Annotated in this window: 47 protein-coding genes, 1 tRNA gene and 4 pseudogenes (2 of these 52 cut by a window edge); 34 read left to right on the top strand and 18 right to left on the bottom strand. The window is 63.7% G+C overall.

Annotation, left to right across the window (positions count from 1 at the left end):
• The 4 genes in view from GLR48_RS16065 to GLR48_RS16050 are tightly spaced (each overlapping or abutting the next) and all read left to right on the top strand, a layout consistent with a single transcriptional unit that may run on beyond the window.
• On the top strand, positions 1–583 hold the 3' portion of the coding sequence (locus GLR48_RS16065; RefSeq protein WP_237062916.1) for a cysteine synthase A. 452 nt of this gene lie to the left of the window's left edge; 583 of the gene's 1,035 nt are visible here — the last part of the coding sequence; its start codon lies beyond the left edge, outside the window; it ends in the stop codon at positions 581–583.
• On the top strand, positions 580–3,132 hold the full coding sequence (locus GLR48_RS16060; RefSeq protein WP_237062914.1) for a DUF3772 domain-containing protein: 2,553 nt from the start codon (positions 580–582) through the stop codon (positions 3,130–3,132). Before GLR48_RS16065 ends, GLR48_RS16060 begins: the two co-directional genes overlap by 4 nt.
• Complete coding sequence (locus tag GLR48_RS16055) at positions 3,129–3,851, top strand: alanyl-tRNA editing protein (protein WP_237062913.1); 723 nt, start codon at positions 3,129–3,131, stop codon at positions 3,849–3,851. Before GLR48_RS16060 ends, GLR48_RS16055 begins: the two co-directional genes overlap by 4 nt.
• The gene (locus GLR48_RS16050; protein ID WP_237062912.1) at positions 3,851–4,207 is read left to right on the top strand and encodes a hypothetical protein; all 357 of its coding nucleotides are present in this window, start codon (positions 3,851–3,853) and stop codon (positions 4,205–4,207) included. Before GLR48_RS16055 ends, GLR48_RS16050 begins: the two co-directional genes overlap by 1 nt.
• Here the strand turns inward: GLR48_RS16050 and GLR48_RS16045 are convergent.
• Positions 4,204–5,328, bottom strand: a complete 1,125-nt coding sequence (locus GLR48_RS16045; protein ID WP_237062911.1) for an AI-2E family transporter — start codon at positions 5,326–5,328, stop codon at positions 4,204–4,206. The two genes, GLR48_RS16050 and GLR48_RS16045, sit on opposite strands and share 4 nt — an antisense overlap.
• Before the next feature lie 126 nt (positions 5,329–5,454).
• Between GLR48_RS16045 and GLR48_RS16040 the strand changes: the two genes are divergently transcribed.
• The 5 genes from GLR48_RS16040 (at position 5,455) to GLR48_RS16020 (ending at position 16,140) form a co-directional block, all read left to right on the top strand.
• Positions 5,455–5,544: transfer RNA gene (locus tag GLR48_RS16040), tRNA-Ser, on the top strand.
• A 1,113-nt stretch (positions 5,545–6,657) separates the two neighbouring features.
• Positions 6,658–12,060, top strand: coding sequence for a hypothetical protein (locus tag GLR48_RS16035; RefSeq protein ID WP_237062910.1), 5,403 nt, complete (start codon positions 6,658–6,660; stop codon positions 12,058–12,060).
• Between the two features lie 11 nt (positions 12,061–12,071).
• On the top strand, positions 12,072–14,024 hold the full coding sequence (locus tag GLR48_RS16030; protein WP_237062909.1) for a hypothetical protein: 1,953 nt from the start codon (positions 12,072–12,074) through the stop codon (positions 14,022–14,024).
• Complete coding sequence (locus GLR48_RS16025; RefSeq protein ID WP_237062908.1) at positions 14,021–15,541, top strand: hypothetical protein; 1,521 nt, start codon at positions 14,021–14,023, stop codon at positions 15,539–15,541. The genes GLR48_RS16030 and GLR48_RS16025 overlap by 4 nt, the downstream gene beginning before the upstream one ends.
• Before the next feature lie 29 nt (positions 15,542–15,570).
• A complete protein-coding gene (locus GLR48_RS16020) occupies positions 15,571–16,140 on the top strand; it encodes a hypothetical protein (RefSeq protein ID WP_237062907.1) in 570 nt (189 codons plus the stop codon).
• Positions 16,141–16,401: 261 nt separating this feature from the next.
• Here the strand turns inward: GLR48_RS16020 and GLR48_RS16015 are convergent.
• Both GLR48_RS16015 and GLR48_RS16010 read right to left on the bottom strand, forming a co-directional pair.
• A pseudogene (locus GLR48_RS16015) lies at positions 16,402–16,488 on the bottom strand (transposase); the annotation flags it as partial.
• Positions 16,489–16,504: 16 nt separating this feature from the next.
• The gene (locus tag GLR48_RS16010) at positions 16,505–16,657 is read right to left on the bottom strand and encodes a hypothetical protein (protein ID WP_237064615.1); all 153 of its coding nucleotides are present in this window, start codon (positions 16,655–16,657) and stop codon (positions 16,505–16,507) included.
• Positions 16,658–16,999: 342 nt separating this feature from the next.
• On the opposite strand from GLR48_RS16010, the gene GLR48_RS16005 reads away from it, so the two are divergent.
• The 3 genes from GLR48_RS16005 (at position 17,000) to GLR48_RS15995 (ending at position 20,245) form a co-directional block, all read left to right on the top strand.
• Positions 17,000–17,971 carry an ABC transporter substrate-binding protein gene (locus tag GLR48_RS16005; RefSeq protein ID WP_237062906.1) on the top strand — a complete coding sequence of 324 codons (972 nt, stop codon included), beginning with the start codon at positions 17,000–17,002 and terminating at the stop codon, positions 17,969–17,971.
• A 153-nt stretch (positions 17,972–18,124) separates the two neighbouring features.
• Complete coding sequence (locus tag GLR48_RS16000) at positions 18,125–19,162, top strand: ABC transporter permease (RefSeq protein WP_237062904.1); 1,038 nt, start codon at positions 18,125–18,127, stop codon at positions 19,160–19,162.
• A gap of 12 nt (positions 19,163–19,174) precedes the next feature.
• Entirely contained in the window at positions 19,175–20,245 is a 1,071-nt protein-coding gene (locus GLR48_RS15995) for a quaternary amine ABC transporter ATP-binding protein (protein WP_237062902.1), read from the top strand.
• Between the two features lie 139 nt (positions 20,246–20,384).
• Here GLR48_RS15995 and GLR48_RS15990 read toward each other — a convergent pair whose 3' ends face one another.
• The 7 genes from GLR48_RS15990 to GLR48_RS15960 all read right to left on the bottom strand — a co-directional run bounded on the left by GLR48_RS15990 (position 20,385) and on the right by GLR48_RS15960 (position 29,186).
• The gene (locus tag GLR48_RS15990) at positions 20,385–20,804 is read right to left on the bottom strand and encodes an antitoxin Xre/MbcA/ParS toxin-binding domain-containing protein (protein ID WP_237062900.1); all 420 of its coding nucleotides are present in this window, start codon (positions 20,802–20,804) and stop codon (positions 20,385–20,387) included.
• A gap of 257 nt (positions 20,805–21,061) precedes the next feature.
• A complete protein-coding gene (locus tag GLR48_RS15985; protein ID WP_237064572.1) occupies positions 21,062–22,867 on the bottom strand; it encodes an ABC transporter ATP-binding protein in 1,806 nt (601 codons plus the stop codon).
• Positions 22,861–23,679, bottom strand: a complete 819-nt coding sequence (locus tag GLR48_RS15980) for an ABC transporter permease (protein ID WP_237062898.1) — start codon at positions 23,677–23,679, stop codon at positions 22,861–22,863. The genes GLR48_RS15985 and GLR48_RS15980 overlap by 7 nt, the downstream gene beginning before the upstream one ends.
• On the bottom strand, positions 23,679–24,620 hold the full coding sequence (locus GLR48_RS15975; protein WP_237062896.1) for an ABC transporter permease: 942 nt from the start codon (positions 24,618–24,620) through the stop codon (positions 23,679–23,681). Before GLR48_RS15975 ends, GLR48_RS15980 begins: the two co-directional genes overlap by 1 nt.
• Positions 24,621–24,677: 57 nt before the next feature.
• On the bottom strand, positions 24,678–26,222 hold the full coding sequence (locus GLR48_RS15970) for an ABC transporter substrate-binding protein (RefSeq protein WP_237062895.1): 1,545 nt from the start codon (positions 26,220–26,222) through the stop codon (positions 24,678–24,680).
• A gap of 63 nt (positions 26,223–26,285) precedes the next feature.
• Positions 26,286–27,935 carry an amidase gene (locus GLR48_RS15965; RefSeq protein WP_237062893.1) on the bottom strand — a complete coding sequence of 550 codons (1,650 nt, stop codon included), beginning with the start codon at positions 27,933–27,935 and terminating at the stop codon, positions 26,286–26,288.
• Positions 27,936–28,763: 828 nt separating this feature from the next.
• On the bottom strand, positions 28,764–29,186 hold the full coding sequence (locus GLR48_RS15960) for a hypothetical protein (RefSeq protein WP_237062891.1): 423 nt from the start codon (positions 29,184–29,186) through the stop codon (positions 28,764–28,766).
• A 165-nt stretch (positions 29,187–29,351) separates the two neighbouring features.
• Here GLR48_RS15960 and GLR48_RS15955 point away from each other — a divergent pair, with 165 nt between their 5' ends.
• The 3 genes from GLR48_RS15955 (at position 29,352) to GLR48_RS15945 (ending at position 32,379) form a co-directional block, all read left to right on the top strand.
• Positions 29,352–29,825 (top strand): thiol-disulfide oxidoreductase DCC family protein, encoded by a 474-nt coding sequence (locus GLR48_RS15955; protein WP_237062889.1) that lies wholly within the window; start codon positions 29,352–29,354, stop codon positions 29,823–29,825.
• Positions 29,826–29,830: 5 nt separating this feature from the next.
• Positions 29,831–31,444 carry an SDR family oxidoreductase gene (locus GLR48_RS15950; RefSeq protein ID WP_237064571.1) on the top strand — a complete coding sequence of 538 codons (1,614 nt, stop codon included), beginning with the start codon at positions 29,831–29,833 and terminating at the stop codon, positions 31,442–31,444.
• A 224-nt stretch (positions 31,445–31,668) separates the two neighbouring features.
• Positions 31,669–32,379, top strand: coding sequence for an SOS response-associated peptidase (locus tag GLR48_RS15945; protein ID WP_237062887.1), 711 nt, complete (start codon positions 31,669–31,671; stop codon positions 32,377–32,379).
• 87 nt (positions 32,380–32,466) lie between these two features.
• On the opposite strand, the gene GLR48_RS15940 is transcribed toward GLR48_RS15945, so the two are convergent.
• The gene (locus tag GLR48_RS15940; protein ID WP_237062885.1) at positions 32,467–32,940 is read right to left on the bottom strand and encodes a DUF427 domain-containing protein; all 474 of its coding nucleotides are present in this window, start codon (positions 32,938–32,940) and stop codon (positions 32,467–32,469) included.
• A 149-nt stretch (positions 32,941–33,089) separates the two neighbouring features.
• Between GLR48_RS15940 and GLR48_RS15935 the strand changes: the two genes are divergently transcribed.
• The 10 genes and pseudogenes from GLR48_RS15935 to GLR48_RS15890 all read left to right on the top strand — a co-directional run.
• Positions 33,090–33,827, top strand: a complete 738-nt coding sequence (locus GLR48_RS15935) for a Crp/Fnr family transcriptional regulator (protein ID WP_237062884.1) — start codon at positions 33,090–33,092, stop codon at positions 33,825–33,827.
• Between the two features lie 186 nt (positions 33,828–34,013).
• The gene (locus tag GLR48_RS15930; RefSeq protein ID WP_237062882.1) at positions 34,014–35,465 is read left to right on the top strand and encodes a glycosyltransferase family 2 protein; all 1,452 of its coding nucleotides are present in this window, start codon (positions 34,014–34,016) and stop codon (positions 35,463–35,465) included.
• Positions 35,466–35,467: 2 nt separating this feature from the next.
• On the top strand, positions 35,468–36,427 hold the full coding sequence (locus GLR48_RS15925) for a glycosyltransferase family 2 protein (RefSeq protein ID WP_237062880.1): 960 nt from the start codon (positions 35,468–35,470) through the stop codon (positions 36,425–36,427).
• 2 nt (positions 36,428–36,429) lie between these two features.
• A complete protein-coding gene (locus tag GLR48_RS15920) occupies positions 36,430–37,452 on the top strand; it encodes a glycosyltransferase (protein WP_237062878.1) in 1,023 nt (340 codons plus the stop codon).
• Positions 37,453–38,559 carry an acyl-CoA dehydrogenase gene (locus GLR48_RS15915; protein WP_237062875.1) on the top strand — a complete coding sequence of 369 codons (1,107 nt, stop codon included), beginning with the start codon at positions 37,453–37,455 and terminating at the stop codon, positions 38,557–38,559.
• The gene (locus GLR48_RS15910) at positions 38,556–39,260 is read left to right on the top strand and encodes a PIG-L deacetylase family protein (RefSeq protein WP_237062873.1); all 705 of its coding nucleotides are present in this window, start codon (positions 38,556–38,558) and stop codon (positions 39,258–39,260) included. The genes GLR48_RS15915 and GLR48_RS15910 overlap by 4 nt, the downstream gene beginning before the upstream one ends.
• Positions 39,260–39,817, top strand: a complete 558-nt coding sequence (locus GLR48_RS15905) for an SAM-dependent methyltransferase (protein WP_237062871.1) — start codon at positions 39,260–39,262, stop codon at positions 39,815–39,817. Before GLR48_RS15910 ends, GLR48_RS15905 begins: the two co-directional genes overlap by 1 nt.
• Positions 39,814–40,737, top strand: a complete 924-nt coding sequence (locus tag GLR48_RS15900) for a glycosyltransferase (RefSeq protein WP_237062869.1) — start codon at positions 39,814–39,816, stop codon at positions 40,735–40,737. The genes GLR48_RS15905 and GLR48_RS15900 overlap by 4 nt, the downstream gene beginning before the upstream one ends.
• A gap of 131 nt (positions 40,738–40,868) precedes the next feature.
• Positions 40,869–41,045, top strand: coding sequence for a hypothetical protein (locus GLR48_RS15895; protein ID WP_237062867.1), 177 nt, complete (start codon positions 40,869–40,871; stop codon positions 41,043–41,045).
• Positions 41,046–41,302: 257 nt separating this feature from the next.
• Positions 41,303–41,581: pseudogene (locus GLR48_RS15890) on the top strand (IS5/IS1182 family transposase); the annotation flags it as partial.
• Between the two features lie 5 nt (positions 41,582–41,586).
• On the opposite strand, the pseudogene GLR48_RS26075 reads toward GLR48_RS15890, so the two are convergent.
• From GLR48_RS26075 to GLR48_RS15875, 3 genes and pseudogenes are all read right to left on the bottom strand, one after another.
• Positions 41,587–42,161 (bottom strand): annotated as a pseudogene (locus GLR48_RS26075) (plasmid partitioning protein RepB C-terminal domain-containing protein).
• A gap of 353 nt (positions 42,162–42,514) precedes the next feature.
• Complete coding sequence (locus tag GLR48_RS15880) at positions 42,515–43,426, bottom strand: plasmid partitioning protein RepB C-terminal domain-containing protein (RefSeq protein ID WP_237062865.1); 912 nt, start codon at positions 43,424–43,426, stop codon at positions 42,515–42,517.
• Positions 43,426–44,919, bottom strand: a pseudogene (locus tag GLR48_RS15875) (recombinase family protein). Before GLR48_RS15875 ends, GLR48_RS15880 begins: the two are co-directional and overlap by 1 nt.
• A 175-nt stretch (positions 44,920–45,094) precedes the next feature.
• Here GLR48_RS15875 and GLR48_RS15870 point away from each other — a divergent pair.
• The 9 genes from GLR48_RS15870 to GLR48_RS15830 all read left to right on the top strand — a co-directional run bounded on the left by GLR48_RS15870 (position 45,095) and on the right by GLR48_RS15830 (position 54,372).
• Positions 45,095–45,325 (top strand): hypothetical protein, encoded by a 231-nt coding sequence (locus GLR48_RS15870; RefSeq protein WP_237062863.1) that lies wholly within the window; start codon positions 45,095–45,097, stop codon positions 45,323–45,325.
• Positions 45,326–45,515: 190 nt separating this feature from the next.
• Positions 45,516–46,985, top strand: a complete 1,470-nt coding sequence (locus GLR48_RS15865) for a sensor histidine kinase (protein ID WP_237062861.1) — start codon at positions 45,516–45,518, stop codon at positions 46,983–46,985.
• A gap of 168 nt (positions 46,986–47,153) precedes the next feature.
• Positions 47,154–47,699: a YaeQ family protein gene (locus tag GLR48_RS15860; RefSeq protein ID WP_237062859.1), complete on the top strand. Its 546-nt coding sequence runs from the start codon at positions 47,154–47,156 to the stop codon at positions 47,697–47,699.
• Between the two features lie 231 nt (positions 47,700–47,930).
• Positions 47,931–48,761, top strand: coding sequence for an FAS1-like dehydratase domain-containing protein (locus GLR48_RS15855; RefSeq protein WP_237062857.1), 831 nt, complete (start codon positions 47,931–47,933; stop codon positions 48,759–48,761).
• Between the two features lie 121 nt (positions 48,762–48,882).
• Positions 48,883–50,010: a CaiB/BaiF CoA transferase family protein gene (locus GLR48_RS15850; RefSeq protein WP_237062855.1), complete on the top strand. Its 1,128-nt coding sequence runs from the start codon at positions 48,883–48,885 to the stop codon at positions 50,008–50,010.
• Positions 50,011–50,152: 142 nt separating this feature from the next.
• Entirely contained in the window at positions 50,153–51,310 is a 1,158-nt protein-coding gene (locus GLR48_RS15845) for an acyl-CoA dehydrogenase family protein (RefSeq protein ID WP_237062854.1), read from the top strand.
• Positions 51,311–52,612, top strand: coding sequence for an MmgE/PrpD family protein (locus GLR48_RS15840; protein ID WP_237062853.1), 1,302 nt, complete (start codon positions 51,311–51,313; stop codon positions 52,610–52,612).
• Between the two features lie 127 nt (positions 52,613–52,739).
• The gene (locus GLR48_RS15835) at positions 52,740–53,684 is read left to right on the top strand and encodes a LysR family transcriptional regulator (RefSeq protein WP_237062852.1); all 945 of its coding nucleotides are present in this window, start codon (positions 52,740–52,742) and stop codon (positions 53,682–53,684) included.
• A 142-nt stretch (positions 53,685–53,826) separates the two neighbouring features.
• Positions 53,827–54,372, top strand: a complete 546-nt coding sequence (locus GLR48_RS15830; RefSeq protein ID WP_237062851.1) for a prepilin peptidase — start codon at positions 53,827–53,829, stop codon at positions 54,370–54,372.
• Between the two features lie 207 nt (positions 54,373–54,579).
• Here the strand turns inward: GLR48_RS15830 and rraA are convergent, their stop codons facing one another.
• The 4 genes in view from rraA to GLR48_RS15810 are tightly spaced (each overlapping or abutting the next) and all read right to left on the bottom strand, a layout consistent with a single transcriptional unit that may run on beyond the window.
• A complete protein-coding gene (gene rraA / locus GLR48_RS15825; RefSeq protein WP_237062850.1) occupies positions 54,580–55,077 on the bottom strand; it encodes a ribonuclease E activity regulator RraA in 498 nt (165 codons plus the stop codon).
• Entirely contained in the window at positions 55,074–56,582 is a 1,509-nt protein-coding gene (locus GLR48_RS15820) for a carboxypeptidase M32 (protein WP_237062849.1), read from the bottom strand. Before GLR48_RS15820 ends, rraA begins: the two co-directional genes overlap by 4 nt.
• The gene (locus GLR48_RS15815) at positions 56,579–57,571 is read right to left on the bottom strand and encodes an ABC transporter ATP-binding protein (protein ID WP_237062848.1); all 993 of its coding nucleotides are present in this window, start codon (positions 57,569–57,571) and stop codon (positions 56,579–56,581) included. Before GLR48_RS15815 ends, GLR48_RS15820 begins: the two co-directional genes overlap by 4 nt.
• Positions 57,564–57,671 carry the 3' portion of an ABC transporter ATP-binding protein gene (locus GLR48_RS15810; protein ID WP_237062847.1) on the bottom strand. Its footprint extends 897 nt past the window's final position, so 108 of the gene's 1,005 nt are visible here — the last part of the coding sequence; its start codon lies beyond the right edge, outside the window; the stop codon is at positions 57,564–57,566. The genes GLR48_RS15815 and GLR48_RS15810 overlap by 8 nt, the downstream gene beginning before the upstream one ends.

Here is a 57,671-nt window from a genome sequence, read left to right as displayed (position 1 = left end):
GTTCGACAACACGGCCAATCGTCAGGCCCATATCGAAACGACCGGCCCCGAGATCTGGGATCAGACCGACGGCAAGGTCGACGGCTTCATCTGCGCGGTAGGCTCTGGCGGGACGCTGGCGGGTGTCGCGATGGCGCTGCAGCCCAAGGGCGTCAAGATCGGTCTGGCCGACCCGGACGGTGCGGCACTTTATAATTTCTACGAACACGGAGAGATGAAGTCCGAAGGCGACAGCATCACCGAAGGCATCGGGCAGGGGCGGATCACCGCCAACCTCGAAGGTTTCACGCCCGACATGAGCTACAACATCCCCGACGCCGAGGCGCTGCCGATCGTTTTTGATCTGCTGCAGCACGAAGGGCTGTGCCTGGGGGGATCGTCGGGCATCAACATCGGCGGTGCGATCCGCATGGCCCGCGACATGGGGCCAGGTCATACCATCGTCACCATCCTGTGCGACTACGGCACACGCTATCAGTCCAAGCTGTGGAACCCCGAATTCCTGCGGTCCAAGGGGCTGCCAGTGCCGGAATGGCTGACCACCGGCCCGCAATCGATTCCCGGCGTCTTCGAGGACGCATGATCCGATCCCTTCTGACGGCTTTGGCGCTGCTGCTGGCGGCGCAGGGCGCCACGGCGCAGGTGTCGCTGGACGGTCTGCTGGGCACGCCGACGCAGACCGAAGAACCTGCGCCCGACGCGACAGAGGAGCCTGCACCTGATACCGCGGCCGACACCGCAGCGGATGCGGCGGCGCTGAGCGATGCGGAACAGGCGCTGGCGACCGCCGTGCCCGATCTGGAGGACTGGAAAAGTCGCGTGAAGACCGCCGAGGCGCTGCTGCAGGCAGGCAACGGGTCATCTCTGGCCCTGACCCGCACGCGTGACACGTTGTTTGGTTGGCGCGACAGGTTTCAGGCGCTGGGATCGCTGAATGCCGGACGCATCGGCACGGTGCAGGCCCAGATCGAGGCGCTGGGGCCCAAGCCCGAAAGCGGCGAGGAACAACCCGCCATCGCGGCCCGCCGGGCCGAGCTGAACAGCCAACTGGATGTGCTGCGTGCACCGGGCATTCTGGCCAGAGAAGCCTACGCCCGCGCCAACGGTCTGATCGCAGAAGTCGACAGCCAGCTCCGCGCCCGCGAGACATCGCGGCTGAGCGCGCGCGGCCCGTCGCCGCTGAACCCGGCCAACTGGCCGGCGGCGCTGCAGGGGGCAAGCGATGCGGTCGGTGGCGTCGTGTCCTCTGCCATGGCACGGGTGGACCGCAACCTGTCCTCTGGCGGGCTGCTGCGCACCCTGCCGCTGGCGGTAATGTATATGGTGGCGGCGCTGATCCTGCTGTTCCGGTCGCGGCAATGGGTCTGGCTGCTGCAAAGCCGGGTCGAGCGCAGTCATTCACGGGGCCGTGCGGTCTGGTCGTTCCTGCTGTCGCTCTGGGTGATCGTGCTGCCGACACTGGGGCTGTCGGCTCTGATCCTCGCGCTGCGCCAGATCGGCGTTCTGGCCCGGTCCGGCGATACGCTGTCGCAGGCGATCTTTGGCGCGGGCTTTACCATCATCATCGCACGCTGGCTGAACGGGCAGCTGTTCCCCGTGGGCGAACACGGCGGCCCGCTGGGCTATCCGCCAGAGATCCGCGCCAAGATCCGGCGCAACGGTGTTGCACTGGGTGTGGGGCTTGCGGCGATCATCGTCGTCGGCGCGCTGATGCACGGTGCGGGTGCGTCGGATGCCGCCACCGGCGTAGTGGTCCTGCCGCTGCAGGTGCTGCTGGCCGTCGTGCTGTTCCGCCTTGGCTATCTGCTGCGTCATGCGCCGATGGAAAAGGATGGCCGAGAGACGTCTTCCGGGCGGGTCCGCACGACGGTGGGTCTGCTGTGCATGATCGTCGCCATCGTGACGCCGATCCTTGCGGCGGCGGGTTATGCCGCGGCCTCTGACGCGCTGTTCGCACCGGGGGTGATGACGCTGGCGATCTTCGGCGTGATCATCGTGCTGCAACGGCTGGTCTACGACATCTATGCACCGGCCACGGACAGCACCGACACCGGCCCGCTGATGCCCGTCGTCATCGGCTTCGCGCTGTTCCTGCTGGCGGTGCCGGTGCTGGCGCTGGTCTGGGGCGCGCGCCTGACCGACCTGCTGGAGGTCTGGGCCCAGTTCAGCGCCGGGTTCCAGGTCGGAGAGACGACGATCTCGCCCACGGACTTCATGACCTTCGTGCTGATCTTCGGTGGCGGCTACCTGCTGACGCAATTCGTCAAGCGGCAGCTGAAGACATCGGTCCTGCCGCGCACCAAGATGGACCTTGGCGGACAGAACGCGGTGGCAGCGGGCGTCGCCTATATCGGTATCATCGTGTCCGCCCTGATCGCGATCACCACGGCGGGGATCGACCTGTCGAGCCTTGCCATCGTGGCCGGTGCGCTGTCCGTCGGTATCGGTTTCGGCCTGCAGACCATCGTGCAGAACTTCGTGTCCGGCATCATCCTGCTGATCGAACGCCCGATCGGCGAGGGCGACATGATCGAGGTGAACGGGCAGGTCGGCTTCGTGCGCGACATCAGCGTGCGGTCGACCCGGATCGAGACATTCGACCGCACCGACGTCATCATCCCGAACGCCGATCTGGTGTCGGGGCAGGTCACGAACTGGACCCGCGGCAACCTTGTCGGGCGCCTGATCATCCCCGTCGGGGTGGCCTACGGCAGCGACGTGGAACAGGTCCGCAAGATCCTGCTGGAGGTGGGTGGCGCGCAGCCCATGGTGCTGGCCGATCCCGGCCCGCAGGCGCTGTTCATGGCCTTCGGCGCCAGCTCTCTCGATTTCGAACTGCGGGTGATCCTGCGGGACGTGAACTGGAAGGTGATCGTCACCGACGAGATGAACCGCGACATCGACCGCCGTTTTGCCGAGGCCGGGATCGAGATTCCCTTTGCCCAGCAGGACATCTGGCTGCGCAACCCCGAGGCGCTGCATCCGGCAAAGCCCGACGCGACTCCCGCGGCCGCCACCAGCGCGCCGGACGACGGCCCGGACACTGCCCGAGAGGCCCGCGCGATGATGGATGCGGGCGACATGCACGACGACGCGGACGGCGATCCAGCACCCGAGGGAGAGACCCAATGACGCGGGCGCTGTATCACGACGACGCCTATCTGCGCGAGGCGCAGGGTCAGGTCGTGGGGCACACCTTCGAAGGGGGGATCGTGCTGGATGCCACGATCTTCTATCCCACCTCGGGCGGTCAGCCGGGCGATGCGGGGCGTCTGGTCTGGGACGACGGCGCCATCGACATCGCGACGACGGTCAAGGGGCAGGGGACCGACATCGTCCTTGTGCCGGCAGAGCCGTCGCCCCTGCCGCCCCTTGGCACGCGGGTCAGGCAGGCGCTGGTCTGGGACCGCCGCCACCGGATGATGCGCGTGCATACGGCGCTGCATCTGCTGTCGGTGGTCATTCCGCGCCCCGTCACCGGCGGCCAGATCGCCGCCGACAAGGGCCGTCTGGATTTCGACATGGATCAGGCCCCGCAGGACAAGGCGGCGCTGGAAAAGGCGATGAATGATCTGATCGCCCGCGATCTGCCGGTGCTGACCGAATGGATCACCGAGGCCGCGCTGGACGCGCAACCGGGCTTGGTGAAGACACTCACCGTGAAACCGCCGCGCGGGCAGGGTCAGATCCGCCTCATCCGCATCGGTGAAGGCGACGCCACTGCCGACCTGCAACCCTGCGGCGGCACCCACGTCGGCTGGACGTCAGAGGTCGGGCGCGTTCATATCGGCCGGATCGAAAAGAAGGGCCGCCAGAACCGCCGAGTTTACCTGCATCTGGATGACGCCTGATGTTCGCGGTGCTCTGTGTCGCGACGTCGGTCCTTTGCGTGGCGCTCTTTGCGGTCTTCCTCGTCTCGCCGGGGCACTACATCGCGCTCTACGGCGTGGCCCCTGACGCCGGTGCCGCCTTTCTGGGCCGCCGGGCCGCGCCCCTGTTTCTGGGGTTGGCCGTCTTTTTCTGGGTACTGCGTGGCACAGGCCCGGGACCACTGCGCGACGGCACGGTCTGGGCTGCGGCGCTGACCTTTGGCGGCATCGCCGTCACGGGCATCTGGACCTATGCCAGTGGCAGCGCCAGCCGCGCGATCCTGGTGGCGGCGGGACTGGAGTTGGCAATCGCGCTGACTTTCGTGATGGCGCGCTAGCGGCTGCCGGGCGCGCTGTCGCGGTCCAGCATGCCTTCGGTTTCCGGCAACCCCTCGCGCGACAAAAGGATCGCGATGGGGCGCAGGGACGGCACATGGCTGCAGACCACCAGCAGCATGACCATGATCGGCACCGACAGGAACATCCCCGGCACGCCCCAGACCGCCCCCCAGAACGCAAGGCTCAGCAGGATGCCGAAGGACGACAGCCGCAACGCACGCCCCATCAGCATGGGGTCGATGATCGAGCCATTCATGAACTGGATGACGCTCGCAATGGCAAAGATGACGGTCGTCAGCCACGGATCGCCGAACTGCACATAAGCCGCCAGCGCCACCAGCCCCGTCGCCACGATGGATCCGACATTGGGAATGAAGTTCAGCACGAAGGTGATGACCCCCAGCGGCATCGCGACCTCCATCCCGAAGGCTTGCGCCAGTACGTAGGTCATGGCGCCTGTGACAAGGCTGATGCCGGTCTTGACCAGCAGGTAGTAGTTCACCCGGTGGATGATCGAAGTGATGATCCGCCCGATCCGCTGCGCCTGCGCCGGGCTGCCGGTGAAATTCAGCAGTTTGGTCTGGAACCAGACCCGCTCGGCAAAGAGAAAACCCACGAAGAGGATCACCAGCACCGTGCCCTGCGTCAGGCTGGTGGCCCCGCCTGCGGCCCCGCGTAGATAGCCCGACAGCTCGATCGTGCGCATGGAATTCAGGACGGCGGCTTCGGTATCAGCACCGGCCCAGGCGAAGAGGGCGGCGATGGCATCGGGCGCGCGCTCTGCGTAGGCCAGGGTGATCTGCAGGATTGTATTCACCTGTGCGACGATGATCGAGGTCACGCTCAGCAGCGCCGCGCCGATCAGCAGCAGCGCCACGATGCTGGCGATCCAGTTCGGGATTCTGACGGGCCCGATGCGCTGGCGCGCGATAAAGCTGATGATGTCCGCCGTCAGTGAAAAGAGGATGATCGCCACGGCGAGCGAGATCAGGATGAACCGCGCCTGCACCAGCAGGAACAGGACCACGGCAAAGGCGATGATGACCAGCGCCGCCGTCTGCACCCGCGCCAGTTCGAACCGTTCGGCGCTGGTGTCTTCTGGCGGAGGCGTGTGTTTCATGGCACCCGGTCTTGTTGCGCGACCAGACGTTTATGCGCAGGCTGCGCGCGGGTTTCAATGGCAGGCGCAGGATTTTCGCGTTCACCTCTTGCACCCCGCCGGGGCCTTGGCTAAAGACCCCGCAACGGACAGGTGGCCGAGTGGTCGAAGGCGCACGCCTGGAAAGTGTGTAGGCGGGGAACCGTCTCCAGGGTTCGAATCCCTGTCTGTCCGCCATTTGCCTTAGAGAAACTGTTCTCCCAATCTCGCCGCGGTCGGATTGTCCTGTTTTTTCGGGGGGTCATGCAGGTTGTGCTGTTCACCGGCTTCTGCACTGGGATGTCCTAAAGTGGTCTCCCTTGGCCGATACTCTCCGGACCAGTTAACCGCGCCTGTTCCGGTGAATAGCTTCATCCCATTGAGGAAATTCACATATTCTAATTCTGCTTTTTCGATTTTTTCTCTTTAGTGTTCTCGGGCGGTTCTGGCATTGAACTTGTGTGGGATTGATGGCCGCCCAGCGCTGTGATTGTTGATCGGTAGTCAGATTACTGGTGTGCATCGCCAGCACGTTTCTTAAATTCGGCGGTAGTCATCATCCCGCCCGGCCCCAATCCATCAGCCCATCGACAGCCGCCTTTAAGGCGGGCTTTTCGTTTGCGAGGTCTCAAGACGACGTCATTGCAGCACCATTGGTTCGACGTGTCTGACGGCACTTGACGCAGCCCGGCTTCAGCTTCACCGCGATGGACTGCCGCGGTTGCGGCAAGCTGCTGATCAACACCCCCGCGCTCGACAATCTGCAGGTGCTGCACGGCTAATTGGGTAAGCTGCTGATCGTCAGGTAGAGATTCCAAAGTTCTGTCCTCGACCGCGCCATCGGAGGCGCTACCGACTCAACTTAGTTTGACGACGCCGCCTTCGCGATCCTTGTGACAGAACGCCTTCGCGATGTCCGGGCAATTGACCGTTTTCCCCGGCTACGGCAGTGGGTTACTGCGATCTTCCGGTGGTAGAATTTGTTGATTTACAGAAACGACAAAATTGAGTATAATAAAAGTAGTCTAATATTCGGGTATGGAGATGACCATGCGCTTCCCGATCTTAGTTCTCATTTCATTTTTAAGTTTTCTGCCGCAGAAATCTTCGTCGGAAACGCCATCATCAATTTCGGAGGATCCGAAACCGTGCGTTGATTCACGTACGGTCGATGCCAAGGTCGTCGCTTTGGAGCAGGCTTATATTTATAATCGTTTTGGCGCCTTCAATCCCGGTGGAATGCTTTACGCATTGCGGCGGGACGTCGTTTCGACTGGACCCGATGACGCGGTTTTCCCACAGGACACCGGCTTGGCAGAGGGTAACGCCATCCCCGCGGATCCCGGACCAATCGATTCACGTCTTGCGGGAAACGTCAGGTTACGGTCGGACAAGCGTCCGCGACCTTTGGTGTTGCGGGTGAATGTCGGAGACTGCCTTCGTGTCACCTTCACCAACCTTCTGTCGCCGGTGCTCGACGGCGAGGAAATCCTGACGGATCCGCAGACCGGCCGCCTGATCCCCGAGGATTCCGATGAACCAGCCACCCGAAGCGCCTCGCTGCGCGTGACCGGGTTGGACCTCGCCGGTGATATCGGCTCGGACGGTGGCAACATCGGTCTCAATCCGTCCTCGCTCGCCGCGCCGGGCGAGACACGCACATACATCTGGCACGCCAGCGCCGAAGGCGCTTTCCTGATCTACTCGGGCGGCGCAATGGCAGGCGGCGAGGGCGACGGTGGGCAGCTCGGTCTCGGCCTCTTTGGCGCGGTCAACGTCGAACCTGCCGGCTCGGTCTGGTACCGTTCGCAGGTCACCGCATCGCAAATGCAGGACAGCACACTCGGCACCAACGCAATGGGGACGCCGCGAATCGACTATACCAGCCGAACAGCCGACGGCCTTCCGGTCTTGAACATTCTGGACGAACGTGACCCGATGCACCGTGAGATCGTCCACAGCGACCTGAACGCCATCATCGTGCCTGGTGCAGGCAATTGTTCTGGCCGCGAGGGACCGGGCACCAGCTGTGACCAGGCGTTCCGCGAGTTCACCGTGATTTTCCACGACGAGATCACCGCAGTGCAGGCCTTTGCCGAACTGGACCGCGAGGACAGCCCGATGCACGCGCTGCGCGACGGTATGGGGATAAACTACGGCGCCGCGGGTCTTGGGGCGATGGTTCTTGCCAACCGCAAAGGGATCGGACCCGCCCGCAACTGCGCCGAATGCAAGCTTGAGGAATTTTTCCTGACATCCTGGGCGATGGGTGATCCGGCACTGGTTGTCGAACGCGACGCTGACAACCAACCGCTGCGGGCGATTTATGAGGACGATCCCTCGAACGTCCACCATTCCTATCTCGGCGATCCGGTGAGGTTCCGTAACCTGCATGCCGGACCGAAGGAAACCCACGTCTTTCACCTCCACGCCCATCAGTGGGTTCAGGACCGAAACGACGACAACTCAATCTACCTCGACAGCCAGACGATCTCACCGGGTGCGACCTTCGACTATGACGTGCACTACGGCGGTGCGGGCAACCGCAACATGACAGTCGGCGACTCCATCTTCCATTGCCACCTGTATCCTCACTTTGCCCAGGGCATGTGGGAGCTGTGGCGCACCCACGACGTGTTCGAAGCCGGCACGCGGGACCGCTGGCTGCCTGACGGCGAGATCACGGGCGGCACGCCTAATCCCGCCGTGGTGCCCTTGCCGGACGCCGCGATGCCGCCCATGCCCACCGACGCCATGAAGGGCTATCCGTTCTACATCGCCGGAATTCCCGGCCACCGGCCGCCGCAGCCCCCGCTCGACATCGACCCGGCGGGTTATGCGGGCGATCCGTCCGAAACGCTGATGCGCCATGTCGTCGTCTCTGGCGAGCGCGAGATCGGGGGCGCGCTGTTCGGGCCCGAGGCCGATGGATCGCCAAAGGAACTGGCCAAGAAGTACCTGGATGCCTCGGTCCCCGAGGACGCACCGAACGGGCAGTCCAACCGCATTGCCAACCGCGTCCACCGTGAGAACTCCGACGACGGGCTGCTGGTGCTGGCGGCCAAGCTGACCTCGGCGCAGATTTCCCAGTTGCCATCCGATGGCACCCCGGCCGAGCAGCGCGCGATGGCCTACCATGCCGGCGCTGCGCCCGGCGCCGTGCCGATCGCCGCGTCAGACTATGGCGTGCCCGAAGTCGGATACCCGTCCTGCCGTCCTGACGGCACCTGCGACAGCCCGGACGAGAAGGTCCTCTTCCGCGTCAACGGACTCGCTCCCAAGCCCGGCGCGCCCTTTGCCGACCCGTGCCCCGCGCGTTACTTCGATGGCGAGGATGATCGAAAGTGGGATCCCACATACTGGCATGACCTGACGCCCGACCGGCGTTATCGGGCGGCCTACATCCAGTTCGACATGCCGGTGAACAAGCACGGCTGGCATGACCCGCAAGCGCGCATCCTGACGCTGGAAGAAGATGCCAAGGCGACGCTCGACCATACCCGCACGCCAGAGCCGCTTTTCATGCGCGCTAACTCTGGCGATTGCATCCGCTTCGAGGCGACCAACCTGATCCCTTCGAACCTCAACCTCGACGACTTTCAGGTGTTCACCCCGACCGACACGATCGGCCAGCACATTCACCTTGTGAAGTTCGACGTCACCTCCTCTGACGGGTCGGGCAACGGCTGGAATTACGAGGACGGGACATTCTCGCCGGACGAGCTGCGCGAGCGGATGATCGCCTTCAACCACTTCATGGGCGCCACGGTCGTCAAACCGCTGACCCATCGTCTGTTCGCACCCGGCGGCCCGATGGCGGGCGATCCGCGGGGCATCTGCCCCGACGACATCCCGGCCGATCCGCACGCTGCCGAGGCGTTGCTGATGGACCATCCCTGGTGCGGTGCCCAAACCACCGTGCAACGGTGGTGGGCGGACCCGCTTCTGAACCGGGAAGGCAAGGACCGCACGCTTCGCACCGTGTTCACCCACGACCACTTCGGCCCGTCGTCGCACCAGCAGCATGGCTTCTATGGCGCTCTGGTGATCGAACCGAAGGACTCGCGGTGGGAGACGCTGGGGGGCGAGGTGATGGGCGGGCGCCATCCCGACGGCACGCAGATCACGGTGCGCCCCGATGGCGGCCCAACATCCTTCGCGGCGAACATCGTCAATCCATTGCTGCCCGAAGACCCGCAGTTCAACCGCCGCGAATATAACCTCGCCGTGGCTGACTTTGCGTTGCTTTATACCGCGCCACCCGAGAACAAGCCGGTCGGTCCGCCCGCGCGGCTTGACCATGACCTTCCGGATGTCACGTATGACGCCTCGGTCCCGATGCCCGAAGGCATATCGGTGTCCGATCCCGGCGGTCAGCTTCTGAACTACCGCAACGAACCGGTGCCGCTGCGCGTCGGATCCCCCTCAGGCCTGCGGGGTAAGTGGGAACAGCGCAGCTTCAGCGCCGGGGTTCTGAAGGCCTGTGAGGCAAGCCTTCGTGGCAGCCGGGAAGTGCAAACCGCGTGCTTTGCCAGCGCCGACAGCGCTGCGTCCGTGGCCTGCGAGAACGCATATATCGCCCGCCGCTGTGACGCGGGGGACCTTTCAAACGTCTTTTCCTCGCTGACTCATGCTGACGAGGAGGACGGGATTCGGGCACAGATTGCCCAGCGCGACCGCGCCTACGATACCGCAGCGATCTTCCTGGACACTTATCTCGCACCCTGTGCTGACAGTCAGATGACGCCCTGCTCGGAACCGGCGGGACTGCGCAATCCGGGCGATCCGGCCACGCCGATCCTTGCGGCGAACGAGGGTGACCGGGTTATGGTCCGGTTGATCCAGGGCGCGCAGGAGGAAAACCATATCTTCTTCATGAACGGCGCAAAATGGCTGGCCGAACCCGGCTCGTCAAACTCGGGCTGGCGCTCTGCCCAGCACATCGGCATTTCCGAACACTTCGAATTCGAGATCTCGGTCGAAAACCCGACGCCCAATCTGCCCGTCGACCATCTCTACGGCACCAGCGCCACTGACAATCTGTGGGATGGCCAGTGGGGCCTGATGCGGGTCCTTGGCTGGAAAGCGCCCCTAGCTGCGCTGGATCGCCTCTCGTCGAACCCCTTTCCCGAAACCGGACTGGTCTACAATGGTAATATCTGCCCTGAGAGCGCGCCGCTGCGCACCTTCAGTGTCGAGGCCTGGCGCGTCCGCGACCTGCCCGGAGCAGGCCGTCTGGTGTATAGCACGGACACGGGCGCCAGCGACGCCAACGCCGTGGTCTATGTCATCACGCAAGAGACATTGGATGCAGGCGACGGGGAAAAGGTGCTGCGGGGTGTCGCGCCGGGCCAGACGTCCGGACTCGACACCTCTGAATTCGGACTCCTGAAGGGCGGCAAGGCCATCGAGCCCCTGATCCTGCGCGCAAACGCCGGCGATTGCATCAATGTGGATCTTTGGAACCGCGTGCCTGACGTTCCCGAGGACATCACCGATCCGAAGACCTGGTCCTGGAACATGATGCCGCCCATCGTCGATGGCTTTGGTTTCAATCAGGTTGCCGCCGCGACCACCGTCGGGCTGAGCCCGCAGCTTGTGGCCCTGAGTGCGGTGCAGTCCGACGGCGCCACTGTTGGCCTGAACGTTCCGACTGTCGCCTTCTCTTGTCCACCAACGGGCAGTGTCGAGGGGCTGGTCTGTCAGTGCCCGTTGGAACAAGCTGGTCCCGATTACAAGGCCTGCTACCGCACCGCTGGCGATAGCGACGAGATCGCGCTGCAGCCCGGGCAATTCCGCTGGACCAACAAACGCACGCTGACGTGGTATGCCGGTGACTTCGGTACCACGCCCAGTCAGCAGGATCGCCTTGCCCGGCCCATCGAATTCGGCGTCATTGGTCTGCGCGACCTCGCCGACCCGATCAAGGCGAGTTCGCATGGCACCGCGGGCGTTCTGGTCATTGAGCCCGAAAATGCAACTTGGGAAACCGATTGCGACATCTTGCGCGATGCAGGTCAGGGGACCGCACCCTGCCTAACGGCTGCCGCCACCGTCACGACTCCTGATGCTGTGCCATTCCGCGAATTCGTCCTGATGTACGGCAACGATGCCAGCATGTCTTACCGTGGCCAGCCGCTGGCCAACCTCAGGAATGGCGACGATGCCGAGGATTCCGGCCAGAAAACGTTCAACTACGCCTTCGAGCCCTTCTGGACTCGGATCGGTGCCAATCCGGCCGCTGATCCCGATGACATGGCGGATGTCGACTATACCAATGTCTTGTCGTCCAAGCCTTCGGATGGCTACGGCGATCCGGAGACGCCGCTTTTCACCGCGACCGCCGGTACGCCCGTGCGGCTGCGGGTGGTGCATCCTGCTGGCCATCCACGCAACAGCGGTTTTGAACTGGCGGGTCACGGATGGGTTAGTCAGCCTTATGCGCAGGACTCCACAGTCCAGAGCGCTGACCCTGACCGCCAGCATGTGGAAGGTGTCGTCAACGGCATGGGTCCGGGTCGCGGGGTCAACATCCTGTTGCCCAGTGCCGGTGGCCAGTCGGAGATTGCGGGCGACTACCTCTACCGCTCGCACGAGGGTTTTGCCTTCTCGGGCGGACAATGGGGCCTCATGCGCGTGCTGCCGAAAGACGCCTGCGCCGTCGGCAGTCGCACCACGTCCGATGCGCTTGGCCGAAATGTGGTCTGCAACTAGGGGAATGCCGGATGTTAAAGCCCGTCCTCCTCGTGACCGTCGCCCTCGCAGTCGCAGGACTGGCGGCGCAGGGGCAGGAACAGGCGATGGACCATTCCGGTCATACCATGCCGATGATCCACGCGGCGCCAGAGGCAAGTCCGCAGGCCGCCCGTGATGTCCCGGCGGACCGCATCACGCTGACCAGCCGTGTCGAAGGTCCGGACGGAGGGCCGGCGGTGGCAGGAGGAGAGGCCAGGATCGTCGTGACCCTCACCGACCGCGAGACCGGCGCACCGGTCACCAATCGGCAGATCTATGGCTGGATGGAACTGGTGCGTAACGCGCAGGTGACGGCGGAAATCTCCTGCCGGTCACGGGCACGGCTTCTCGCCCGCGGTAACGTTACCGCAAAGGCGGACGTGGACCTGAACAGCTACAAGCTTCTGATGCTGAATGCCGACCGCGCGGTCTCTGTCGTCAATCCACATGTCGATTTCACCATCACCAACATGGAGAAGGTGATCCCGCTGCCCGCGGCGCCCTTCGACTGGCGGATGTCGGGTGACGGATCGACCGTCTTCGTCACCCTGCCGACGCTGGACCTTGCCGTCGCCATCGATACGCTGGATCTGACCGTTGTGCGGCTGGTCGACATGGGCGGCGGCGCGCGCCCGGCAACCGTCACCGCGCTCGGCGGGAACCGCGCCGCGGTGGAACTCGCCGGGACAGGCGCCGTGGCGATCATCGACGCAGGATCAGAGGCGTCCTCGCGCCCGGTCGCGGTTGGACCAGCGCCCCTGATCATGGCCGCTGACATGGCCACTGGCCGCGTCTTTGCCGCCGCGGCGGACGGCCATGTCGTTGCTGTCGACACCGCCCGCATGGCCGTGACCGCCGATACAACTCTGTCGGCCTTGTCGGCCATGCTCTGGCTCCCCGGACCCGGCCGCCTTGCCATTGGGTCTGCGCAGGATCCCGTTCTACGCTTGTTCGATCCCGTCACACTGGCCGAGACCGACAGCATTCCGCTGTCAGCCCCGGTGACGGCGCTGGCCCTTGATCCGCAAAGCGGTCTCGTTCTTGCCCTCGACCGTGCTGGCAGCCGGATATCGGTGATCGACGCCGAAGCGGGCAGGGTGATCGCCACCGGACCTGTCGCCGACACGCCGGTCGAGATCGGCTTTTCGCACGCATACGCCTATGTGCGCGGCCTTGGCGGCGATACTTTCACGGCGCTGGAGCTTGAAGAGCTGCGTGATGGCAAGCTGACCCCAATTGCCATTCAGGACGCTGCTGCGCCCAAGCGCCCGACAGACGACCCTGCGGCCGTCCGCGCCCGTCTGATCGCGCCTGCAGGCCATGGCGCGCTGATCGCCAATCCGGCCGAGCGTGTCGCTTACGACTATATGGAGGGCATGAACGTGCCGATGGGCACAGTGCCGATCTATGGCACCGCGGTGACCGGAATGCTCGCAATCGACCGTGGCTTCCGCGAGACGCAGCCCGGCACCTACGAGGCGCGCGCGATCATCACCTCCGCCGGCCCCTACGAATTGGTCATGGCCCTCGACCGGCCGGACCTGGTCGTCTGCCAGCCTGCATCGGTCGACCCGGGCGCAGCCGGGGACAAGACCAATCCCGGACCTTCCGTTACCGCCGCCCTGACAGACCCTGCGGAGGGCGGGCGGCAGCAGACCTTCACCTGGCGGCTTGCTGATCCCGCCTCCGGCGCGCCGGTCTTGGGCGTGACCGACTTGCGGATCCTCGCATACTCGCCCTCGGGTGTCTGGCAAAAGCGCACCGTCGCCAGAGAGACCGCCGACGGCATCTATTCCGCCACGTTCAGCTTCCCCAAGGGCGGGCGCTATGGCCTTGCCATCAGCTCGGTGTCGCGGCGGCTCGGCCCGACCGACGCCGCGCCTTCCTATGTCACAATCCGGCCGTCGCCCGACGACGCATTCCAAGAGGAGAGCCTGCCATGACTGCCCGCCGCATCCTGCCTCTCGTTCTATTGGCCGTCCTCGCCATGGCCTCCGCCGCCACGGCGCAAACGCGGCCCGCGCAGTTCTTTCTCACCGGCCCGATCCAGAGCTTCACACTCGACGCCGGAGATCTTCTGACCGGCGGGTCGATGGTGGTCGAGGGCACCACCGTCACGATTCCCCGCAACCTGATCGTGCAGATGCCGGCAACCTTCCTCACGCCGAAGGACATCTTCGATCTGAACCCCGGCAATCCTGCCGAGTCCGGCCTGGCCATCAACGACAGCGCGCCCCGGCCCGGCGACTATCAGGCCTCGATCGTCGGAAACATCGTCGGCAGTCGGCATGTCGCAGGCCTCGTTTGGATCTCGCAGGATCCGCTGGCCGAGGGCGCGGGGTACATCAAATCCATCGCCGCGAACGGCGAGATCACCCTCGTCGCCGACCCGACCGACGCGGCGCCGCAGCCCGAGACGCGAATCCGCATCAATGACCCCGACAGCGTCTTCGCGCCGCAGGATCCGAACCTGGACAGCGATCCCCGCTTCATGGTGGACGGAGAGAACCCGACCATCATGTCGATGTCCGGCTACCCGATGTGTATACCGCGCGCAGCCAACGATCCCGAATGTCCCGATGCCAATCGCCCCGAAGACGCGGGCAAGCCGCTGAGCCGGTTCATCATGGGACCAGCCGATCTTGCAATCGCTCCCGCCGGCTCGCCGCCTCTGCCAAAATGCCCCGCCTGCATGCCGGAAAAGCAGGCGCCGATGCGGCCGGGCGACTACATCATCTATGCCGGCACACTGGCCCGCGACGGAGCCGATATCTATATCTCTGCCCATACCATCCAGGCCAACGTCGGCATCTACACCCAGCCCGGCGTCGCGCCTGCCTATATCGCCATCGAGGGCAGCCTGTTGGGCACCATGGGCCCCCGCATCCTGCGCGATCCTGCCGTGCCGAACGACTTCATCGACCAAGAGACGCAGGACCGCCTCCGGGTAGAGGGTGCGACCACCGACCCGACGCTCGGCATTGACATCTATGCAATCGACGTCGACCCCACAGGTAACGAAAGCGTCCGCTTCCTGTCATCCGCGCCCCGCAAAGAGCCGCCCTACGGTCGCTTCAACCTGGTCCTCGGCAAGAACGCCAACGCCCTCTTTGACGGCAACGGCGTTAGCAGGGGTGCTGTGCGCGAAATCCTCGTCCGCCTCGCACGTAACGGCAGGCTGCCCGATGGCGCGCCGGTGCCCTCTGGCCCGACGTTCGCCAATGGGCTGGTTGCGGGGCAGTACCGCGCCCCGGTCGGCGAGTTCATCTTCCCTGAAAACAAATCCGTAGGCGAACAAATCCTGCCCAATAATTTCGAATGCCTGCCGTTTTTGGTGACAGGCACCGGCAATCTGACAACCAATGGCCATAACGGGCCCGACCAGGTCGGTCAGCTTGATCCTTGGCCCGGCGATCCGGTGCCGGCGGCGGTCCCGGCCAGCATCTTCTGTGGCCCTTGACGCCGCGCTCTTACCAACAGGAGGCTTCCATGCCCGAAGACCTTGACGTCAAGTGGCTTAATAACCGGGGAGAGGTCGGCGCCACCGATTGCATCGGATGGGGCGGGCGCGCGGCCCCGGGAAATCTGATGAACCGTAACTCCAGTGGCACCATCCGCTTTCGCGCGCAGAATGATTCGACGGTCTGCGCCATCTGGCATCCCGGCAGCATCCGCAGCGTGAGCCAAGGCGCTCAGCCACCGGGATTTTTCGACGGACATTTCGCCGATGCCGACGAACCTCTTGCCCTGAAAGAAGGCCACGAGGCACTGGTGCTGCATTTCGAAACCAGCATTACGGCTTTTGGTGTCGATGTGGACTTTGCGCGCGGCGACCCCGGGAATGTTTACGATGTTGCGGTCGAGGTCAGCGACCACCCACAGCTGCACTGGATGTCGCTTTCCCGTGCAAACGTGCCGGCAGACGCCACCGTGTTCTGCGGGGCGCGGGGAAACGGCCCCGTCTGCTTCGATTGGATTACGATTTGGGTCTTCAGGCACGGCATCAATGGCGTCGATCCCGTCAACTTCGCCATCAACAGCATTGATATCGCGGTCTAGAGGTGTTGCGCGATGTCTTGGCCGTCAATCGGATTGCGACATGGACCACGATAGGCCTGTAAGCAGAGACGTTCTGAAAACCGGCTTTGCAGCGTAATCTGATGTGACCTGCGCTCCGGAAATTCCCTTAATCTGATGTCGTGTCTGCCAACCTGAAGGAGCAGATCATCGGGATGATCGAAGAGCAGAAGGCTGGATTGCCGACGGCGGAGCTGTGCCGGAAGCAGCATGAGGACAAGAACGCGAAGCTGAAGCGGCTAGGGTGTTCACCCCGACTGCGATGGTGACCGCGACGGACACGATGCGGCCGCTCTGACGGACCTTGAGATATGTGGCATCGATCATAAGGGAGACAGCGCGCTTTTCAGCAGACGCGGCCGGCGCGCGCGACCTCTGAGAGGGTTGTCGGCACAACGCCGGCGAAATGCGCAGCGGGGCCATGACGTTTCGCGATATCGGCTGCGGTTGAGACGGCTTTGTCGAGATATTCGGTGTGTCGCAGATTGACCGGAATCATGATGTTCGCATTCCTGTGCGTGTCTTTCTTTAATCCCCGATTGCAGAACGGAGGCCTGACTGTTGCGCGCTGCTGTGGCGCAGGTTCGATGCGGCGCCTTCTGTCCGCATCATCGTCGCAGGACTGCGCTGCTTTGCGATAGCGGTTGCAATCCGACCACGTTCGCGTAAGTGGGGTCTGAAAGCGACGCAACGCTGTCGCAAATCGACATTTTCCTATCTTTTAAAATGGATGGCGGGCTGACGCCTTGAATGGCGACTGCAGCGCATTTGCGTCCTTGGTAGGCGCTGCACGGGACGCGTGCGGTATTCCTCAACGTGGATGATCGAAGAAAGATTTTATATGAAACGCTATATTCTCGCGGCTTCACTGACTGCATTGGCCGCCCCAACGGCAGCCCTGGCCCAGGACCAGTGCGGTGATGTCACCATCACGCAGATGAATTGGGATTCTGCGGCCATCGTGACGCAGGTGTCGAAATTCCTGATGGAACAGGGCTATGGCTGCAACGTCACGGCCGTGCCGTCGGACACCACGCCGGCCATGACGTCGCTGTCGGAAAACAACGAACCCGACATCGTGACAGAGCTTTGGACCAACTCTGCCGGCGACGCCTATACCAAGCTGAAGGCCGACGGAAAGATCGTCGAGCTGGGCAGCGTGCTGGATCCGGGCGGCGTCGAAGGCTGGTTCCTGCCGACCTACCTGGTCGAGGCGCATCCCGAACTCGCGACGATCGACGGCATCACGGCCAACCCCGAACTGGTCGGCGGCATGTTCAACAACTGCCCCGACGGTTGGGGCTGCCGCATCGTGAACGACAACCTGATCCGGGCCTTCGGTCTGGACGAAAAGGGCATCGAGATCTTCAATCACGGGTCTGGTGAAACCCTCGCCACATCCATGGCCTCGGCATATGGCGACGAGAAGCCATGGTTCGGCTATTACTGGGGGCCGACGACGCCGTTGGGCATGTTCGACATGACCAGCATCGACTTGGGTGACTACGACGAGGCGGCCTTCAAGGCGATGCAGAACGCCGATGCGCCCGATCCCACGCCGTCGTCCTTTCCGTCGGCACCCGTGCTGACGATCGTCACACAGGACTTCATGGACAGCCATCCGGACGTGTCAAAGATGATGGGCAAGGTCACCTTCAAGACCGAGGTCATGAGCCAGCTTCTGGCATGGAAGGAAGACAACAACGCGTCAAATCAGGAAGCGGCGGTGTATTTCCTGAAGAACAACCCCGACGCATGGAGCAGCTGGATCAACGATTCAGCGCGCGAAAAGCTGGCAGCCCTGCTGCAATAGGCTGATGCGGATTGCGCTGTGGCACCAATCCGGTGGCGCAGCGTGAGGCGTTTGAACGCATGACCGAAGGCAGAGCCGGATTCATCGGATCCGGCTCTGCTCGTATTGAAAAACACGACAACTTGGGGCGCTGCATGCCCGGATGAGGTATGTATGGCGACGTATGATTTTCTGTTCGACGGGCTGGGCCTGCGCAATTGGTGCGGTGCCAGTGGAGACGACAGCGGCGGCATGACGTCGATGGCGCAGCTGCTGGCGCAGACCTCCGGCAGCGACGTGGTGGTGTCACCGTGGGACACACCATTCCCCTCGATGGATGCCATGCACGAGGCCTGCACGTCCTTCCCGCAGTCCCGCGCGCTGACCAGCGGGCTGGAGGAAGGCTTTCTTTCGATCAAGAACGGCCTGAAGGTCGTGGTCGATCCGCTGACCCAACCGCTCAGCTGGGCGCTGAACGAGGCGCTGTGGGTGATGCAGGCGGTGCCGTGGTTCATCATGATCCCGCTACTGATGCTGATTTCCTACGTCGTCAGCCGGCAGTGGAAACTGGTCGCACTCGTCGCCCTCTGCTTCGGCTTCCTCGGTTTTGTCGATTACTACAGCTACACGATGCAGACGCTGGCGATCATCTTCGTCTGTGCGTTGACCTGCGTGGTGCTGGGGGTGCCGATCGGCATTGCCATGTCGCGCAGCGACCGGGTGCAGCGCACGATGATCCCGATCCTCGACATGTTGCAGACGCTGCCGCCCTTCGTCTACCTGATCCCGCTGATCTTCCTCTTCTCGGTGACCGAGCCGAAGCTCTACGGCATTGCGATCATACTCTACGCGATCGTGCCTGTCGTGCGGCTGACCGATCTGGGCATCCGTCTGGTCGATCCCGACGTGACCGAAGCGGCGGACGCCTTTGGCATGACCAAACGGCAGAAGCTGTTCAACGTGCAGATCCCGCTGGCCTTGCCGAACATCATGGCCGGGGTGAACCAGACCATCATGATGAGCCTTGCGATGGTCGTCATCGCCTCGCTGGTCTCGGCTCCCGGTCTGGGCGTGCTGGTGCTGCGCGGTATCCGGTCTCTCGAACTCGGCGTCGGTCTGCTGTCGGGCCTCGGGATCGTGCTGCTGGCGATCATTCTGGACCGCGTCACCAAGGCGGCACTGGCCCGCATCAACGTCAGCCAGTCGCGCTAAGGGGTAACAGACATGAACGATACAAGCATCAAGATCTCGATCCGGAAACTTTACAAGGTTTTCGGTGACGATCCCAAGCCTGCGCTGCAGCTGGTCAGGGACGGCATGGGCAAGACCGAACTGCTGGAAAAGCACAATCACGTCCTTGGCCTGAACGACATCAATGTCGATATGCCGACGGGCAAGACCACCGTCATCATGGGCCTGTCCGGGTCGGGCAAATCGACGCTGATCCGGCACCTGAACCGGCTGATAGAGCCCACGGCGGGCGAGGTCTGGGTCGATGACGACAACATCCTCGACTACACCGACACACAGCTGCGGCAGATGCGGCAGCACCGCATGTCCATGGTCTTTCAGAAGTTCGCATTGCTGCCGCACCGGACCGTGCTGCAGAATGCGGGCCTCGCGCCCGCGATCGCAGGTCAGAACGAACGCAAATACGCGGACGAGGCGCGCCGCTGGCTGGATCGTGTCGGTCTGGAAGGGCAGGGCGACCAGTATCCGCACCAGCTTTCGGGCGGGATGCAGCAGCGGGTAGGCATCGCCCGGGCGCTGACCAGCAATTCCGATATCATGCTGATGGACGAGGCCTTCTCGGCCCTCGATCCGCTGATCCGGACCGACATGCAGGACCTTCTGAACGAGCTACAAGCCGAGTTGCAGAAGACTGTCGTCTTCATCACTCATGATCTGGACGAGGCGTTGAAACTTGCGGACCATCTCGTGATCCTCAAGGACGGCTCTGTCATCCAGCAAGGCGAACCGCAGCATATCCTTCTTCATCCGGCAGCACCTTACATCGAAGACTTCGTGGCCGACATCAACCGCGCCCGCGTGCTGCGGGTCGGGTCCGTCATGGAGACGACGCCAGATCTTGGCAACGCCTGTGCGGGCGAGATCGACTACAACGACACGTTGGAATCCGTGATCGCCAAGTCTGAAGGAGATACTGACTTGAGCTACCGTGTTCTTCAGAACGGCAAGTCAGTCGGCACGTTGAACATGCGGGAACTCGTCCGCGCGCTGGTGCCGTCTCGCCAATCCACCGACCCCGAGAGTGCGCGCCGCAGCGGCCGATAGATCGGTCGCGGCATCGGAGCGGGCGTTTGCATCTCCTGTGCCGCGACGCAATCGGACGGTTTCACGTGGTCGCCGGTCGAGAGCCCCGCCTTGAGGGCCTTTCATCGGCGCACCGGCCGTTCCAGCGGCACGTGATGCCCTAGGTTTTCAGCAGGTCGATCACTGCATCCGCGCCAGCCGGACTGGTGATCGCCATCGCCAATGGCGTCGTCCCGCCAAGATCGGGGTTCGGTTTTTCCAGGAAGCGCATGATGAGGATACCTTCGCCACCGTAGAACGCATCCGCGACGACATAGGCGCGGGCCAGGTCGTAGAGCGTTTGGCTTTTAGCGGCGCTCAACGGCAGTTTCTCGGCCTTGGCCCTGCGAAAGGCACGTTCGGCAATCAGGTTCACCTTGGGGTCGCCTTGCATGACGCCCAGAATGTTTTCGACTGAAGAGGCTGGCAGCCCCTGCGCGACCGCAGATTTAAGGGATGTCATGTCGTTGATGCTGTCCGGCAGCCCCAGAAGCCTGGAGATCCGATCTGCTTCCGTCTTGCGGGTCGCGTTGGCATTCATGTCGTGTCTCCCTTTAGGTGACCTGCTGCTGACGGGCTGTTGGGACGTTCCTTCGTGTGAAACGTCTGCAGCCAGTCGCGATATCTGCCCCCTACATGACCCAGGACCAAATAAACACCGTCCGCGGGAAAGACTGTCTGTGGTGGAATTTTCGGAAGGTCATGCAACGACGCACGTCTAAAAACACCGAAGTCCCGCCCCGAAAAATGACACGCGCCGCGCGAAATATTGGTCCTGAGATCTGCCTCTGCCACCATTCAAAGCAGAACGAGGTGGCCGGGAGAGACGGTTTTGTAGATCGATGGGGCCGGGCAATAACTGAGATCATGCATCGGTGACGGGATCGGCTTGAAGTTGAGGTCGCTGTCCAGTTTGCGGGTCGCAGGATCGGCGATCGGCACTGCGAGCATGAGCGTCTTGGTGTAGTCGTGTTGCGGGTTTTCGAAGATCGCGGCGCGGGGGCCGATTTCGACGATCCGCCCCAGATACATCACCGCGACGTGGTGGCTGACCCGTTCCACGACGGCCATGTCGTGGCTGATGAACAGGAACGAAAGTCCCAGATCTGCCTGCAGTTCCATCATCAGGTTCAGCACCTGCGCCTGAACGCTGACGTCGAGGGCAGAGACGGCTTCATCCGCGATGATCAGCTTGGGGTTCACCGCCAGGGCCCGTGCAATGGCAATGCGCTGCCGCTGTCCGCCTGACAGCTCGTGTGGAAACCGCCGCAGGTAGCTGCGTGGCAGGTCGACCCGGTCGAAAAGTGCGGCAACCCGGTCGGTCAGGTCAGAGCCGGACGCCAGGCCGAAGTTGCGCAGCGGCTCGGCCACTTGGGCCGACAGCCGCATGTAGGGGTTCAGGGACGCGAAGGGATCCTGAAAGATCATCTGCATGTCGCGCCGCAACCGGCGCAGGTCGCGGGGATTGCGGTCCAGCACATCCTTGCGGTCGAGGATGACGCTGCCCGAGGTCGGCTCTATCAGTCGGAGGATCGACCGGCCGCAACTTGACTTGCCACACCCGGATTCGCCCACCAACGAGAGTGTTTCCCCCTTGTTGAGGGTAAAGCTGACATCCTCGACCGCGTGGACGTTCGCGACATGGCGGCGCAGAGGGCCACCTTTGACCGGAAAATACGTCGTCAGATTCTTCACGACCAGCAGCGGTTCGGCACTGGCTGCGGGCGTAAGCGGCTTGGCGTCGTGGGTGTCTCCGACAAGCCGCAAGGGTTCCGGGGCGGCTTTGCCGCGCATTTCGCCCAATCGCGGCACCGCGGCAAGCAGGGCCTTGGTGTAGTCGGCCTGCGGGTTGGCAAAGATCTGGGCCACCGGCCCTTCTTCCACGACGTCGCCGCGATACATGACGACGACCCGGTCGGCGATCTGGGCGACAACCGCCATGTCGTGGGTGATGAGCATCACCGCCATGCCTTTTTCCCGCTTCAGGCGATTGATCAGGGCCAGGATCTCGGCCTGGATCGTCACGTCCAGCGCGGTCGTCGGTTCGTCCGCGATCAACAGGCGCGGTTCGCAGGCCATCGCGATAGCGATCACGACGCGCTGGCGCATGCCGCCGGACAGTTCATGGGGATATTGCTTCAGTCGCCGCTCAGGCTCCGGGATGCGCACTTCCTTGAGCAGTTGCAGCGCGCGGTCGCGCGCGGCGGCGGCGCCGAGGCCCAAGTGCATGCGCAAGCCGTCGGTCAGTTGCCGCTCGATCGTGAAGACCGGGTTGAGAGACGTCATCGGTTCCTGAAAGATCATGCCGATGTCATGGCCGCGAATGCCGCGCATCGTGGCCGTGTCCGCCTGTGCCAGATCAATCGGCCCGTCCGGGCGCATCAGGGTCAGGCGACCGTCAACGATGGTGCCGCCGCCGAATTCCACCAGACGCATCAGCGAAAGAGAGGTCACCGATTTTCCGGACCCGCTCTCGCCCACGACACAAACGGTTTCCCCGGGTGCTATGGAAAAGCTGACATCCTTCACGGCGGTCACGGTCTCGGCGCCCTTGCCGAAGGTGACGCGCAGGTGATCGAGGGTGACGATGGGGGCGGTCATGATGCAGTCCTCGGGTCCAACACGTCACGCAGCACGTCACCGAACATGTTCAGCCCCAGCACGGTGACAGCGACAGCGGCCCCCGGCACCAGCGCTGTCCAGGGGGCCACGTCCAGATAATCCCGGCTGGCCTGAATCATCAGGCCCCAACTGGCATCGGGCGGCTGGGTGCCAAGGCCGAGGAACGACAGACCAGCCTCTGCCAGAATGGCGAAGGCCAGTGAAATCGTGCCCTGCACGATGATCGCGGGCATGATGTTGGGCAGGATGTGCCGCACGATCATCATCAGGTCCGTGGTGCCGGCGGCGCGCGCGGCCTCCACATAGGGCATCTGCGCCACGCGAAGCGCCTCTCCACGGATGATGCGGGCGAGGAAGGGGGTGAAGGCGATGCCGATGGCGATGATGGTGTTGGTCAGGTTCGGCCCGAGCACGGCAGAGATGGTCAGCGCCAGCAGCAGGGCGGGAAAGCTCAGCAATGTATCGACCAGCCGCATCAGCACATTGTCGATGACACCGCCGTAGTAGCCCGAGACGATGCCCAGCGGCAGGCCGATCACGATGCTCATCAGGACCGCGGATCCTGCGATCAGGATCGAGGTCTGGGCACCCAGCATCACGCGATAGAACAGATCACGCCCCAGCTGGTCGGTGCCGAAGATGTGGCTGAGCGTCGGGCCGACCAGACGCGCACGCATGTCCATCGCGGTCGCGAGCTTGTCGGGGATAAAGAGCGGCGCGAACAACGCGACGGCCAGCACGATCAGGACGATGCCTGCGCCGATCAGGCCCTTGGGGGTCAGGAAACCACGCATCAGGCCAACCTGATCCGCGGATCGATGAGGGTATAAAGCAGGTCGACCACAAGGTTCGACAGCATCACCACGGCCGCAATGACGAAGACGGACCCCTGGATCAGCGGGATGTCGCGGTTCAGCAGCGCCTGATACGTCAGCCAGCCCATGCCGGTGTAGTTGAACAGGCTCTCGACCACGATGATCGACCCGAAGAGGTAGCCGACCTGCAAACCGGCCACGGTCATCACCGGGCCGATCGCGTTGGCAAGGCCATAACGCCAGACGACTGTGCGTTCCGGCAAGCCCTTGGCGCGCGCGACGCGGATGAACTCTTGCCCGAGGATGCCCGTCATTGTGGCACGGGTCATTCGGGTCAGGTGCGCCATCAGCCCCAGACCCAGCGCCAGCGACGGCAGAAAGGCGTGGCGGACCGCCAGCAGGAAGTCGTCGGCCGGATGCACGAAACCGCTGGACGGCAGCCAGCCAAGGCCGCGGGCAAACAGAAGGATCAGCATGATCCCCCAGAAGAAGTCCGGCAGGCTGACGCCGATCAGTGCCGCCGTGCTGGCCGTGCTGTCCTGCCAGCGGTCCCGGTGGACCGCGGCCCAGACGCCCAGCGGAATGGCACAGACCAGCGCAATGGTCATCGACATGACCACGATCAGCGCACTCGCTGTCACCTTCTGCGCGATCAGCGGACCGATCGGCTCTTTGAAGACGAGCGAGGTGCCCCAGTCACCGGTCAGGATGCCTCCGATCCAGCGACCGTATTGGACGATCTGCGGATCGTTCAGTCCCAGCGTCTCTCGCAACCCGGCGAGGGCTTCGGGGTTCGACTGGGTGCCCATGATCATCATTGCCACGTCACCCGGCAGGATGTTGGTCACACCGAAGGTGATGACCGAGATCAGGAACAGCGTCAGTGCGACCGATAGCAGGCGATTGATCATATAGGCCATGACGCCCCTCGGGCTGGGGAAAGGGACCGGGCGGCGGGGTCGCCGCCCGGTGACGGATCAGGCTTGCAGCCAGACCTTATGGAAATTGAAGTTCGACCCGTTGGGATGCACGACGGTATCAAGGCCACCGACGCCCGGTTGCGCACCGATGCTGCCGTTGCGGAACCACAGGATGATGTCGTGCGCCTGATCGAAGATCTGCTGCTGCACCGCCTTGTAGATGTCGGCGCGGGCGGCGGGATCGACGGTGGTGCGGGCTTCTTCGGTCAGCTTGTCGATCTCCGGATCGTTGATGCCGCGATAGTTGAAGGCCCCGGTGCTGTTCCACAGGCTGTAATACAGGAAATCAGGCTCCCACAGCGTGAAGAAGTTCATCATCGTCATCTGGTAGTCCTTGTCGACCCAGCACTGCGACAGCCAGTCGGCCCAGGTCAGCTGTTCGATGGTCAGATTGACGCCGGCCTCCTTGAACCATTCCACAAGAATCTGAGCCGATTCAATGTGATAGGGATAGTTCGTCGTCGCCTTGAAGACGATGTTCAGCGATCCTTCGGGATAGCCCGCGTCGGCAAGCATCTGCTTTGCGGTGGCCACGTCCTGTGCCCGCTGGGTCAGCGCCTCGTCATAGCTGGCCGATGTCGGATAGCTGGGCGACGCGGTCGTTGCCCCCTGTCCCCAGAGCGCGCCTTCCAGCAGCATCTCCTTGTCGATGATCATGTCGAAGGCTTTGCGGACATCGGGGTTCTGGAACGGCTCGAAGGTGTGGTTCAGGTTCACGAAATCCCAGTTCAGCGGGAACCATTTGACGACCTGCAGGGATGCATCGTCCTCGATTTCCTGCGTGCGGTCGGCGGGGATGTCGTTGATCATGTGCAACTCGCCCGTCCGCAGGCCGGTCAGGCGCACGGTCGGCTCCGGGATCTCGCGGGCCGTGACGCCATCCAGGTAGGCGGGGCCGTCCCAGTAGTCGTCGAAGCGCGCCAGTTCGACCTTGTTGCCGAATTCGCGGCTGACGAACTTGAAGGGACCGCAGCCGATCGGGGTCTCGCCTTGCACATCGCCGGATCCGGCAGGCATCACGACACCTGCACCGTTTTCGGCCAGCCGTGACAGGAACGGCGCGTTGACAGTCTTCAACGTGACCACCACGGTCATGTCGTCCGGCGTCTCGATCGTCTCGACGGCGTTGAAGACCTCGAAGTTCACGGCCCCGGTCGCCGGATCCGCGCAGCGTTCAAAGCTGTATTTCACGTCTTCGGCGGTCATATCGGACCCGTCATGGAATTTCACGCCCGGGCGCAGCTTGAACGTATAGGTCAGACCGTCGTCGCTCTGCTCAAAGCTTTCGGCCAGCATCGGGATGACCTTCAGGTCCTTGTCCACGGTCACGATGGAATTGTGGACGTTCTGCAGCACCCGGCCCGTCGATGCGGTTCCGGTCTGGTGCATGTCCAGATTCTGGGTCGTTTCTGAATGGCCCCAGATCAGCGTGCCGCCGGTGACGGGTGCGGTCTGCGCCGTGGCAACCAGCGGCATCGCGCCGGTGAAGAATGTCGTTCCAAACAGCGCGGTCGTGCTGCCAAGGAAGGTTCTGCGTTTCATGTCGTCTCTCCGTGTTGGGGGCCATTGGCACGTGGGTGACGCCCGGTTGTCCGGGTCTTGTCGTCAGGTCGGAAATGTCGGGCGGCGGCTGGCGACGTCGAGCGTCGATTCCAGCGCCAAGCCGAGGGTCAGCAGGGGGCCTTCGTCGAAAAGCTGACCCCAGAGCGAAATGCCCTGCGGGACGGTGAAGGTGGTATCGCCCACCGCCTCTCCGGTGGTCAGCTTGCCGCTGCCGAGCGAGGCGGGAGAGCGGGTGGCGACCTCCGAGAACCCCGCACGCAGGTGCAGGCAGGGGTGGCCGGTGAAGTTCGAGGCGACCAGCATCGGGCCGGTCTGGAACGGGCCGATCAGGGCGTCGACCTGTCCCATCGTGTCGCCCAGCGCCTGCATCACGCAGTAGCGCAGGCGGTCGGCCTGCACGTGGTCGACGGCAGAGAGGAAGCGCGCCTTGCGCATGGTGTTGGGCCAGGCGCCCTCGTCCTGCCAGCGCAGGGTGTCGTCGGCGTCCGACAGGGTCAGATCCTCGAAGGCGGCGGCGGCTTCGGCGTAGAGGATGGCCATGAGCGAGGCGTAGGGCAGGTCCTCCAGCGTGACCTCCTTCACCGTGATGCCAAGGGTCCGGGCGGCGTCGAGGGCGGCGCGGTCGATGTCGGTGGCGCCCTCTTCGAACGCCGCGGGCAGGTAGCCGAGGGTCATGCCGGAGATGGTGGCCTGCGCGTCGAAGTGGAAGGGGGCGGCGATGGAGCCGCGGTCGGCGGGATCGCCGCCGTTGATCGCGGCGAGGACCAGGGCCGTATCCTCCACCGAGCGGCAGATCGGGCCGACCTTGTCGAGCGAGCCGGAGAGCGTCATGCCGCCTGCGCGGCTGACCCGGCCGAAGGTCGGGCGCAGACCGGTGGTGCCGCAGCGCTGCGACGGCGAGGTGATGGAGCCGAGGGTTTCCGTTCCGATGGAAAACCCGCAGAGGCCCGCGGCGGTGGCCGAGGCGGATCCGGCGGAGGAGCCTGAGGAGCCTTCGTTCAGGTTCCAAGGGTTGCGGGTCCAGCCGCCATACCACAGGTCGTTGTAGGCCAGCGCGCCCAGCGTCGTCTTGCCCAGCAGGACCGCGCCCGCTGCGCGCAGCTTGCGGGTGACGGTGGCGTCTGTGTCGGGGATGCGGTGGGCATAGGGTTCGGCGCCCCAGCCGGTGGTGATGCCGCGGGTGTCGAACAGATCCTTCAGCCCGTAGGGGATGCCGTGCAGGGGGCCGAGCCAGATGCCGGCAGAGGTCAGGCTGTCCATCGCGTCCGCCTCGGCCCTTGCCAGATCGGCGGTGACGGTGGCGTAGCATTCCAGCCGGGGGTTCAGGGTGGCGATGCGGTCGAGGTAGAGGTCGGTCAGCGCGCGGCTGGTGATCTGCCCGCTGCGCACCCAGTGCGACAGGTGGGTGAGGGGTGCGAAGGCGATGTCTTCGGCACTGTCCGGCAGGGCAGCGGTGACGGGCGACAGGTGCAGCGCATCCATGCCGTGCGGCATCGCGAAACCGGGCAGGCGGGGGTCGAACCGGGTCGCAGTGGGCGTCGCGTTGTCGAGCCTTACGGCGCGGCGGGCCACGGCCAGATCGCGCTGTCCGTCCAGATTGCCGACCATCTGCGCACGTTCCTGCGCCGTATAGGCCAGACCCAGCATCCGCTCGGTCGCGGCGATGTCGGCTTCGGTGATTTGGACAGACATAACCTTTTGCCTCTCAAGACAAATCTCAGGGAAGTTTGACATTGTTGTATGTTTCTTACGCAAGGTGAGAGGATCAACCAATCGACGAATGGTCAAGATGACTTGCAGATTGGAGAGCCAGATCCCGATGAAACGGCGCAATTTCTAGCAAATGCGGAAAATTTGCGCTTACCGTCACCATGGACGACGCGTTCGTCCACGTGAAGTCGATGGAACGTCAAGCGCAGTCCACCATAACGCTGTGATCAGAATGGCAACCGCCATCGGACCAATGCCGGAGTGTGCGACAAGACAATTCTACGGACATGAGGCAAACTGCAGTCGATGGTGCTATGTCATTTGTCCGCGGGAATCTTTCGTCACAGGATATGAACGCTGCGGGGTGGGGGGCCTGTCTCGGGAATAACCAAGCAGGCTAAGGCCCCGGCTGATGGGCCCCTTGCAAGACACCAACCGTCAGAAAAACTCTGATATCGGCTGAAAGCTGATGCGGTCGGTTTTCAAGCACTGGTATCTGGGCGAAGCAATGCAAAACAGCCCCATGCTGGCGCCGGCAGGTTTGTTCTACCTTGCCTATGCCGGTCGTCTGGTTTTTCTGGTATCTTTCCCCGCCGTTGCGGGACGCCGCACCTAGGCAGGCAGCACGTCACGGGGGATCGCGGTCGATGCGGAACGTGATGCGCTTGGTTATGCCGAACCGCAGGCTGCAAACGTCGTCGGCATCCGGCACAGGGTGTCGATCTACATGTCGTGTGCGATCAACAGGGCCTTCACTTTTCTGGGCACAGAATGGTTGCAGCCGTGACGCTATTCACTCAAACTTTCGCTTCAACACGTCTTTCCATCAGCTCCCCGGATTCCATCAGGATTGGGTGGACTACCATCAAAAAAAGCCAAATTCGCGCATTTCACGGCCTGCAGCGGTTCGTGATGGATATTGCTGGTCTCGATGTTTTCGACCCGCCCTTCCTGCATGCGCATGAACAGCCCGACACCGATGAGCAAGAAAAGGGGGGCCAGCACCGAGAGCCGGACCAGCAGGATCTTTGCCACGACCGCCGACCCGGTGTCAGCGCCCGGAAAGATCACCAGCCCCACCGCCGATGCAACTGCACCTGACGACACGAAACCGGCCACGGCAGTCGCGCTTTGCAACAGGACAGCCGAGGCGACGCCTGTTCGGGCAGCCCGAAAACGGCTCCGAGTCGACCAGCGCAGCCACTGCAGCAACGCATCGACGCATCGACGCATGCGTGATTGACGCCGGTGTCCGCGACCGTGCGGGCCTCAGTGCAAGCACCAGTCTGTACATCACCGCTACATAAGCGATGTCGTCGGGGATCGTTGCAAACGACCGCAATTTCCTTCATCCCTGACGCGAGTAGATTTCCAAAGTTTGGCGGCTGGAGGCTGGAAGTGGACGCACAGCACGACCGACGCCAGTCGGAACGTTTTTCCTTTCGCCAAGACCCGCTGGTTGCAAGCTTTGACGACAGATCGCCGCTGGCCGTGATGGATGCGGAATGTGCAATCTGTAGCTGGGGCGCGCGCATGATCCATCGCTTGGATCGCAGCCAGACCGTGCGCATCTGCCCGATCCAGACCCCACTCGGAGCGGCGCTGTTGCGCCATTACGGGCTCGAACCGACAGATCCCTCAAGCTGGCTGTTCATCGATGAGGGCATCGCGCATCAGGACTTCGAGGCGGTCATCTACGCCGCCCGGCGGTTCGGCGGATGGGGGCGAATGGCCAGCGTGCTGCTGCTCTTGCCCCGGCCGGTGCGGGACTGGCTTTACAAGCGTCTTGCCCGGAACAGATACGCCCTTTTCGGGCGCGGCGACATGTGCGCGCTTTCCGATCCCGATTTTCAGAAGCGTCTGCTCCGGTGAATATCATGATTGTGGGTGGATACGGCGTCTTCGGCGCGCGGCTTGCACGCCTGCTTGTCGCCGACGCGCATGACGTCTGCATCGCCGGACGGAGCATCAAGAAGGCCAGCGCTTGCGCGAAGGATTTGGGCTGCCGGGCCATCAGGTTTGACCGCGCGGACAGCCTTTATGCGCTTGATGGATATGATGTCGTCATTGATGCCGCAGGTCCATTCCACACCTACGGAGACGACCCATATCGCCTTGCCCGGGCGGCCATTGCCGCAGGGGTCCACTACCTCGACCTCTCTGACAATGCCGATTTCTGCGCCGGTATCGTTACTTTGGACTCCGACGCGCGGGCGGAAGGGCTATGCGTGCTCTCCGGTCTTTCTTCTGTGCCTGCATTGTCCTCTGCCGCCGTGCGCGCCTTGGCCGGTGACTATGTTCCCGTTGTGATCGACACGGCGATCCTGCCGGGGAACCGCGCGCCGCGCGGTCTGTCCGTCATGCAGTCGATCCTGTCCCAGGCGGGGCGGCCCATGCCGGTCTGGGTCGGCAACAGATGGGAGCGGGCCACCGGCTGGTCGGCGCCTGCGAACTACACGCTTCCGGGGGGCGCGGTCCGGCAGGGCTGGCAGATCGAGGTGCCGGACCAGCGACTGTTTCCTGCCCATTTCGGTGCGCAGACTGTCAGGTTCCGCGCGGGGCTGGAGCTGGCCGTCATGCGCTACGGGCTTGCCATGTTCGCAGCCTTGCGCCGGGTGGTGCCTCTTGCTGTAGGTCCGTCTGTTGTGCGCCTGTTCAAGGTGTTCGCCGATGTGATGGCACCGTTCGGCAGCGGCCGGGGCGGCATGTCCGTCACGGTCACCACGCACCACGAGATCCGCAGTTGGCGCCTTCTGGCCGAAGATGGCGACGGACCCTTCATCCCGGCCGTGGCGGCCCGCGCGCTTCTGCGCCGCGCCGATCTGCCGGTCGGTGCGGGCCCCGCTCTCGAGGTGATAACCCTGGCAGAGGCGGAAGCTGCGATGGCGGATCTTCGCGTGGTCACAGAGCGCGTCGTCGCGCCGACGTCGCACATCTTCCCGCACGTGCTGGGGCCTGCCTTCGATGCGCTGCCCGAAGAGGTCCGGGCAACCCATCTGACGCTCGATGTCTCACGTTGGGAAGGGAGATGCGAGGTCCGCCGGGGCGCTGGCCTATGGTCCCTTCTGCTCTGCGCGATCTTCCGGTTTCCGCCTGACGCGACCGATGTCCCTGTCACGGTGACCAAGACGGTTACGCCGCACGGCGAGACATGGCTGCGCAGGTTCGGTGGGAACGCGTTCCGGTCCCACCTTTCCCTGGATGCGACTGGCCTTCGCGAGAGGTTCGGCCCGTTCAGCTTCCTGATTGGACTGGAGTTACGAGACGGCGCGCTCCACTATCCGGTGACAGACGGGCGCATCGGGCCGATCCGCCTGCCAGACTGGTTGCTTCCGGTGTCGATCGCACGCGAGTTCGCTTTTGACGGCAAGTTCCATTTCGATGTCGCACTGCTGGCCCCGCTGACAAAGGCGCCGCTGGTGCGCTACCGGGGGTTTCTGGTGGCCGGGGCGGCAGACGATCCGATGCATCTGCCTCGCGACGGCGCTTGATGATGCTAAACGCCGCCCTTTCAGTCGGCTTGGTCGCAGACGGGCCAGCCGATCCTTGTTTCCCCGACAATCACAGCACAGGCGTCGGGACGCTGGCAAAATTCGGCGGGTTGTATGCCCGACTGATGGACCTACCAACGACCGAAGGTCGCCACTGAGATCCTTGGTGGCGGGTAACTGAGCATGAGAGGCACCGCCGAAAACAGGTGCCCTTGTGCGTCCGAGTGAGTATCCTCGACCTCATGTGCAACCTCTACTCCAATACGATGGCCAAGGACGCGATGCGGCAGCTCTTCGCTGTCGATGCGGCACACGACGCGCTCGGCAATGCAGAGCCGATGACCGCAATCTTCCCGAAAGGCATGGCACCGATCGTCGGGGCCGAGGCCGACGGCACGCGCTGGCTCGAACCCGCTCACTGGGGCTTCGTGATGCCGCAGGTCTCAAAGAAGACGGGCAAGCCGATCCAGCCGAAGGCCGTCAACAACGCGCGCGATGACAAGCTGCGCACATCACGCTTCTGGAAGAAAAGCTTCGAGGACCGCCGCTGCCTGATCCCCGCGACCAGTTTCTGCGAGGCGAAGGGCCACAACCCGGCCACGTATGTCTGGTTCGGCGTGACGGGGGAGGGCGCGCGGCCACCCTTTGCCCTGGCGGGCGTCTGGCGCGCCTACAAGGGCAACGACGGCGGCGGCGAGATGCGCGAGATGATGACCAGCTCAATGGTGACCACGACGCCAAACGCGCTGGTCAAGGACACGCACCCGGACCGGATGCCGATGATCCTCGCCCCCGAGGACTACGCGCAATGGCTGACCGGCACGCCGGTCGAGGCTTGTGCGCTGATCAAGCCATTCCCTGCGGAGCGCATGGTGATCCACCAGCGTGGAGAAGGATTGAAGTCTGACCACGGCGGCATGATTACGGGTGCATAGGACAGTGCTTGACCTGGCTGTCACAACATCCCGATCGTCAGCACAGCGGTGACCTTCACGAAAAGCTGCGCGATGTGATCCTGCCTTTTACCAGTGCAGTGTGCCTCGATGACCTTTCGGCGTGCCTCTCAGATTGGAGGTCACCCAGCCGCCATAGAAGTCCCCCGGCTGCGGTATCACGCGCTCATCCCCGACGAAACAAGCGTCCATCAGCCCTGCGTAAAACGCCACGTGGCCCGCGATGCGCACAAAGCTTGCCGAGGGGCGCGCGTAGGTCCATGCCGCGCGCCGCGAGACCTTTCCAGCCATCAGGACATCGAAATACTGCGCTTGCCCTTTCCATTCACAAAAGCTGCCACCATCCACAGGGACCAGATCGGCGCGGATGTCATTGCGCGGGAAATAGTAGGTCGGCGCATGGTGCGTTTCAAGAACGCGCAGCCCCTTGGTGGTATCGGCGGCAATCTGATCGGAGAGCATCACGCGCAGGTGCTGGGGCACGTCCTCGACGATTGGCGGTCGCGGACAGTCCTGAACGTTCTCGATGTGAAGCGTCTGCATGTCCAACTCCTGAATTCTCTGACCCTGGTTCGAAACGTGACGAAGTGCGTGTCTTGCGAATTGCGAGGGTGCTGGTCAAAGTCAATTAATTCACGCTACCGTGATCGTGCGGTCCGCGTGACAATCCTGATCTTAACAAAAGGCACCCAATGTCTGATCGATCCAGCTGCCTCGTGACGAAGCTGTCCCATTACATTGCGCTCGATGATGATCACAAGGCGCAACTCGCGAGCCTCGAAAAAGCGGAGCGCGACTATGGCGAGGGCACAGAGGTCTATCAGAACGGCGACACGGCAAAAGACCTTTATGTCGTCAAGACGGGGTGGCTGTTCAGCTATACCGACCTGCCGGACGGGCGCCGCCAGATCGTCAAGATCCACCATCCCGGCGACATCATTGGTTTTCCCGATGTCGCGCTGAAGCATATGACGACGACCTTGTGCACGGCAGAGGCCGTCACCCTTTGCCCGTTTCCAAAATCCTCGCTCGACGTGATTTTGCGCGAATCGCCGCGTCTGTCGGCGCTGCTACTGTCGATCGGATTGCGTGATCAGGTCGTCTTCATCGACCTGTTGCGCGCGATGGGCCGGATGAAAGCGCAGGAGCGCGTGGCCTACATGCTGTTGGACCTGATCGCGCGCCTGCGGATCACCAACCACAAGATGACCGACACGATCCGCCTGCCGCTGACCCAAAGCCAGATCGGCGACTACCTTGGTTTGACGAACGTCTACATCAGCCGCACCCTCATCAAGATGGAAGAGGACGGATTGATCCTGCGACATGGCGACCGGATGCAGATCCTGCGCGAAGACGAATTGTCGGATATGACCGACTTTCGCGACCGCTATGCGGACATGGACACGTCCTGGTTTCCGGGACACTAAATCATACTGCGTCAATTCAGTTTGAAGTCACGCGCGCCGGCACGTGACATCTTGGACCTGCGCGATCGGTGGACCGAAGGCTGTCCGCCGTCCGGAACCGGCGACCGGTCTGCGCGTTGTTCGGACGGGTGAGGATCACCTGAATTCCCGACAAGCCGAAACCGACGCCCCGTGTGGAGCCAAGTCATGTTCGTCCTGCCGATTTTTCTGGCGGCCATCTGCATGTGCGTCGTGGTCCTGCCGGGACTGGTGACGGCGCTGTGCGGTCTGCTGATCCTGATTCAGCTTGCGGGCCTTGTCATTCGTGCGTGTGCCAATGGGCACTCGGTGGGCCTGCGATTGCAGGATGCGGCGGCGCCGCGCCCGGTCTTCACGGTCCATGTGGCGACGCACAATGAACCGCCCGCGATGGTCATGGCGACCGTGGCCGCGCTGGCCGCACAGGACTGGGACGTATCCGGGTTCGAGGTTATCGTGATCGACAACAACACCGCCGATCCCGCATTGTGGCAGCCGGTGCGCGACGCCTGTGACCGCCTTGGCCGCCCTGTCCGTTTTCTGCACCGCACCGGTGTCGTCGGCGCCAAGGCCGGTGCGTTGAATATCGCACTGGCGGAATCCCGCCCGGATGCGACGCATGTCGTGACAGTTGATGCCGATTACGTCGTCGATCCCGACTTTCTGACGCGGGCCGCTGCGGCGCTTGCCCTGACGGGCGCCGACTATGTGCAGTTTCCGCAGGCGTACAAGGGCTGTGCGGACGTTGCTTCGGGCGTCGATGCGGAACTCGCCGAATATTTCCAGACCAACGCGCGCATGGCTGATGTGGCCGAGGCGGTGCTGCTGACCGGCACGCTTTGCGTGATTTCCGCACCGGCCTTGCGGGCCGTCGGCGGCTGGTCAGGACGCACCATCACCGAGGATGCGGATCTGGGCGTGCGGCTGTGTCGGATGGGCTTTACCGGCCGGTTCATCAACCAGATCGTCGGACGCGGTTTGTTGCCACTCTCGTTGCACGATCTGGAGCGGCAGCGTCATCGCTGGGCCAGCGGCAACCTGCAGACGCTGATGGCGCATGCCCCGGCGCTTGTATCGTGGCACGGCGGCATGGGACTGCAGGGGCGCGCGGCAATCGTATCGCAACTGACGGCCTGGCTGAACCTGTCGCTGCTGCCTGCCACAGCACTTCTGTTCGGTCTCGCGACAGGACAGGGCAGCGACGCGCTGATCGTGCTGGCGGGCGTCTCGGTCTGGCTGACGCTGCTCGACATCGCCCTGCGGCTGCTGGGGCAAGGACGACCTGAAACCGCTACGCTTCGCGTCCGTGCCGCAGCAATTTGCCACCGTCTGGCATTGGTCCCCGTGGCCGCCTCCGCCACGCTGGAAGCGATCTGCGGCCGGTCCTTGCGTTTTGTCGTGACCGACAAGTCGGGTGCCGCACGGCCCGGCGGCGTCTCCTCTGCCAGCGCCATCCTGTTTGCCGCAGCAGCCCTCGCGGTGCCGCTGGCGCCGAGCCACGGCATGATTGTGACCGGTGCCGTGCTGGTGCTGCTTCTGCCCCTGCCGGCAGGCTGTGTCACGGCGCGGACCCTTGATCGTTATCGCCTGCACGTCGCCCCATCCCTGAGCGGAGCCTGACCATGACCGAACTGTCCGTCGATATCATCATCCCGACTCACAACCGCGCGCATCTGATCGACACCGCGGTCCGTGCGGCCCTCGACCAGTCATGGTGGAAGACGCACGTGACCGTGATCGACGATGGCAGCACCGACGGCACACAGGCGCGGCTGGCACGCTACTTCGATGATCCGCGATTTACCTATGTCCGGCTGGCGCAGAACGTCGGTACGGCGCAGGCCAAGAATGCGGGTCTGCTGCTGACCGGCGGCGATGCGGTGACCTTCCACGATTCCGACGATATTCCGCACCGCGACAAGGTCCTGCATCAGGTGCGCATCCTCTCCCAACCGGCCATTGGCGCGCATGAGTGTCTGAACTGGCGCATGGTCGGCCATGAACCGGGCAGCACCCTGCAGGTCGGCGCAGCCTTGGTGCAGCACGAACTTGTCCTGCCCGACGGCCGTCGCGTCGCGATCCGGCGCGACCTGTCGCTGTTCGACGACGTTTTTCCCAACATGCAGATGGGCGGGCAGGTGCCGGGGGAATGGACCCACATCAACTCTGGCCTGTTCCGGCAGGAGGTGCTGGCGCGCAACGGCGGTTTTGCGCCCTGCATTGAAGAGGACCGCGAATTCCGCAACCGCCTGATGTTCAACGGCGAGATCATCTGGATCGTGCAGGAACTTCTGCTGACCAAGATCGAGACGCCGGACAGCCTGACCCAGTCGCAGGAGACCGACTACGACAGCGCGCGGCGCAAGACCGACCGCGCGATGGTCTGGGACAAGGTGAGCCAGTGGCGGACGACGGGCCGCGTCGATCCGGTCCCCGTTGACCTGCCGGACCTCGCACTCGCCTTCGTCAGCAACCCCGCGCACCTGCGCGCCCGCGATCTGCCGATGACCGAGGCCACCCGCGCCGCCGTTGCGCGCTGCCTGCCCGGCGCCGCGATGGCGCGCCCGGTCGCGGCGGAATGACCATGCACACCCTCGCAATTGTCGATCCCTGCTGCGCGCGCGGTTACACGCCGGACGCGTTGCACGCCGGCGGTCTGGGCGGGACAGAGGCGACCGTGCTGCGCGTTGCGACAGCCTTGGCGACCGACATGACGATTCTGCACTACCAATGCGGGCGTCTGGTCACCGAGCAAACGGACGCAGGCGTCATGCATCCCTTTGAGAATGCTTTCACCCCCGGACTCGTTGCGACCATCGTGGTCATCAACGCCTGGAAGGTCGCCTGCAAACTGCGCAAGGTCCAACCTGACGCGCGGATCATCCTGTGGCTGCACATCCATCCCGGCCGGCACAACCGTCCGATGGCCCAGGCCCTTGCCGCGACCGGGGTAGAGGTCATCTGCGTCTCGGCCAGCCACGCGGCGTCCCTGCGCCGCTTCCTCGCGGATGGTCCGCCACTGGCGATTGACCACATCCACAACCCCATCGCGCCGGGACTGATGCCAGACGGGACGGCCCATGATCCGGACCGTCTGCTGTTCGCCAGTTCACCGCACAAGGGGCTGGCGCAGGTCTTCGCCCGGTTTCGTGCGGCACGCGCGGCCATCCCGTCGCTGACGCTGGCCGTGGCCGATCCCGGCTACCTTGTCTGGGAGACCGGACCGGTGCCGGAGGGCGTGACCTTTCTCGGCCCATTGCCCCACGCGGATCTGATCGCCCAGATGCGCCGGGCGCTTTGCCTCTTCTATCCTCAGACGACCTTTGCCGAGACCTTCGGCCTCGTGATGGCCGAGGCGCAGGCGGTGGGTCTGCCGGTGCTGGCACATGATACGTTGGGCGCGAACGCAGAGGTTGTCACGGACACCGGTCAACTCCTTGATGCCGGGGATGATGCCCGGATTCTGGCGCGGCTGAGGGCGTGGCGCGATGTGCGGCCTGTCGTGAGGGGCAATCCGGCCTTCGCCCTGACCGCCGTATGCGACCGCTGGCGCAAGCTTCTGGCCGCACCCGCCCGGGCGGAGATCTCTTTGGAAAAGGTGGCCTGAATGCTCATCGCGCATGACCATGCTCCCGCCACTTCTGACCCGATCGGCGCTTTGCCGGAGGCCGATCAGACCTTGGCCGTAGCCAAGGCGCTCGACGCTGCCGCTGCAGCCGAGGAGACGGGCCATACTGGTATCGGCGGGTCGCTTAAGGTTGTGCGCGCGGCAGGCTGGCTGGACGACGACGGGACGGTCAGCCCCGCCAGAACCGTGCAGCGTCTGCAGCGTGTGGCTGCGGCCAACCTGCCGGTCGGACGCCTGTGGGAAGGTCATATGAACGCGCTATACCTTGCGGGTATTCACGGTGATGCCGCAGCACAAGCCGCCGTGCGGTCCCTTGCCGCCGACGGTGCCATCCTTGGCGTCTGGGGCGCCGACGGCGCCGTGCAAGTCGCCCCGGGGCAGAACGATCGGCTGGTCGGGGACAAGACCTTTGCCTCCGGCCTCGGCACCGTCACGCATGCGATCGTCACCGTATCCTCCGGTCTCGCCGTACGCCTCGGGCTGATCGACGTGCGCGACGGAGGCCGCGCCGATGCGCAGACATGGCAGATGCTGGGGATGCGGGCCACCGCCTCTGGCCGCTTCGACACCAGTGGCATCGCGCTTCAGGACGTGATCTGGCTCGGCGCCCCCGGCGCCTACGTGACAGAGCCGCATTTCATCGGCGGCGTCTGGCGCATCGCCGCCCTGCAAGTCGGCGCAGCCCTCGGCCTGCTCGAGGCTGCCGCCGACGGTCTGCGCGCGCGTGACCGCTTGTCGGCCCCCGCACAGATGGCGCGCCTGTCCTCCGTCGCGATCAGGGCGATGGCCGCCGCGGCCCTTGTGACCCGCGCAGCCCGTGCCGCGGCGCCTGACGCGGACGGGGCGGCGCACCGCGCACCGATCCTGTCGGCGGCCGCGCGGCTGGCGACAGAGGAGGTGGCTCTCGACGCGATCCGCGCCGTGGAACAATCCGTCGGATTGGCGCATTTCGCCGACGGCGCGGTCACCGGGCGCAAGGCCCGCGACCTCTCGGTCTATTTGCGGCAGGCGGCGCGTGACGCCTTCCAGACCCGCGTGGGAGAGGCCTGTTTCAACGAGGAGAGAACCCTGTGGGACTTCATATGACCCCGGATCTGCCACGCGTTTCGGCCGAGAGCCTGACTGGCGGCGCGCCCATCGTGGTGCTCGCCCCGCATCCCGACGACGAAAGTCTCGGCTGCGGTGCCCTGCTGGCCCATGCCTTCGACAATCACGGCGCGCATGTCATCTGCATGACGGATGGCGGCGGCTCTCATCCCGGATCGACCGATTGGCCCGCCGACCGGCTGGCGGCGATGCGCTGGCAGGAGTTGTCGCATGCCATCGTGCGGCTGGGCGGGATGCCAACCGACATGACCTGGCTTGGCCATCCGGACGGTTGGCTGGGCCTGCAGGACGCGGACCGGATCGTTGCTGACATCGTGGCGGTCTGCCACGACCGCGGCGTGCAGCACCTGTTCGCCCCGGCGCCGGAGGATCATCACGAGGATCACCGCACGACCGCGTGCATTGCACAGCGGGTCGCACTTGCGATGCCGGACCTCACGCTCTTCAGCTATCCGGTCTGGAGCAGGTGGGACGATCCCGATCTTCTGGATCACGTGGCCGATCGCCATCCCGTGGCCTTGGAATCCGCCGCGTGGCGCGCACGCAAGGTCCTTGCCATCGCGGCGCATCGCACCCAGCGCGGGCTGGTGGTCGACGACGACCCGGCCGGGTTTCGTCTGCCACAGGCGTTCATCGACGCCTTCGCGACCGAACCCGAAATCTTCTGGCGGGCCGCCTGATGTCGTCGGTCCTTGACCATCTGGAAACGCTCTACGCCGACACCGACGACCCGTGGCATTTCGCGACCAGCCCCTATGAGCAGGCCAAGTTCAGGGCCACGCGCAAGGCCCTGACGCGCGACCGCTACCGGTCCGCATTAGAGATCGGCTGCGGCAACGGCGCACTGGCACGGCATCTCGCGCCTCTGTGCGACACCTATACCGGTATCGATGCGATAGAACGGGCCGTGATCGCGGCACGCAGGGACGTCCCGCATGCGCGGTTTCTGCAGGAAGTCTATCCCTGTGCCTTGCCCGTCGCGGCACCTGACCTGATCGTGCTGTCTGAGGTTCTTTATTTCCTGACGCCACAGACGATTGCCCGACTGGCCTGCGACCTTGTGGCAATCGCCCCCGGGGCAGAGATCCTATGCGTGACCTATCTTGGCGAGACGGCGCAGGCCTTGCAGGGCGTTGATGCACTGGCGGCGTTTCATGCTGTCTTGCCGCTGCGGCGGATCGTCGATACGGGCACCTATCGGATCGACCGTGGCGTCGTTGGGCGCGCTGCACCGTGACACCTGATCGCGATGTCAGGACCGTCGTCGTCATACCCGCGCGCAATGAGGCGGCGCGCATCGGCGCCTGCCTGACGGCGCTGGCGCAACAGCAGGCGCTGGATATGGCCGTCGTGCTGGTGGCCAACAATTGCAACGACGGGACAGAAACCATCGCCCGCGCCTGCGCCGCATCCACAGGACTCCGACTGGAGGTCCTCAGTGCGACCCTCGGGTCCGGCGCAGGAGTCGGTACGGCGCGGCGGATGGGCTGCGATCATGCCTTGCGCATTTGGCCCGATGCGGACGCGGTGCTGTCCACCGATGCCGACTGCTTGACCGGCGCGGACTGGATCGCCCGAAACCGGCACCATCTGGCGCGTGTCGCGGCGGTCTGCGGACGGGTCGCGCCCATGGCAGAGGAGCTTTTCGTGCTGGAGGACATGGATGTGTCCCTTGCTGAGATGGAGGGCCTTTATGAGGCGCTCGTCACAGCGTTCTACCGCCTTCATCGGCCCGGCCCCTTGGGTCTTGATGGCGATCATGGACATGCGGCTGGCGCCAGTCTGGCGGTGCATCGCACCGTCTATCAAGCGGTTGGCGGATTTGCAGATTTGGTCACCGGCGAGGACCGCGATCTTGTGCGTCGCCTGAAAGCCACGGGACACGATGTGTTTCACGCCGGCGATGTGATCGTCAGAGCATCGTGTCGACTGGACGGTCGGGCACAGGATGGCATGTCAGCGGCCTTGCGGGCCCGGGCCGATCAAACCGACTATCTGATCGACGACGCGCTACCACCTGCGCAGAACCTGATCGCAGCGGTCGATCGCGGGATGCTTGGACCATGGCCCCTGTTGGTGGCCCCGCAGAACCGGCTCCGCGCGCGCGACTTGGCACCGCACATCGCAATCCTCGAGGAAGCGATGCGCAATTTGTGAAACTGAGACGTAAACGGGAAAACTGATGTCGTCCTGCTTTGCCGATCCAGATGGGTCCTGCGCAGCCCCGATGAGCGTCTCGCTCTAAACAATGTGCAGCATTTCGCTGCGTGTTCTTACGGAAAGCAGACATGAAAAGACCCTGCGCCGACACTGAACTGGCTGACTTCATCGCGAAGCGCGTGCTCCAAATGAAACCGGAAAGCCAGATCGATATGGCACGGGAAGCAGCTGTCCCGAACCCGAACGTCGTGTCGATGCTGACGACCGGCGCGGCGAAAGTGCCGCTCGACCGGGTTTTGTGCTGACGACTGTCTTGAATTTCGACCCGCGCCGTCTGTTTCACTTTGCGATGCAGCAGCAAGGCTACGGCAGATACCCGAAGGTTTTCCCGTCAGCTTACGCTCTCGCCGCACGCGTCATGTTATGGTAATGTATTCTGACCCTCGTTCTGGGACCTATCAATCGGGTCGAGGCTGCGAGGTCAGCATGGCTCACCTTCCCCGAACCAAGGAGGGCTTGATGAGCAATCTGTATTGGCTGAGCGAGGCTTAGAGGGAGCGGCTTGCCGAGCAGTCGTCCGACCGCTGACTGGCTCTTGGGAGACCTTGGACATGGCGCGGACTTGTGCCGCGAAGCCCTTGTCGACAGGAAGATAACGCATTTCATCCAATGTCGAAAGTCACGCGACAAGATCGTCAAATACGACACGCGCCGCTATTGGAAGCGCAGCCGGATCGACATCATGTGCGGGCGCCTGAAAGACCGGCGGCGCGTGGCGACCCGCTGCGACCGAGACCCAAAGGTCTTTCCATCAACCATCGCGCTCGCCGCGACCGTGATCTCTGGTTATGCGTTCAGAGCCTTGTCCGCCTCGGTTGGCGGGGCGGATGCCATCTCGGTGATGGCTTGAAATTCTGCCAGAAACTCCGGTCGATGCTGCATCAGGTAGCGGACGATCCTGGCGTTCCCAAGAAGCTTTGCCAGATACCCTTTGATGACGGTCAGTTGAAGGTGGTCCTGGCCGTAGGAATCCTGAATCGAGGTGATCCCCTCCTGCAGCCGGGCCAATTCGTGCTCCTGCAGGCCATGGCCACGTTGTTGATCCCCTTCATCTTCTTGGGTTTCATGGTGTCTACCAGCTGCGCCTCGGGCGTTCCCGCCAGAATTGCAGAGATGTACGCTTGCGAGTAATTGTTCGCGTTCATCATCAACTCTGCCGCCTCGATCTGGCGCATGGCTTTCATCATGCGCAGGACTTCGAACACGGCCGTCGCACAGTGTTTGTCTTTCAGGATGCTGAAGGCCTCTTCACAGATCCCGTCCAGCAACTTGGCCTTGCGCACAATGCTGCGCGGATTGAGGTCCAGCGCCAGGGCGATCTTTTCCTTGGAGACACCGCGCTCGATGGCCTTGCGGATCATCTTGTGCTCTTGGATGGGCGCAAGGCGACTGATCCGCTTGTTGTAGGTGAAGGCCTCGTCATCCGCGGACATCAGACATTCGACCCGTTCGATGCCGAGATCCTTCAGCACCGCGATCCGGATATGCCCATCCAGCAGCATATAGGTGTCTTCCGCACCCGGGGATCGCGTGACCACCGGCGGCTCGACCAGACCAACCTCCTTGATCGACGCGGTGATCTGGCGGTACTTGCGGCTCGATTTGACCGACGCGTTGAGGGCGCGCACGGGCAGGACGGCCTCTGCCGGCACGGTGACGCAATCGCTTTCAAAACCGAGCGTGACCGCGTCCGGTGTCTTGCGCTTGCCCCGGTTCATTCTGCCGCTCCCGCATCCAGTGATTGCCCAAGATAGGTGGGCAGCGTATCCAGCCCCCCCGCGCGCAAGAGCGTCAGGAATTGGTCATCGCCCTTCAGCGCGCGAAACGCTTCCACAACGAACATCAGGCGGCCCTGCGTCAGTTCGGCCTTCTTGATCATCACCTTCTGGCGTTCAGCTTCCTGCTGATAGGCACGCACAAGCGCGTCGCTGGTCAGGAGGCGCTTGGTGCCGTCGCTTCTGCCGTAGCGGTTGCGATGAAGGTGCGGACCCTGTGCATCGCGCTGCTGGATAAGGCGGCGCACGGCGGCCAGTTTCTTGCCGCGCAGCTCTTTCTGGGTATAGGCGTCCATCAAAGCGCGCTGTCCGCCCTCGGCATCTGTCTTTAAAATGTCGATGGCGAGGTTCAGCGGCAGAAGACCGGTTTCCACAGCCGAGACCAGCCGTTCTTCCCCGCGCTTCAGCAGCCCCGCGATCATGCCGACATAGTCTGGCGTGACGCCGATCTTGTTTGCGATCTGGCGATCATTGTAGCCGCGTTTGCGCAGATTGTTGATCTCGCGCATCAGGTCTACGGGCGCGTGCTGCCGTCGCGCACAGTTCTCCACGAGGCTTATGACGAGGCAGTCGCTCTCGTCGGCGTCGATAATAATGGCCGGTATGGCATCCTGCTGAAGCGCCATGAACGCCTCAAGCCGCCCTTGTCCACAGACGAGGTCATATTCGATAGGGTCGGTTCGCGCACGCTGCGCCAAGGCGATTGGTCGCTTCAGACCGATCTTCGCGATGTTCTTGACCATTTCCTCAAAAGTGCGCCGGTTGCGCACACGGGGGTTGAGGATGCGAATTCGGTCGGTGGGGATAAGCGTGACGTGTTTCTGGGCAATGTCTTGGTCGTCGTCGGGCATCAGGCGGCCTCCCTGATCCGGCCCCGGCCCGCGAGCGCATAAAAATAATCGAGCGTGTCGAAGCGGTAGGCGTCCAGCGACAGCCCGTTCCGCTCGCCCAGCCTCAGCCTGGCCATGGTCATGTCGATGCGCGGCAGCAGGTAATAATCGCATGGGCCGCTGTTCAATTCGTCCATCCGCGCGGCAATCGTGCTGTCGGGCATGAGGCCCGTGTCGAGACGGATGCGCCATCGCAGGGAACCGCCCTGCGTCTTGACACACCGGGCGAGGACCACCGACGCAGTGAACTCGTCATTGATGCAGATCAGGTCCGTTTCCGGATCTTGCCTTGCCAGGCCGCCGCGTTCGCCGATACCGTCACGGATCTGGGCTACGATGTCGGGGTGGGCCCGCCGGAAGGCCCGATTGATCTCGACGTAGCGATAAACGCGCTCCGGCTCGTAGCCGATCATCTGGTAGGCGCGCAGCTGGCTGCCGAAGCGGCTCCGGAAGGCGCTGGACGACGGCAGGTTGTCCTGTTCATCGATGATCAGTCCCGACAGCACGCCTTTGTGTTTCAATACGGCGCGCAGGGCTTCGAGCAATTCGGCTTCCGTGAAATGTTTCCTGCGCGCGTCGACGATTGCGCGCGCGCGCAGGAACAGCACCTCGTCCACAATGGCGGGGTAGGCGCCTTCTGCACGGATCCACATGTCGCGTGGGTTCACCACTCGCTTGTGCTTCAGCTTGAAGGACACCTTGTTGTAGACGTTGTTGCCGATGTATTCTTCGTTGGTCAGGACCTGATGAACGGACGTCCGGGACCGTGGCCGCTCAAGATCGGTCAGATGCCCGTCGGAATTCAGGGTTTCCGCAATCTCACGCTCCGAGCGGCCATCCTCGACGAACATTCGGTACATGCGGCGCACGCCATCCTGTTCCTGATCAGGGCTTGGACCGAGGACGACCCGGTCGGTCTGAAGGCTCTTTTGCTCGCTGCGGGACAACGCGCCCTTCGGGTTGCCGTGTTCGTCGATCAGCACCCGGCGCAGGCCGTATCCGGCCGCACCGCCTTGGCGTTACCCCATCTCAATCAGGCGGCTTTGCCCCGTGAAGACCTTTACCGAAAGCTCGCGGCTGTGTTCACCCGCTATCACCCGCTTGATGGTCTTCAGCAGGTTGGATCCGATGCTGCCGTCGTTTTCGAACTGCTCGCCGCAATAGTGGACCCGGATCCCGGCACGAGAGCAGACATGCTCGTGGTAGGCCCCATCATCAACATCCTGAAACCGGCCCCAGCGGCTGACGTCATAGACCAGAATGGCCTTGAAATCCGCTTGCCCGGTTTGGACCTCGGCCATCAGGTTCGGCAGCGCCTCGCGGCCGTCCAATCGCAACCCGGACCGACCGGAGTCCTCGAACACGCGCAGGATCTGCAAACCCCGGGCGGTGGCGTAATTCCGAATGATGTCGAGCTGGTTCTCGGTCGAGTACTTCTGGTGATCGGTCGACATCCGCACATCGGCGACGGCCGGCACATCCGTTTCAGGCGGCTCGTCGCTCTTGTCGGAATGGGCCGCCCATCGACCAGTCACATGCGTATCTCCCCATATTTCCGGGCAAATCCATCGCTTGCGTCGGAATCAACGGTTGAATTCTTCGCATCCATGTAAAGCGAGGGAGTGCGGAATGTCGTTTCCGAAAGAGGGCAAGTTCTTTCCAAAAGAAACCGCATATAACGGGAAAGGCGGTCATCAGACGAACGGATGCTTTGTCAATGAAATTGCATCGCCGTTACAACGGTCGCTCGACGACAGTCGGGCGGGTGTAAAGACCCTGTCGGCTTGGACGGGTGCCAACGAGAAGACGGTGACGAACTGGCTTTCGGGCACCTACGGGGTCCGAGCGGCGCGCACCTGATTGCGCTGTCGCGGCATTCTGACGAGGTGCTGGCTACCTTCCAACCGCTGCCGCGAAGATTTTTAGCAGAATCAACAAGTTCGTTTCATCTTCATGCCACATTTTGCCGCCACGTCTGCGGCAACATCTTCGAGAGTTCCTCAACCGACTGACGCGGCAGCACAACATCTGATCGACAGAGGACAGAGCAGTGGGACGTGAAATACGAAACGTATCGCAACCTTGCACCTTGACCGGTGAGGGCGACTTCATGTGTCAGCTGAAGGATTTTGCAGACGCCACGATCCAATCGATTACGCAACGAGTCGTCACCTACACGGCTGCGTTGGTCTTGGCCGGCTTTTACTACAGCGTCCAGCTTGCGATGGCCAATGCTGTCTTGGTGATCGTGTCAGAGATTTATGATTATTCCGTCTTGCGCAGAATAGTCCGGTGGGATGGCAAAGGTGCCAAGACTGCCAGATCGCTTTATATCCAGCTCATGGTTGCGACTGTGATCAGTGCGATCAACATTATCTTCTATGCTATCGGTATTGCGCTGATCCAGGGGCCGGGATCGCACTTCATATCTCTTTTCTTTCTGTTTTCAGCCGCCATTTTTGCCGCCATGAGCAATCATCAGGTCATGTCCGTCCTGGTCCTGAGGCTGACGGCCTACGGACTCGCGTTCGTGTTTATTCCTGTATATGACGTCTACACGACCGGGGCCGGTATTCACTCCGAGCTGTGGGCGCAGCTTTTCGCATCGTTTTTCGTGCTGTATTTCGTTGTGGATTGTTCTCGGATCCACCGCGCCCTTTATCGCCAGTCCAAGCTTCAACTGGATGAATTGCGAGATCAGCAGAAAACGACAACCGATGCGCTCCGGATCAAGACGGATTTCCTCTCAACCATGAGTCACGAGCTGCGCACGCCACTGACATCCATCCGCGGCAGCATCGATATCATCGGCTCTGGCCATTTTGGCGAACTGCCGGATCGGATCAGATCCGTGGTGAGTATTGCACAGCGAAATTGTGGTATCCTGATTACGCTTATCAATGATATTCTCGATTTGCAGAAAATCGAGTTCGGGAATATGAATTACAACATGGAAAAACTGGATATCGTCGATCTGATCAATCATTCGATATCTGTCAATGCGCCCTATGCCGATCAACTGGGTGTCACGCTGGATTTCGATGGCAAATCCAAGCCAGTGTTTGTTCATGGCGATTTTCAGAGGCTGTCACAGGTCCTATCGAACATTCTGTCGAATGCAGCCAAGTTTTCACCGCGCGACAGCACGGTCAAGATCACGGTCTTCGAACATGTGGGACGGATCCGAATTTCTGTCCGCGACACTGGTATCGGGCTCGAGGAATCGGAGGCGCCGAAGGTCTTTGATCGCTTCAGTCAGATCGACGCCTCGGAATCCCGGAATTTCAGCGGTACCGGGTTAGGCATGAATATCTCTCGTCGCATTATGGAAGCGCATGACGGGCTGATCGGTTATACAAAGAACAGCGGCCCCGGAACGACGTTTTTCGTGGAACTGGACAAGGCGCGTCAATCCGAAGTCCTGCCGCCATCACTTCAGATCGATGATCTGAGTGCATCGCGTCTCAATCACTTCACCGCCCGGTCCGCTGCACGCCAGGTGAAAGACACCGCCAGCTAAGACGATGGGCGCGGCAGGTCCTGGACCGACGGACCGGACTGCCGTGTGGCGCGCGGACCGGGGCGCAAATCCCCCGGCGCCTCTGGCCGTCGTCCGTGCAGTCTTATCCGCTTTCACATGCCCGGCAGACGCAGTAGGCAGCGCAATCATTCATATCTGGGGCAGGTCATGGCGCAAAAGGCCACCATCTACAAAGTCGAACTGTCCGTCTCGGACATGGATCGACACTATTACGAGACCCACAAGCTGACCGTTGCCAGACATCCGTCTGAGACGGACGAGCGGCTGATGGTGCGCCTCGTCGCCTTTGCCCTGAATGCCCACGAGCATCTGGAAATGACGAAGGGCCTATCGACGGACGACGAGCCGGACATCTGGCAGAAAAGCCTGAGCGGCGAGCTTGATGTCTGGGTGGCTTTGGGGCTGCCCAGCGAGAAGGTCGTGCGTCAATCCTGCGGCAAGGCCGGCAAGGTCATCATCTATCCCTACGGCGGCCGGACGGCGGACGTCTGGTGGGACAAGATCAAGAACAGCACAACGCGTTTCGACAACCTGCAGGTCTTCAATCTCTCCGAGACGGATACGGGCGAACTGGCCAAGTTGGCCAGCCGCGCGATGAAGCTGCAGGTCAACATTCAGGACGGCGAAGTCATGGTCAGCGTCGGCGATCACATCGTTTATGTGCATCCGGTCGCATGGAAAACCGCCGCCTGATCACTGGCTTCCGCCCGCAGGTCTGACTGTGCGACGCTGGCGTGCGTCGGCCAGCGGCTGTGCGACCGGACGGCCTGCCACATGCAGCCCGATTGCCCGTGACCAGCGCCGACCGCCCCGCAGTCATCCCCAAAGCTGACGCGATGACCGTCATCTGATAATCCTATTGCCCCGTTTTGCCCCGGGCGGCTACACGGTGGCAAACACGTAGCAAGGACGAAAGGCGCCGCGATGCAAGAGGCAGCGAAGGACTGGATCGGTCGGACCCGCACCATGACGGATGTCATCACGCCGCGCCTTCTGGCGGAATTCCGCGTCATGCTGGGGGACCGCTGCGGCCCGGGCGAACTCCCTGCCGGATTCATGTGGTGCCTCGCGCCGGACATCCATGACGCTCAGGAGCTGGGCCGCGACGGGCACCCGCGGCTGGGCCTTTTCCTGCCGGACCTGTCCTTGCCGCGCCGCATGTGGGCGGGTGGAGAGGTGCGTTACAGTGCCCCGTTCGCACTGCACGACACGGTCACGCGGACCTCGACGATCACGGACGTAACCTTCAAACAGGGGCGCAGCGGCGATCTGGGCTTCGTCGCAGTCGAACATGTCTACGATAGCGTCCGCGGCCCCTGCGTGTCGGAACGCCATGACATTGTCTATCGGTCCGATCCCGATCCGGACCGGCCCGCTGCGACGCCACCTGCGGGCGATGCTTGGGCCGCTCTTCACGCTTGGCGTGTGACGCCCGATACGGTCATGCTGTTTCGTTATTCCGCGATGACCTTCAACGGCCACCGCGTCCATTACGACCTGCCTTACGCTCAGGATATCGAGGGCTATCCCGGTCTGGTGGTGCATGGCCCGATGCAGGCGACATGGCTGCAAAATCTCGCCGCCAGCATCTTCGGCGCGCATCCCGGCGTCTTTCGCTACCGCGGCCTGTCGCCGCTGTTTGTCGGCCAGCCCGTCACGATCGAGGCGATCGACAGCGAGGCCGGGCTGGACCTGCGCGTGCGCCGCGATGCCGACGGTGTCGTCACGATGCAGGCCAGCGCCGAACGCGGCTGACAGCGCCGCATCAGGACATGAGCCATCGCAATAATCTATGCCTCTTAAAGGCAATACCTATTTGGACAGCGCGCGTCCCCATGCCAGATAGGGCAGACACGCAACGCGCGGGAGGATTCCGATGACCGATGATCTAAAAGGGCTGCTGGTGGTCTCGCTCGAACAGGCTGTGGCCGCGCCCTATCTGTCGGGTCGTCTGGCCGAGGCCGGGGCCCGCGTCATCAAGATCGAACGTGCGGAGGGCGATTTCGCCCGCAATTATGACCACCTCGTCCATGGCGAAAGCGCCTATTTCGTCTGGCTGAACCGCGGCAAGGAATCCGTCGTGCTGGACCTGCGGCAGGACGCGGACAAGGCGGTGATGGAGGCGATGCTGGCGCAGGCCGACGTCTTCATCCAGAACCTCGCGCCCGGTGCGATCACGCGGCTCGGCTTCGATCCCGCCCGCCTGCGCGCGATGAACGACCGGCTGATCACCGTCTCGATCTCGGGCTATGGCGAGGAGGGGGCCTTTGCCGACCGCAAGGCCTATGACCTGCTGGTACAGGCCGAAAGTGGTCTGTCCGCGATTACCGGCAACGCCGAAGGATCCGCCCGCGTCGGCGTTTCGGTCTGCGACATCGCCTGCGGGATGACGGCGCATCAGGCGGTGCTGCAGGCGCTTTATGCGCGCCACACCACCGGCAAGGGGCGGCATATCGCGGTCAGCCTGTTCCACGCGCTGACCGACTGGATGAACGTGCCCTACCTGCAATTCGCCTATGGCGGCAAATCGCCAGACCGCAATGGCCTCAGCCATCCGACCATCGCGCCCTATGGTGCCTTTGCCTGTCAGGACGGGAAACAGGTGCTGTTCTCGATCCAGAACGAGCGGGAATGGGCGCGGTTCTGCGCCGCCCTTCTGGGCGATGCCGCCCTCGCCACCGATCCGCGCTTCATCAGCAACTCTGACCGGGTCGCCAACCGCGCGGCGCTGGATACTCTGATCGAGAACGCCTTCCGGTCCGACGACCGCGACACCATCGCCGACCGGCTGGAGGCGGCCGGCATCGCCAACGGGCGCGTCAACAGCATGGACGATCTGGCCCACCATCCCCAGAACCGCTTTGTCGAGGTCGATACCCCGACCGGCCCCGTCCGCCTGCTGGCGCCCGGTGCCGTCATCGACGGCCAGACGCCAGACTTCGGTCCGGTGCCCGCGCTGGATGCCCACGGCGACCGGGTGCGGGCAGAGTTCGGACCGGACTGATGCGAACCCGGCGCCGACTGTACGGCGTTTCCATGCCGCACTGCGCGGCGCGCTTTTGACCATGATGCTGCGGCAGGCTGTCTGGGTCCACCGGACCTGACAGACACCGCGACCCACCGACCCAAGGACAGGACCGACTGACATGCCCGACCTCGAAAACCACGACGACATCCGCGACGGCGTTGCCCGCCTCTGCGCCGATTTTCCGGACAGCTACTGGCGCGCGCTCGACGCCGACCGCGCCTATCCCACGGCCTTCGTCAAGGCCCTGACTGACGCGGGCTACCTTTCGGCCCTGATCCCCGAGGAATACGGTGGCTCTGGCCTGCCGCTCTCTGCCGCCGCCGTCATTCTGGAAGAAATCCACCGTCAGGGCGGCAATGCGGGCGCCTGCCACGCGCAAATGTACACGATGGGCACTCTGCTGCGGCATGGGTCAGAGGCGCAAAAGCAGCAATACCTGCCGCAGATCGCCGACGGCAGCCTGCGCCTGCAATCCTTCGGCGTGACGGAACCCACCAGCGGCACCGACACCAGCGCGCTGCGCACGACGGCCGTGCTGGACGGTGACGATTACGTGGTGAACGGGCAGAAGATCTGGATTTCACGCTCGGAACATTCCGACCTGATGATCCTGCTGTGCCGCACCACGCCGCTCGACAAGGTGGAAAAACGCACGCAGGGGTTGTCTGTCCTGCTGGTGGACATGCGCGACGCCAAGGAAAACGGCCTAACGATCCGCCCGATCCGCACGATGATGAACCACGCTACGACAGAGCTTTTCTTCGATAACGTCCGGGTGCCCGCCAAGAACCTGATCGGTGAAGAGGGCAAGGGCTTTCGCTATATCCTGTCCGGGATGAACGCCGAACGTATCCTGATCGCGGCGGAATGCATTGGCGACGCCAAGTGGTTCATCCAACGCGCCACTGCCTATGCGAACGACCGCGTCGTCTTTGGCCGCCCGATTGGTCAGAACCAGGGCATCCAGTTCCCCATCGCCAAGGCCTATGCCCGGATGCGCGCGGCAGAACTGATGCTGCACGAGGCGATCGCCATGTATCAGGCCGACAAGAACCCCGGCGCCGAGGCGAACATGGCCAAGATGCTGGCCGCTGAGGCCAGCTGGGAGGCGGCAGAGGCCTGCGTCCAGACGCACGGCGGCTTCGGCTTTGCCGAGGAATACGATGTGGAGCGCAAGTTCCGTGAGACCCGGCTTTATCAGGTGGCGCCGATCTCGACCAATCTGATCCTGTCGTATCTGGCCGAACACGTCCTTGGCATGCCGCGGAGCTATTGAATGACCGTCACTGAAACCCTCGCCCAGTGGGCCGCAGCACTGGTCGACCTGCCGGACACCATGCGGGCCTCTGTCCTGTCCTCGGTCTTTGATTGGGCCAGCGTCGGCCTTGCGGGCCGGGGCGAGCCTGTCGCCCAGCGCACCCGCGCTGCGGTGCTGGAGGAGGGCGGTGCAGGGCAGGCGGGTCTGTTCGGCGGTGGCAGCAGCAATGCGCGGTCTGCCGCGCTCGTGAATGGTGCCACCAGCCACGCGCTCGACTATGACGACACGCATTTTCTGCACATCGGCCACCCCAGTGTGGCAGTGACACCCGCAGCACTCGCAGTTGCGCAGTGGAAGGATGCTTCTGGCGCGGCCTTTATTGACGCGCTGGCGCTGGGGCTGGAGGCGTCGTGCCGGATCGGCGACTGGCTGGGCCGCGCGCATTACGAGGCTGGGTTTCACCAGACCGGCACCGCCGGGGCGTTCGGCGCGACCGTGGCAGCGGGGCGCCTGCTGGGGCTGGACGCCGGGCAGATGACCCACGCGCTGGCCCTGACCGCCACCCGCGCCGCCGGCCTGAAAAGCCAGTTCGGCACCATGGGCAAGCCGCTGAACGCGGGCTTCGCGGCAGAGGTCGGCGTGACCTGCGCTATGCTCGCGGCACAGGGGGTCGAATCCACCCCGGACGCCATCGCCGGCCCGCAGGGGTTCGGCCCCACCCACGCCGGCATGGCGCGCGATCAGGCGCTGGACGGGCTGGGGCAGACATGGGTCTTTCCTGACGTGTCCTACAAGTTCCACGCCTGCTGTCACGGCTTGCACGCCATGCTGGAAGCCGCGGGCCGCCTGCGGAACGCCGTCACAGCCGACGCGATCCAGTCCATCACGATCCACACGCATCCCCGCTGGCTGGCGGTCTGCAACCAGCCATCACCCGAGATGGGCCTCGGTGCAAAGTTCAGCTATCGCCTGACCGCCGCGATGGCCTTTGCCGGCGTCGATACGGCGGCACTGGATAGCTACACCGATGCTATGACCAGCCGCGCCGATCTGGTCGCCCTGCGCAACAAGGTCACCGTCATCGGCGACCCCGCACTAACCGACATGCAGACGCGTGTCAGCGTGACCACCGCAGAGGGCACGCAGGATGCCTTTCACGACCTGATGGCGACCGGACCTGCCGAGGCAGTGCGCCAGCGCCTGCAGGACAAGTCAGCGTCCCTGCTGGGAACGGACGTCTCGGGTCCGCTGTGGCAGGCGGTGGCGGGTTTAAGGGACGCGTCGCACACCAAGGCGTTGACCGACATCCTCTTTGCCTGACGATTGATGCGATTCTTGGCCGGACGACGGGATCGGCGACTCAGTCCTTGGATGATGCACCCGGCGCGAAAGTGCCTTAAACCTTGCGCAGCGCGCCGGTTTGGGCCGTGACGCCGGGGGGCAGCAAATGGACATCCGTCAGCTGAAATATTTCGTCGCCATCGCCGAGGCGGGATCGCTGTCGCTGGCCGCCCGCCAGTTGCGTATCGCGCAGCCGTCCCTGTCGCAGCATCTGGCGAACATGGAACGCGAACTGGGTGTACGGCTGCTCGCCCGCTCGCCGCGCGGATCGACCCTGACCGCCGAGGGGCACGTGCTGCTGCGCCACGCCACGGCGATCTGCGCCAGCCTGAACGACTGCCTGGCCGAGATGCGCGACCTGTCCGAAGACGTCGCAGGCAGCGTCCGCTTCGGCATGCCGCCTTCCGTCTCAATGGTCATGTCGGTGCCATTGGCGGAAACCGTCCGCCTTGAACTGCCCGATGTCCGCCTGCGGGTCAGTGAGGCGATGAGCGGCTTCATCAAGACCTGGGTCGACGACGGCACGGTCGAGATCGGGTTCCTCTACGATCTGACGGGTGTCGCGCATTTCGAGATCACCCATGTGCTGAACGAGCGTCTCTTCTTCTTTTCCGCCCCCGATAACTGGCCGCTCGAAACGCCGCCCGGCACGCCGGTGCCGCTGCGGGAGCTGGCGGGCATCGAACTGGTCCTGCCGGGCCAGCCCCACGGCCTGCGCCGGATCGTCGAGGCGGCGGCGGCGCAGGCCGGTGTCCGGCTGAACGTCGTGACCGAGCTTGATGCGATGACGCAGATCAAGGAACTGGTGGCGCGCGGGTCGGGCTGTTCGATCTTCGCACCCGCGGCCTGCCACGATGTCGTGCAGGCCGGGCGCATGATCAAGACACCGATCATCGACCCGGTGATCTCGCGCCCCGTCTACCTTGTGCGGAACCGGGCCGTCGCACAAAGCCGGGCCTGCGCTGCGGTCGCGCGGATGACGCTGAAGGTCGCCGCTGAAATGGTCCGCCGCGACATCTGGGAAGGCGATCTGGTCTGGACGGACAGCTAGGCTTCCCGACGTTCGCCGCTTATGTGTCGGGCGTAGACGGGTGCTGCGGCTCTCTGACCGCCTGCATCGGCGCGGCCGTCTTGCGGTTGTCATCGGTTGCTTGCGCGGTCTAGGATTGGCCAACCACGTCAGAGAGGCTGTTTTGCGAACCGTCATGACGCCGATCGGTGCCGCGTTCGTCCTGTGCTATGCCGCCGTCTGGTGTGGGCTGTGGGCCGCAACCCGTGCCGATGGCCTGGCGCTTGCGTTGGCTGCGGTGCTCGCGGTGCCGTGCATCTGGCTTAGCCTGCAGGATCTGGCGGATTTCACGATCCCCGACGCAGCCACGCTGGTCGTGGCGGTGACCGGTCTGACGGCGCAGTGGCTGTTCCACCCCGCAACCCTCGGCGTGACGGTGGTCATTGCCGCGCTGGTCACGGCGGTCTTCTGGGGGGCCGGCGCGCTGCACTACCGCATGCGCGGGCAAGAGGGGCTTGGCATCGGGGATGCGAAACTGCTGGGGGCAGGGGTGCTCTGCGTCGGCCCCTTTGCCATCTGGTGGGTCGTACTGATCGCGGCGCTGGGGGGCATCGTCCTCGCGGTCATCGACCGGATCCGCAGGCCGGGTGCGCAGGGCGGCATCCCCTTCGGCCCGTTTCTGGCCTTCGCCATTTACGTCGTCTTCGTGTTTCAGATGGCCATAGCCTAGTTCAGTGACAGGAGGGGCACGGTCTGCGCCGGGTCATGCAACCGGTCGCGAAACGTGCGGGGCACGGTCCGAAGCGGCAACCTTCAGCCTGTGCCTCGCAGCCATGTCTGGGCGACGGAACCGCCGTGCCGACTCTGGCCACCCGGTCGCGCCAGTATGCTGGTAACAGGCTGAGTCGCTCCTACGGCCCGGCGCCCGTCGGCCGGATCACGCCAGGGCGGCATCCGATACGATCACCCCATCGCGATCCGCGTAGATCCATTGGCCCGCCCTGATTGTCACGCCGCCAAGGGACAGCGCCTCTCCGACCAGTGACGGCTGGGGCGTCCAGCCCCGGCGCGGCGTCGCGGCAAGGGCCATGACACCCAGCGGCAAGGCCCCGATCCCGAGGGAGTCGCGGATCGCGCCCCAGATCACCACCCCGCGCCAGCCGTTCGCGACGCCCTTGGCGGCAAGGCGATCACCCATGACGCCCGTATCCGTGATGCCACCGGCATCGACGATCAGGATGCGACCCAGCCCCGGTTCCTCCAGCTGAGACAGAACGGGCGTGTGGTCGCGGTGGACCCGCAGGGTCTGGCAGGGGCCGAAAAACGCCTCGACCCCGCCGAAGGCACGCAGCGGCAGGTCGATAACGCCGACGGCGGCGTGGTGCAGGTCGTAAAGGTCCGCGGTCACGATCGCAGGCTGAGGGGGCAGGGTCATGATGTCAGGTCATCCACCTTGGCCGTCAGGTCCGCGATATAGGGCGCGGTGTCGAGGCCACGACCGGTGGCGCGGACCAGCGTCTCTTCGGGGGTGGAGGAGCGGCCATGGGACCAGACATTGTCGCGCATGTCGTCGAACAGCGGTTTGTAGTCGCCCTGCGCCAGACCATCCGTCACGCCGGTACGGTCCTGTGCCGCGGCAAACAGCTGCGAGGACATGACGTTGCCCAGCGTGTAGGTCGGGAACGACCCGACGTAGCCGTGGCTCCAATGGACATCCTGCAACACGCCGCGCGTGTCGTCGGGGACGTCGATGTCCAGCGTCTCGCGCATCTTGGCGTTCCAGACATGGGGCAGGTCGGCGGTGGCGATGGCGCCGGTCATCAGGTCCGCCTCAATCTCGGAGCGCAGGATGATGTGCATGTCATAGGTCAACTCGTCCGCCTCGACCCGGATGAAGTCGGGCCGCACGCGGTTCACGGCGCGCCAGTATTCATCTTGGCTCACGTCCGACAACTGATCCGGAAAATGCGCCTGCAGGTCGTCGAAGTGCAGCGCCCAGAACTGCCGCGACCGCCCGACCCGGTTTTCCCACATGCGCGACTGCGCCTCGTGCATCCCGAAACTGGCGCCGCCGACCGCATAAAGGTTCACCAGATCGCTTGTGAAGATGCTGCGCGTATGTTCTGGCGCCACGTTCTGTTCGTACATGCCGTGCCCCGCCTCGTGCCACAGCGCGAAGGTGCCGCCGGGCAGCCAATCCTCGCGGAACCGCGAGGTGATGCGCACGTCGCCGCGGGTGAAGGAAATCTCGAACGGATGCGCCGTGTCGTCCAGACGGCCCCGGTTCAGATCATAGCCCATCTTTTCCGCCATCTTCAGGCCAAAGGCCTTCTGCTGCGGGATCGGAAAGGCGCGCGTCATGAAGTCGTGGCGCGGCTGTTTCGCAGCAGCGGCGCGCTGAATCAGCGGGACCAGGGCCGCTTTCAGCTCGCCATAGATGCCCTGAAGCCGTGCATGGGTCATGCCCGGTTCGAACTGACCCACCATCGCGTCATAGGGGTGATCGCCGCCGATCGCGTCGGCGATGCGGCGTTGCAGTTTCATCATCTTGTCCAAGGTCGGCGCATAGGCGGCGAAGTCATTGGCCTGACGCGCCGCGACCCAGGCAGAATGGGCGCGCGACGACAGCGCCGCCTTTTCCTGCGTGACTTCGGCCGGGATGCGTTTCAGGATCTCGATGTCCCGGACGGCCAGCGCCACGGCGCGGGCTTTCAGATCAGATCCATCACCGACCTCGTCCTGTGCCGCCTTCAGCGTGTCCGACATCGCATCCGATGTGGCCATCTCGCGCGCCAGCATCGTCAGGGTGGACACCTGTTCGGCCCGCGCATCGACGCCGCCTGCGGGCATCATCGTGCGGCTGTCCCAGGCGAGGACGTTCAGCGCGCACAGCACATCATTGATCCGCGCGATGCGGTGTTGGAAATCGGCGTAACTCATGGAAGCTCCGGGTCATCGAGGTGGCAGGCGGCGACATGGCCGGGCCCGCGGGGGGTCAGGTGCGGCACGTCCGACCGGCAACGGTCGAAAGCGTGGGGGCAGCGGGTGTGAAACAGGCAGCCGGTCGGCAGGTTGATCGGGCTGGGCAATTCGCCCTTGGCCGCCACGCGGCGCGTGCGGCGGGTCGGATCGACCTCTGGGGCCGCCGCCAGCAGGGCCTGCGTGTAGGGGTGCTTTGGCGCCTTGAACAGCGCTTCGGTCGGTGCGACCTCCACCACCTTGCCCAGATACATGACTGCGACACGGTGAGAGATATGGCGCACAAGCCGCAGGTCGTGCGCGACGAACACCACCGTCAGCGACAGCCGGTCCTGCAATTCCAGCAACAGGTTCACCACCTGCGCCTGCACAGAGACGTCGAGGGCCGAGACCAGTTCGTCGGCCACCAGCACCTCGGGTTCCACAGCCAGCGCCCGCGCGATCCCGATGCGTTGCCTCTGGCCTCCGGAAAAGGCGTGCGGCAACCGGTCGGCGGCGTCCTGCGGCAGGCGGACGAGGTCCAGCAGCTCTGCGATGCGCGCGTCGATCTGGTCCGCGGGGCGCATGTTGTGGACGCGCAGCGCCTCTGACAGGATCTGGCGGACGGTCATGCGGGGGTTCAGGGACGAATAGGGGTCCTGAAAGATCATCTGGACCTTTGCGTTGAACGCCCGCCGGTCGGACCCGGACAGGGTGGCGATATCGGTGCCGTCATAGACCACCCGCCCGCCGTCGCAGTCGTGCAGCCGCACGAGGCAGCGCGCCAGCGTGGACTTGCCGCAGCCGCTCTCGCCCACGATGCCCAGCGTCTCGCCGCGTTTCACGTCAAGGCTGACGCCGTTCAGCGCGTGGACGGCCTTGACCGGGGCGCCCTTGATGACATCCAGCAAAGAGCGCGAGAAGGCAAAGTCCTTGGACACGTTCTCGGCGGACAGCAAGGCGTCAGACATGGGACAGGGCCTTCTTCACGGGCGATCCGGCGGCAATGACCGCGGCGCTGTTGTGGCAGGCGGCGCGGTGGCCTTCGCCGGCCAGGTGCGGCCGGGTCTT

Origin of the sequence: Loktanella sp. M215 (genome assembly GCF_021735925.1) — a bacterium.
GTDB lineage: Bacteria > Pseudomonadota > Alphaproteobacteria > Rhodobacterales > Rhodobacteraceae > Loktanella.
This window is presented reverse-complemented; position numbering and strand designations above follow the sequence as displayed.

What these genes read in the sequence shown, in the direction of transcription:
- GLR48_RS15960 (WP_237062891.1), bottom strand. Translation starts at nt 29,186, where the DNA reads ATGCGTCGATGCGTCGATGCGTTGCTGCAGTGGCTGCGCTGGTCGACT.
- GLR48_RS15850 (WP_237062855.1), top strand. Translation starts at nt 48,883, where the DNA reads ATGACCGATGATCTAAAAGGGCTGCTGGTGGTCTCGCTCGAACAGGCT.
- GLR48_RS15880 (WP_237062865.1), bottom strand. Translation starts at nt 43,426, where the DNA reads ATGCCCGACGACGACCAAGACATTGCCCAGAAACACGTCACGCTTATC.
- GLR48_RS15815 (WP_237062848.1), bottom strand. Translation starts at nt 57,571, where the DNA reads ATGTCTGACGCCTTGCTGTCCGCCGAGAACGTGTCCAAGGACTTTGCC.
- GLR48_RS16005 (WP_237062906.1), top strand. Translation starts at nt 17,000, where the DNA reads ATGAAACGCTATATTCTCGCGGCTTCACTGACTGCATTGGCCGCCCCA.
- GLR48_RS15930 (WP_237062882.1), top strand. Translation starts at nt 34,014, where the DNA reads ATGTTCGTCCTGCCGATTTTTCTGGCGGCCATCTGCATGTGCGTCGTG.
- GLR48_RS16025 (WP_237062908.1), top strand. Translation starts at nt 14,021, where the DNA reads ATGACTGCCCGCCGCATCCTGCCTCTCGTTCTATTGGCCGTCCTCGCC.
- GLR48_RS15970 (WP_237062895.1), bottom strand. Translation starts at nt 26,222, where the DNA reads ATGAAACGCAGAACCTTCCTTGGCAGCACGACCGCGCTGTTTGGAACG.
- GLR48_RS15895 (WP_237062867.1), top strand. Translation starts at nt 40,869, where the DNA reads ATGAAAAGACCCTGCGCCGACACTGAACTGGCTGACTTCATCGCGAAG.
- GLR48_RS15920 (WP_237062878.1), top strand. Translation starts at nt 36,430, where the DNA reads ATGCACACCCTCGCAATTGTCGATCCCTGCTGCGCGCGCGGTTACACG.
- GLR48_RS15905 (WP_237062871.1), top strand. Translation starts at nt 39,260, where the DNA reads ATGTCGTCGGTCCTTGACCATCTGGAAACGCTCTACGCCGACACCGAC.
- GLR48_RS16055 (WP_237062913.1), top strand. Translation starts at nt 3,129, where the DNA reads ATGACGCGGGCGCTGTATCACGACGACGCCTATCTGCGCGAGGCGCAG.
- GLR48_RS16030 (WP_237062909.1), top strand. Translation starts at nt 12,072, where the DNA reads ATGTTAAAGCCCGTCCTCCTCGTGACCGTCGCCCTCGCAGTCGCAGGA.
- GLR48_RS16020 (WP_237062907.1), top strand. Translation starts at nt 15,571, where the DNA reads ATGCCCGAAGACCTTGACGTCAAGTGGCTTAATAACCGGGGAGAGGTC.
- rraA (WP_237062850.1), bottom strand. Translation starts at nt 55,077, where the DNA reads ATGACCCTGCCCCCTCAGCCTGCGATCGTGACCGCGGACCTTTACGAC.
- GLR48_RS15940 (WP_237062885.1), bottom strand. Translation starts at nt 32,940, where the DNA reads ATGCAGACGCTTCACATCGAGAACGTTCAGGACTGTCCGCGACCGCCA.
- GLR48_RS15975 (WP_237062896.1), bottom strand. Translation starts at nt 24,620, where the DNA reads ATGGCCTATATGATCAATCGCCTGCTATCGGTCGCACTGACGCTGTTC.
- GLR48_RS15845 (WP_237062854.1), top strand. Translation starts at nt 50,153, where the DNA reads ATGCCCGACCTCGAAAACCACGACGACATCCGCGACGGCGTTGCCCGC.
- GLR48_RS15860 (WP_237062859.1), top strand. Translation starts at nt 47,154, where the DNA reads ATGGCGCAAAAGGCCACCATCTACAAAGTCGAACTGTCCGTCTCGGAC.
- GLR48_RS15935 (WP_237062884.1), top strand. Translation starts at nt 33,090, where the DNA reads ATGTCTGATCGATCCAGCTGCCTCGTGACGAAGCTGTCCCATTACATT.
- GLR48_RS15870 (WP_237062863.1), top strand. Translation starts at nt 45,095, where the DNA reads ATGTCGTTTCCGAAAGAGGGCAAGTTCTTTCCAAAAGAAACCGCATAT.
- GLR48_RS15910 (WP_237062873.1), top strand. Translation starts at nt 38,556, where the DNA reads ATGACCCCGGATCTGCCACGCGTTTCGGCCGAGAGCCTGACTGGCGGC.
- GLR48_RS15820 (WP_237062849.1), bottom strand. Translation starts at nt 56,582, where the DNA reads ATGAGTTACGCCGATTTCCAACACCGCATCGCGCGGATCAATGATGTG.
- GLR48_RS15990 (WP_237062900.1), bottom strand. Translation starts at nt 20,804, where the DNA reads ATGAATGCCAACGCGACCCGCAAGACGGAAGCAGATCGGATCTCCAGG.
- GLR48_RS15995 (WP_237062902.1), top strand. Translation starts at nt 19,175, where the DNA reads ATGAACGATACAAGCATCAAGATCTCGATCCGGAAACTTTACAAGGTT.
- GLR48_RS15835 (WP_237062852.1), top strand. Translation starts at nt 52,740, where the DNA reads ATGGACATCCGTCAGCTGAAATATTTCGTCGCCATCGCCGAGGCGGGA.
- GLR48_RS16050 (WP_237062912.1), top strand. Translation starts at nt 3,851, where the DNA reads ATGTTCGCGGTGCTCTGTGTCGCGACGTCGGTCCTTTGCGTGGCGCTC.
- GLR48_RS15950 (WP_237064571.1), top strand. Translation starts at nt 29,831, where the DNA reads ATGATTGTGGGTGGATACGGCGTCTTCGGCGCGCGGCTTGCACGCCTG.
- GLR48_RS15980 (WP_237062898.1), bottom strand. Translation starts at nt 23,679, where the DNA reads ATGCGTGGTTTCCTGACCCCCAAGGGCCTGATCGGCGCAGGCATCGTC.
- GLR48_RS15840 (WP_237062853.1), top strand. Translation starts at nt 51,311, where the DNA reads ATGACCGTCACTGAAACCCTCGCCCAGTGGGCCGCAGCACTGGTCGAC.
- GLR48_RS16060 (WP_237062914.1), top strand. Translation starts at nt 580, where the DNA reads ATGATCCGATCCCTTCTGACGGCTTTGGCGCTGCTGCTGGCGGCGCAG.
- GLR48_RS16010 (WP_237064615.1), bottom strand. Translation starts at nt 16,657, where the DNA reads ATGATTCCGGTCAATCTGCGACACACCGAATATCTCGACAAAGCCGTC.
- GLR48_RS16045 (WP_237062911.1), bottom strand. Translation starts at nt 5,328, where the DNA reads ATGAAACACACGCCTCCGCCAGAAGACACCAGCGCCGAACGGTTCGAA.
- GLR48_RS16000 (WP_237062904.1), top strand. Translation starts at nt 18,125, where the DNA reads ATGGCGACGTATGATTTTCTGTTCGACGGGCTGGGCCTGCGCAATTGG.
- GLR48_RS15925 (WP_237062880.1), top strand. Translation starts at nt 35,468, where the DNA reads ATGACCGAACTGTCCGTCGATATCATCATCCCGACTCACAACCGCGCG.
- GLR48_RS15915 (WP_237062875.1), top strand. Translation starts at nt 37,453, where the DNA reads ATGCTCATCGCGCATGACCATGCTCCCGCCACTTCTGACCCGATCGGC.
- GLR48_RS15855 (WP_237062857.1), top strand. Translation starts at nt 47,931, where the DNA reads ATGCAAGAGGCAGCGAAGGACTGGATCGGTCGGACCCGCACCATGACG.
- GLR48_RS15965 (WP_237062893.1), bottom strand. Translation starts at nt 27,935, where the DNA reads ATGTCTGTCCAAATCACCGAAGCCGACATCGCCGCGACCGAGCGGATG.